We start from the raw sequence: 55,097 nt of genomic DNA, 5'->3' as shown, positions 1-55,097 counted from the left end.
GCCCTGGTTGAGGGAGATCCCGGTGAACACCGACAACAGGGTCGCGATCGCCGCCCACTTGGCGCCGACGTCGACGATCTTCAGCAGCATGCCGGACCACGCGAGGGCCTGCTGCGTCTTCAAGTCGTAGCGGTTCTTGAGGTATTCGAGCGGGGAGGCTACGTGCAGCCGTGAGCGCAGCCGGTTGATGCGCGGCGCGAACAGCTTGGAGCCGATGGCGATGCCCAGCGCGATCGGGAAGGACCAGGTGATGAACGACGTGACGCCGTAGGTGTAGGCGATGCCCGCGTAGCCCGTGAACATCACCGCGCTGTAGCCCGACATGTGGTGCGAGATGCCGGACAGCCACCAGGGCATCTTGCCGCCGGCGGTGAAGAAGTCGCTGACGTTGTCCACTCGCTTGTGCGACCAGACGCCGATGGCGATCATCACGCCGAAATAGGCGATGAGCACAGCCCAGTCGAGACTGTTCATGGGTCCCCTTCCATGTTCCCGCTGCCGGGGTCGGGCATGTGAACTCTGGGCGGGGTGGCGTGCCCACGGCAAGCAAGTGGAAGGTCAAGAGACTGTAAAAATGTTCCGACTGCTGTCCTGGGTTTATGTATCTGAACAGTCGATCGACTGGGAAAGAGGCGTCATCGCATCAACTCGCCCGCGTTGACCAGCAAAGACTGTCCCGTGATCGCCCGCGAGCGGTCCGAGGCGAGAAATACGGCAGCGTCCGCCACGTCCCCGTCCGTGGCGAGGTCCGGCAGCGCCATCCGATCCGTCAGCCGCTTCAGTACGTCCGCCTCCGGCACCCCTTCCGTGTGCGAGGTGAATTGCACGAACGCCTGCACCGGCGGCCCCCACATCCAGCCCGGCAGCACGGTGTTGACCCGGATCCGGTCGGGCCCCAGCTCCCGCGCGAGCGAGTACATCGCGCTCGTCAGCGCCCCCTTGGAGGCCGCGTACGCCGCCTGCCGCACCTGTGAGGGGGCCGCGACCGCCGACTGCGTCCCGATCAGGACCACCGACCCGCCCCCGGCCGCCCTCAGGCCCGGCAGACAGGCCCGCGCCATCCGCAGCGACCCCAGCAGGTTCACGTCGATCACCGACTGCCAGGTCGCGAAGTCGGCGTCCTCCACTCCGCCGAAGTAGCTGTCCCAGGCGGCCACTTGGACCATCGCGTCGATCCGCCCGAACCGCTCCCGCGCGAGCGCGGCGAGAGCCTGGCACTGCGCCTCGTCGGTGATGTCGGTCGCCCGGTACGCCGTGTGCGCCCCGTCCGGATCGATGTCGGAGGCGCTCTTGGCGAGATTCGCCTCGGTGCGCGCCCCGAGCACCGCGTTCCCGCCGTCGCGCACGACCGCCGCCGCGACCTGATGACCGAGCCCGGCGCCGACTCCCGACACGACGACCGTCTTGCCCGCGAGCAGTGACATGAGAGACCTCCGACCCAGCGCTTCCCTGACCCTGGCGCTTTTTCTGACGGGGCGTCAGAGTATGGGCGACCGGCGGACGAAGGAAGGGGAGCGCCCATGTCCGAGGGCCCCGAAAAGACAGACACCCGCAGTCAGACGTACGCCGAACTGGCCGCGGTCGGCCCGTACGGAGTCCGCCCGGGCCACGCGCTGATCACCATGGTCGAGCCGCACCCGGGCCACGAGTACGCGTACAACAGGTGGTACGAGGACGATCACTACTACGCCGGTGCGATGGCGATGCCCTGGATGTACGCGGGGCGCCGCTGGGTCGCCACCCGGGATCTCCAACTCCTGCGCTACCCCGAGAAGTCGGCGATCGCCCAGCCGGTCGCGGCCGGCTGCTACCTCTCCACGTACTGGATCACCGACGGCCGCTACGACGACCACATGAAGTGGACCGTGGCGATCAACAAGCGGCTCAACCGGGACGCCCGGGTCTACCAGGACCGCACCCACGTCTTCACCGCCTTCCAGGACCACGAGGCGAGCGTGTACCGGGACGGGGCGGCGGGGCCGCGGGACTTCCACGCGCTCGACCACCCTTACGCCGGGCTGGTGTTGGAGGTGATCGACGCCGAATCGGCCGAGCAGCGGGCCGAGTTGGCGGAGTGGTTGCGTTCGCGCCATCTGCCCAAGCGGGTCGCCGGGTCACCGGCCGCGCTGGTGACCGTCTTCCGGCCGACGCCCCTGCCCGGTGATCGGATGACCTATGTCAAGCAGGTCGAGGGGGTCGACACCCGGCTGACCCTGCTGTGGTTCCTGGAGGCGGACCCGCGCGAGTGCTGGGAGGGCTATTTCACCGGACTCGACGAGCAGATCGTCGAATCGGGCCTGGGGCGGGTCGAGTTGGTGGCGCCGTTCATCCCGACCGTGCCGGGGACGGACACCTACGTGGACCGGCTCCGCTGACCGGATCCGTCAGGAATGTGCGGGCACAAGCCGAGCCCCCTCGGCAAGGACGGCGGGCTGGTCGAGAGGGCTCTGTTGGTGCAGCTTGTGAAGTTGTCGCATGTGTGACAGACGTGCCGTTACGCCTTGACCGAGGCCACGAAGGCGTTCCACGCGTCGGAGGGGAAAGCCAGTTCCGGTCCTTCGGTGACCTTGGAGTCACGGACGGACAGGCCCTCGATGACCGGGGACTTGACCTCGACACAGGCCCCGTTCCCGGTGGAGTAGGAGGACTTGGTCCAGGTGGCCGTGGCGCCCTGACGAATTGCCATTTTTGCTCCGTATTGCCAGATGACGAGTTGCTGGTTTGCGCCAACCTTGGTGTCTGATTGGCGTGATCGACGGTACTCGCCAACCCCCGCGTACGAAGCGACTATTCACTCGTCTGAATGGCATATTCCAGGTGGGTCTTCCAATTCGGCCTACGGAAGGTGTACTCTGCGGCCGCTTCCGTCGAAGACCGCCTCGGAAGGCCCTGGTTCACCGCGCGTACTCCTTGGCGATGTCCGCGATGAACTGCCGCGACTGGTCCGCGTTCAGCGCCTGCGCCCTCAAGTGCTCGTACATCACGCTGTACTTCTGGACGTCGTTCGCCTTCTCCAGATACAGGTCGCTGGTCACGCCCTCGATGTAGACCACGCTGGAGTCGGCCGCGTCGGGGAACTCCAGGATCGCGTACTGGCCGTTCACGCCCGGGTGCGCGCCCATCTCGAAGGGGATCACCTGCACGGTGACGTGCGGCAGTTGGGACTGCTCGACGAGATGCTCCAGCTGATCGCGCATCAGCGAGCGGTTGCCGACGATCCGGCGTACGGCCGCCTCGTCCATCACCGTCCACAGGCGCAGCGGGTTCTCCGGGGCGGTGATTCGTTCCTGCCGGCGCAGCCGCACCTGGACGCGCTTCTCCACGTCCGCGGCGGCGGTCTCCGGCAACGCGCCCGCGATCAGCGCCTCGGCGTACTGCCGGGTCTGCAACAGGCCGGGGACGACCTGGGGATCGTAGACGCGCAGACTCGCCGCGTCCGTCTCCAGTCCGATGTAGACGCTGTAGGGGATGTCGCCGAAGGAGTGCCACCAGCCCTGCTGGCGCGAGTCCTTGGCCATCTGCATCAGCGAGTCGACGATCCGGACGTCCTCGACCTCGTAGACCCCGCACAGATCGCGGACGTCACGCTGGCTGATGCTGCGCCGGCCGTTCTCGAGACGGCTGATCTTCGACTGCGACACCAGCAGTCGCTCGGCGACCTCTTCGGCCGTCATGCCTTTCAGCTCACGGAGCCGGCGCAACTCTTGACCCAGCCGGCGCCGCCGGACGGTGGGATTGACACTGGACGCCACGGGACGTGCACCTCCGGCTGTGAACCTCTGTTTGCCACTTTGCGTATCTGCTGTTGAGCAGATTGCCACCAAGGTGGTTACTACCGCTGGGAAACGTTGGATATGCGGCAGGTCCAGGCCGTATTCGGGTTTTTCCAAGGCCCCGAAGACGCGGCCGAGCGGGGTGAAGAGACGTTACGTCTGCTTCACCCCGCTCGGTCCAGCGGCTCCCGTACCGGGTCATGGGGACTTGCGGTGCGGCGCTTGGCGGTGCGGTTCTGCGGTTGTGGTGCCGTGGTGCTGTACGGCGATGTCGTGGAACTGCGGCTCAGTGGGCCACGACACGCGCCATGGAACTGCGGTGCGGCTGCATCGGAACACCGCGAGCGGGTTCTGATGCCTGCCTGACCGGTGGTCCGACCGCCTGCCGGCCGGCCGGGGCCGGACTGCGACGCGGCTGGGCCGCCACACCGTTCTGGACGTCCATCACGGCGTGTGCCACGAGGCCGCCCATCGGGTCGTGCCGGATCAGATCCCGCAGCCGGGAGCGGGACGAGCGTCCCTCATTGCCCGGATACAGGTGCTTGCCGAGGCCGACCGCGTGAGCGAGCGCGGCCAACGCCGCGGTCCGTGGGTCCGGCGGAACGCCGGTACGGATCGCGGAATCCAGCCGGGCACGGATCTCCCGGCTGATGGCGTTGTCCGTCGCCTGATAACGAGTCGTCGGCAACACCCCGCACATCTGTCCCGCCACGGCATGCACCATGCCGCACCGCTCCAGATGCGAGAGGTAGGTCTGGCGCAACCCCAGTCGGGGCCCGCCGATCCAGTGGACCGCACGCACCGGAGCGCCACGCCTTCGCAGCAACTCCAACGCGCAGTCCAGTGTCGGATCTCCAGTCGGCCGTGGTGCCACCACGGCGATACGATCCCCGTCTGGGGCTATCCGTCCGGCCAGCGCCAGCTCCACTAGCTGTGCTCCGGCCAGACCGAGGTCGAGCGACTGCGGCTGTGCAGTGGTACCCGTGGCCGGGTCCAATGCCAGCAGCAGAAGCTCTTCCGGAAGTGTTCTGCGGCTCCTGCCCATCCATGCCTCCCCGCGTGGATGAAAGACAGGGTGACCCCTCTCACATTGGTCTGTCGAGGGTGCGTGACCTCTTTGTAGTGGAACCGGTAGGTATGTCGTTCTCGTCTACCGCAGAGGTTAAGCCCGCACACAGGACACTGGTACATGGTTCGGACAGCGTCGGGGAGGCGTGGTCCGAGCGGGCGGTCAGACGGTTCGGTAGCCGCGCGGACGGCGTGCGGCAAGGAGGAGGCACCGGTGGCGGGCGAGTCCCCCGACAGGTCGAAGCAGCGCGAGTCGTCGACAGGATCGACGTCGGGGAGCGCGGGTCCGGTTCCCGAGGCGAGGACGCAGCCCCGCGATCCGCGCCTGGCGGTGAGCCGAGAACCGGAACGGACGGCCTCCGCGACGGAGGGCGGCGCAGGCGCCGGTGCCGGTGCCCGGGGCGGGGTGGATACGGCGACGCGGGTGTTCTCGGTACGGGATCTCGCGACGGACGTGGAGCCCGGGCCCGGGGCCGACGCGGAGGCTGAGGCCGGGCCCGACGCGGAGGCTGACGCGAAGCCCGAGGCCGAGGCGCGGCCCGCGGGGTCGGTCGAGGTCGATGAGTCCGCCGAGGACGCCACGGGTGCCGGAGGCGCCGGGAGCGCCGGGAGTGCCGGAGGCGGCGAAGGGTCGGTCGAGGACGAGGGCGCGTCCGACGACGGGACCTCTCAGGCCTCCGATGATTCCGAGGACGCCGAGGGTCCTGAGGGCGCGGACGGGACCGGGGTCGGGTACGCGGACGGGACCGGAGACGAGTCCGAGGTCCCCGAGGACGCCATCGGCAGCGCCGACGCCGAGGAGACGGCTGCGGAGGTCGCCGAGGACGACGAGCCCGAGGATGCGCCGGTCGACACCGCTCCGGCGGACGTGGACGAGCCTGAGGACGCTCCTGTGAACGCCGCCTCGGTGGATGCGGGCGAGCCCGAGGACGCCCCCGTGGACGCCGACGTGCGTGACAAGGCTCCGGAGCCCGCCGACGCGGTCGTCACGGACGACGAGCCCGAGGACGCCCCCGTCGACGGCACCCCGGCGGACACGGCCGAGCCCGAAGACGCCCCGGTGGACGCGGACAAGGCCGCCGACGCCGAGGACGAGCCCGAGGACTCGCCCAAGGACGGCGGTGGCGACGACGGCGTTGCCGATGAAACCCCCGCTGACGAACCCCCCGCCGATCAGCACACCACCATGCTCAAGCGGCCCCAGCTCGACCAGCCGACCACCATGCTCAAGCTGGGCGACTTCAGGGCTCCGAAGACATCCGATGCCCCCAAGCCTGCTGACGCCGCCAAGCCGGCCGGCGATTCCAAGCCCGCCGGTGACCCCAAGGCCGCCGACGCCTCCAAGGTGGAGCAGCCGCCGAAGGCCCCCGCCCCCACCCCCGCCCCCAAGTCCCCCGAGCAAGAAGCCGAGCGCACCAGCAAGTTCGTCGCGCTCAAGCCGTTGGACGAGCCGCCCGTGCGTCGGCCCGCGGAGGCGACGGCCGCGTTGCCGCTGGTCGGGCCCGAGCGGACCACTCAGCAGCCGTTGCCGCCGAAGCCGCCGCTCGACCTGCTGGCCGAGCTGACCAACACCCCGCCGCCGCCCCAGACACCGGTCCGCACGATCGTGCGGCGGGTCAAGATCTGGACCCCGCTGGTCCTGCTGCTGGCGGTCGTGTTTGCGATCGTGCAGGCCATGCGCCCCCTGCCGACCCCCTCGCTCCAGCTCACCGCCGACGACTCGTACACCTTCGACGGCGACAAGGCCGACCTCCCGTGGCCGTCCGAGGGCCAGGGCAGCCTCGACATCGACGGCATCGGCACGATGGGCGCCTTCGGCAAGCAGACGCCCGTCGCGATCGGCTCGGTCGCCAAGGCCATGACGGCGTACATCGTCCTCAAGGACCACCCGATGAAGGCGGGTTCGGAGGGCGAGAAGATCACCGTGGACGCGCTCGCGGAGAAGGAGGGCGGCTACGACAAGGACGGGGAGTCCACCCTCAACACCGTCAAGCAGGGCGACGTACTCACCGAGCAGCAGGCCCTCTCGGCGATCATGATCCCGTCCGCGAACAACATCGCGCGTCTGCTGGCCCGTTGGGACGCCGGTTCCGAGGCCGCGTTCATCAAGAAGATGAACGACACCGCCAAGGAACTCGGCATGACGAACACGACGTACACCGACGCCTCCGGCCTCAAGGAGACCACCGTCTCCAGCGCCGCGGACCAGGTGAAGCTCGGCAACGAGCTGGTGAAGATCCCGGCGCTGATGGACATCACCAAGCTGCCCAGCTGGAAGGACCCGTCGGGCAAGACCTGGAACAACTACAACCGTCTCGTCCCCTACAACGGCGCCCTCGGCATCAAGACGGGAACGACCACCAAGGCCGGCGGCAATCTCCTCTTCGCCGCCACCAAGGAGGTCGGCGGCGAGACGGTCACCGTGGTCGGCGCGATCCTCGGCCAGCACACGGCGCCGATCATCGACACGGTCAACGCCGTCAGCAAGACCGCGATGCTGGCCGCGCAGGACGCGCTGACCTCGACGAAGATCCTCAAGAAGGGCACCGTCGTCGGCTACGTGGACGACGGCCTCGGCGGGCACACCCCGGTCGTGCTCACCAAGGACGTCACCGCGGTCGGCTGGGCCGGCCTAAAGGTGAAGCTGTCCTTCGCCGCGGACGACGTACCGCACACCGCGAAGGCCGGCACCAAGGTGGGCACCCTCACCGTCGGCGACAGCTCCGACGGCGCGGTCAAGGTCCCCGTCGCCCTGCAGTCCGACCTCACGGAGCCCGGCTTCACCGCCAAGCTGACGCGTATCGGCTGATCCGGGTCGCCGGACGACAACTGACGTCCGCGCATCCCGTCGGTGGGCCCCACCCGGGCGCTCCCCGGCGGGGTGCGTGCTAGCGTCACGAAACGGGGCAGGCCGGAGCGCTCGGGACGCGTACAGACGGCAGACCTGAACGAGAAGAAGACCTGAACAGAAGACGGGACACCACGGGGAGTGCCTTCAGGTGGCCACAGCGGAGCCGACACGCGCCGACGACGCCGATCCGGGCCCGGTATCCGGCCCGCGAATACGCGTGCCCGAGGCACGGCCCGAGGCACGGTCCGAGGGGTGGGAGACCCGGCTGCCCGGTAGGGCCGCCGCTGTGGTGTCCGCCCTGCGGGAGCGGTTCCTGCGCCACCCGGTGCTCTCCTTCACGGCCCTGTCCGGCGTCCTGCACATCGCCTGGTTCTTCACGTTCGCGAACAGTGGCGGCGACCTCGCGGCCCAGGACGCCTGGGCCGAGTTCGTCGGCCGCCACCCCGACTCCGCGTACAACCTCGCCTGGTACGGCGGTATGCACCCGGTGTCGTACAGCATGGTGTCGCCGTATCTGATGTCCGTCCTGGGCGTCCGTACGACGATGATGATCGCCGGCACGATCTCGGCGGGGCTGCTGACGCTGATCCTGCTGCGCAGCCGGTCGGTGCGGAATCCGCTGTGGGCCTCGCTCGCCGGTGTCTTCGCCTTCCTGTGCAACGCGGCCTCGGGCCGGGTGACCTACGGCCTCGGCACGGTCTTCGCGCTCGGCGCGGTCGCCGTCGTCTTCTGCTGGCCGCACCGCTGGCGCTACAAACGCTGGGCGAAGGCTCTGTGCGCGGCTCCGCTGGCCGCGCTCGCGACCATGGCGTCACCGGTGGCGGGGCTGTTCGTGGGGCTGGTGGCGGTGGCCCTGTTCCTGCAGAAGCGCCGGCCCGGCGCCTGGGCGCTGGGGATCGCGCCGGTCGTGGTCGTGGCGGTCTCGGCCTGGCTGTTCCCGTTCTCGGGCACCCAGCCGATGAAGTTCGCGTCGGTGATCCTGCCGTTCACCTCGGCCGTCCTCGTCTTCGCGCTGGTCCCCAAGGAGTGGAAGACGGTCCGGCTGACCTCCGCGGTGTACGGCCTGTCCATCCTCGGTGTGTGGCTGGTCAGTTCGCAGATCGGCTCCAACATCACCCGCCTCGCGATGCTCTTCGCGGGCGTGGCGCTGGTCGCGGCGCTGCCGTTCATGGTGCCGCGCTCGCGCACCTGGTACGTGACCGTGCTGGCCATCGTCGGCTTCACCTTCTGGATCGGCTTCAAGTCGGTCGACGACGTCGTCGTCACGACCCCGACCGCGTCCTGGGCGCGCGAGCTGGCGCCGCTGGTGAACGAGCTCCAGGAGGTCGGCGCGGAGAAGGGCCGGGTCGAAGTCGTGCCCGCGGCCTCCCACCGCGAGGCCTCCGCGCTGGCCCCCTACGTCAACCTCGCCCGCGGCTGGAACCGCCAGGCCGACATGGAGCGCAACCCGCTCTTCTACGACGACACCCTGAACTCGGCGAACTACCACGAGTGGCTCCAGCGCTGGGCCGTCCACTTCGTCGTGCTGCCCAAGGACCAGCCCGACGGCGATGGCGGCGAGCGCGAGCGGGAGCTGGTGCAGCGGGGGATGCCGTATCTGAAGCAGATCTGGGGCGATGCCAACTGGCAGCTGTTCCAGGTCACCGACCCGACCCCGCTCGCGGACTCGCCGGCCACGGTCGACCGCGCGGAGCAGGGCGAGCTGACCATCGAGGTCAAGAAGCCCGGGCGGGTCCTGATCCGGGTCCCCTACTCGCCGTGGCTCGGCCTGGTCGACGCCAAGGGCAAGGGCGTGAAGCCGCCGCAGGAGACGCAGGCGTCCAAGCACCGGGCCGACGGCACGCCGAAGTCGTTCGACAACGTCAACGGCTGTCTGATGCAGACGGAAGAGGACGACAAGGGCGACAAGTGGACGATCCTGGTCGCGCCGAAGGCGGGGACGTACAGGTTGGGTGCCCCGTACCAACTGCCCCGGGGCACCCCATGTCCGGACGAGTTGAAGTGACCGCCCGCTGAAACCGAGTGGGTCAGCTCAGGCGAGCTGCGCCTCCACCGCCGCCACGACCTCCGCCGAGTCCGGCTCCGTCTTCGGGGAGAAGCGGGCGACCACCTCGCCGTCGCGGCCGATGAGGAACTTCTCGAAGTTCCAGCGGATGTCGCCGGTGTGGCCCTCGGCGTCGGCGAAGCCGGTGAGGCGCTGGTAGAGCGGGTGCCGGCCCTCGCCGTTCACCTCGACCTTCTCGGTCAGCGGGAAGGTCACGCCGTACGTCGCCGAGCAGAACTCGGCGATCTCCTCGGCGCTGCCGGGCTCCTGGCCCATGAACTGGTTGCAGGGCACGCCGAGGACGGTGAAGCCCTGGTCGGCGTACTGCTCCTGGAGCTTCTCCAGGCCCGTGTACTGCGGGGTCAGGCCGCACTTGGAGGCCACGTTGACGATGAGGACCGCCTTGCCGGCGTACTGGGAGAGGTCCGCGGAGCCACCCTTGAGGGCACCGATCTCGACGTCGAGGGGGGAAGAACCATCTGTAGTCGTCATAAGCGGATGCTAACTCCGCTCGGTGTCGGCCCGGTTCTGGGCCTCCACGAGCACCTCCCCGGCCGCCGCCCGCGAGTACAGCACCGACCGCCCGGCCCGCCGCCGCTCCACCAGACCCGCGTCCAGCAGCACCTTCAGATGCCGGCCGACGGAACCGAGCCCCTGGCCGGTCACCGCGACCAGCTGGCTCGTGCTCATGGGGGAGTCGAGGAGGACGAGGACACCCGCGCGGGCCGGGCCGAGCAGGGCGGCCAGGCTGCTGGGCACGGTCCGGTTGCCGGGGTCGGCGAGGGCGCCCGCGCAGGCGTAGACGAGCGCGTAGATCTCGGACTCCTCCCAGGACACCCAGCCGGTCTTCGGGGTGACCGGCATGAACACGAGCTCGGCGCCGGAGATCTCGCGGGGCGGGTACTCGTGCAGGTTCACCTGGAGCCGGTTCTCCCCGAGCCAGCGCATCCGCCCGGGCCGCAGGGAGTCCAGTACGGCCGCCCAGCCGCCCTGGCTGACCAGCGCGGTCCGGGCGACCACGTCCGCCTCCAGCACCCGCCGACGCCGGTCCCAGTCCGGTCGTACGGTCTCGGTCCACACGTACTCCAGGAGCGCGGCGGCGCGGTCGGGGAGGTCGTCGCGGTCCAGTACGGCGGGCAGCGGGCCGGCGAGGGAGACCGTGAGGTGGGCGCGGGCCGCGGCCGGATGGGCGGACCGCACCCGGGCGACGCACGCCTCGAAGGTCTCCCCGTCCTTCTGGGTGGGGCAGAGGAAGTCGGCGATCCAGGACCGGCCCAGGCCCGCGCGGACGAGCTGCGCGGTCGTGGGGTCGGCGGCGAGGCGGGCGCGGTAGCCGGGCAACCGGTCCCGCAGCCAGGCCTGTTCACCGGGGTGCGTGGCGCTGCCCGCGTGCAGCAGTTTCAGGGCCGCGAAGGTCTCGGCGAACGGGGAGATGACGAAGCGGCTGCGGGCGAGCGTGTCCGCGTTGAGCTGCCACCACCCCATGCGCACCCCCCGGTGTTTCGCGTCCGGGCGAAAGAATACGACTCCCGCGCGCACCCCCGCAGACTCCGCCCATGCGCAGCTACCGCGAGCTCTTCCGCACGCCCGAATACACCCCGTTCTTCTTCTCCTTCGCCGCCCAGAACGCGGCCCTGACGATCGGCGGGCTCTCGCTCGCCACGCTGGTCTACCGGGCGACCGACTCGCCGCTGCTGTCGGCGGTGAGCATGTTCGGGCCGCAGCTCGCGCAGATGCTGGGGGCGACCTTCTTCCTCTCGGGCGCCGACCGACTGCCCCCACGCGTGACCCTGACCGGCATCAACCTCGCCTTCGCCGCCTGTACGGCCCTGCTCGCGCTGCCCGGCCTACCCATCGGGGCGATCTTCGGCGTCGTCTTCCTGCAGGGCCTGATCGCCTCGCTGGGCGGCGGGGTGAGCGGCGGTCTGCTCAACGAGATCCTGCCCAAGTCCGGCTATCTGCTGGGGCGTTCGGTGTTCAACATGGTCTCGGGCCTGATGCAGGTCGTCGGCTTCGCGACCGGCGGCGCCCTGCTGGCACTGCTGTCCCCCCGCGCCTGTCTGCTCCTGGCGGCGGCGCTGTACGCCACCTCGGCCCTCGCCATCCGCCTGGGCCTGACCGCCCGCCCGCAGCGCGCCGCGGGCCGCCCGTCCGTCCGGGCGACCTGGCAGACCAACGCGCTCCTGTGGTCCTCCCGCCCCCGCCGCCTCACCTACCTGGGCATGTGGCTGCCCAACGGCCTGGTCGTCGGCTGCGAATCCCTCTTCGTCTCCTACGACTCCGGATCCGCGGGCGCGCTGTTCGCGTGCGCGGCGCTGGGCATGTTCGTCGGCGACCTGAGCGTCGGCCGCTTCCTGCCGTCGGCGCTGCGCCCCCGCCTGGCCACCCCGCTGCTCCTGCTCCTGGCCACGCCGTACCTGTTCTTCGCCCTGCGGCCGGGCATGCCCTGGGCCGCCCTCGCCGCGTGCATTGCCTCCGTCGGCTTCGGCGCGAGCCTCGTCCAGCAGGAACGCCTGATGACCCTGACCCCCGACGAACTCGCGGGCCACGCCCTCGGATTGCGGGGCGCCGGAATGCTGACGATGCAGGGCGTGGCGGCGGCACTGGCGGGCTCGGTGGCCCAACTCACCTCACCCGCAACGGCGATGACGGTGATGGCCGCTGCTTCGATCGCGGTGACCTTGGCCCTATGGGCGGCGGGCAAGCGCGAGGAACGCGGTCCGTCGCTCACTCGGACGGAAGAGGAATCCGCTCGACGTGCTGTTCGTCGAAGTCCTTGAGGTAGTCGCCGAGTGCCGGGGGGTCGTACGCGTCCTTGTCGTCCCGGTGGCGGCGCAGGGCGGTGTCGGCCAGGTACTCGCGGCCGTCGAGGAGTTTGGTCTTCTTGTCGGTCGCCCGGCCGATGGGGCGGTGGAGGGGCTTCAGGAGGCGGTACAGGCCGGTGCGGGAGTTGTGCAGCGGGCCCAACGGGCTGGGGTCCACGGTGAATTCGACGCCGTCGTCCTCGTCCGTCGGGTCCGGGTCCTGGTCCATCGTCATCGGCTCCGGCTCGCCCGGCTTCGCGCGGTCGGGGCCGCCGGAGGTGAAGGCGTCGGCCTCGAACTCCAGGCCGTACGCGCGGGCGTTGGCGACCATCCAGTGCAGGGTGATGTCGGACAGGCCCGACTCCGGGTAGCCGCCGCCGACATCCGTGTGCACCCCGGCGAACCAGACCTGCTTCAGCTCCTGGCCCTTGGCGAACGCGCCTGGCTGCTGGTGCCACAGGGTCGGTGCGAACGCCGAGCGCTGCTCGTCGATCGCGAGGGCGTGGAAGGCGCCGTTCACCCAGCTGCTCAGCTCGGTGTCGTGGAAGGACCAGCGGCGGTTGAACCGCTCGACAAGGCGACGGAAGAGACGGGGGCCGGGCAGCGCCGGGATGCCGAGGGCGCCGACCGTGTCCCACACGCCTATGAAGCGGATCTCGGTCTCGTACGAGTACGCCCGGCGGAAGAGGGTCGCGGCCACGCTGGTCGGTCTCGTCGCGCGGCTGCGGTACAGGGCCCCTGCCTCGCCTATCCGGTCGGCGTGCTCCGGGCGCAGGATGCCGCAGTTGCGGATCAGCCCCGCCAGGCTGCGGGCCGTGAACGCGCCCCGGCTGAACCCGAACAGGTAGAGCTGGTCGCCGGGTTCGTAGGTGTGGACGAGGAAGCGGTACGCGTCGAGGACGTTGCGCGAGAGACCCGCGCCGAAGGCGCCGCCCCGCAGCCGCTCACCGCGCAGGGTGCCGACGCCCTTGCCGTAGTACACCCGTTGCTCGGTGCCCACGGCCGAATGCGGCCGTACGGCCAGGGCCACCTTGGTGACGTTGGTCTTGCACTGCTGGTCGGCGATGTTCCAGGTCCCGTCGCAGCAGACGACCAGATGCTTGGCCATGGAGATGCCTCCTCCGGGTTGCGCTCACTCCACAGAGCCGTCGGGGCGGTCCCGGGGAGGTCCTTTTCGGACAAGACCCCGGAACCGCCCGGAAGATACAGCCGGAAGATACCGCCGGAAGATGTAGGCGGTACGGAGAGGTGGTGAGCGACGCGTGGGCCGTGCGGGGCGGCTGATACCGGGGGCCTGGGCCGCCGGTATCAGGCGACCACGGTGAACAGTCCGGTCGCGTCGCCGAGTTTGCCGAGCGAGATCTTGCCCGGGATGCCGTTCGCGTCGGCGCCCGTGTAGTGCAGGTGGTGCTGCCACTTGGCGTACGCGGCGATCGTGGTGGAGCCGAAGGAGCCGTCGCCGGCGTAGGTCTTGGACAGGTAGCCCAGTTTGACCAGCGCCGCCTCGACGAGGTTGGTGCCCGCCATGTAGCTGACGTGACCCTGCTTGGCGCCCGGGTCGGTCTTCGCGGCCTTGATCAGCCGGGAGAGGTCGACGCGGGGCTTGGTGGCCTTGCCGGGGAGCGGCTTGCCGGGCGTGGACTTGCCGACGGTGAGGGCGAGTTGCTTCTTCACGTCGGCCCGGAAGTCGTCCATGTCGAAGCTGGGGTCGATCTTGCCCGGCTGGACCTCCTTGTGCCCGGCGACGGACTTCTCCGACCAGCCGTGCGCCCGGCACAGCGCGGCGGCCCACAGCACGGCCTGCCGGTACTGCGCGTCCGGGTAGGGGTCCTTGCCGTTGCCCAGGTTCTCGATCTCCAGGCCGTACAGGACGTCGTTGCCGTCGGCGTTGGCCTCGTCGTCGTGCGGGAGCGACCTCTCCTCGCGCAGCGCGTTCAGTACGTCGAGGTCGACGGAGCCGGCGTGGTTGGTGCGGCCGTGGCCGATCATCCACAGCCCGTCCGTCTTGCCGAGCCAGGCGTGGCACAGCGGGCCGGGGAGATCTGATCTGCCCTTGTAGCAGAGCTCCTTGTCGCCGTGTCCGGCGGTGTGGTGGATCAGCACGCCGATGACCGGGCCGAAGGACTTGCCGGTCGCCGCGTCGCGGTTGTGCGTCTTCCAGCCGGCGTGTTCGTGGACGGTGAGCCCTTCGGTCTTTAAGGCGGACAGGGTCTTCGCGGCGGAGAGCGGTGTGGCCATGGGCGGTGTCCTTTCGGGACGGTGGGTCGGTGGACGTTGGTCGTGCGCGTCAAGATCATGCGTACCTGAGCTGTGGGGGTACCCGGGCCGTGCGGGTCCGGGCCGTGGACAACCAGGTTCCGCGCCCCGGGAGCGTGTGCAAAAGAGGACGCGCGATGAGGGTCGTTCGTTTCGAGATCGTGCCTTCAGAAGCTGTGAGTTGTGATCAGGATCCCGGAAGTCACGCTCCGTCGGGGGCGATTCGGATAATTCGCCCGCCTTCGTTGCCCTCGGTGCCTCCACCGCGTCGGTTGCCCTGGCCCGGGTGACGCATTGTCAGCCACCAGCTCCGGCCCACCGCCCACAGCACCAGCGCGGCAACGACCGGACCCCCGAACAGGATCGTCAGACCGGCACCGATGTTCGCCCCGATCACCCCCGCGGTCAGGACCCGCAGCCCCGCCCCGACGATCACCCCGGCGACCACCAGCGGCGCCAGCACTCCCCGCCAACGCCGGTCCAGCTCGCCGCGGTTGACGGCCCGCACCAGCAGCGCCCCGGCCGCCACCACCAGCGCCAGCGCGAGCACGCCGATCAGCGCGGCCGCACCGTCCGAGACGGCCGGCGGCCGGTAGGCGTGGTCGAGCTCGGACGCCGTGAACCCGTCGACGTCCTGTTGGCCCATCAGTCCCCAAGTGGCCACCGGAACACCGGCGATCAGGACGGCGGCGGCGGTCGGAAGTGCTCCCCGTGTGCTCATACGGCCATGGTGACCGCGCCGTCGGTACGGGTCCTGAGCACGCGTACTCATCCGGAGGCGGCGCGGGCACTCACATCGGGCGGGGCGGCGACCCCACCGGTTATGAACCCCTCCGGCAGCCGATGCGCCATCACGCAGAAGCAGATCCCGAGCCAGCCGACGGCGAACAGCCAGCCCCCGATGACGTCCGTGAACCAGTGCACCCCGAGGTAGACGCGGCTCGCCCCGACCAGCAGGGCCCAGCAGCCGGCCGTCACCGCGAGGGCCCGGCCGCCGCGCGGGGCGCGCAGGGACAGGGCGACCATCAGGAGCCCGGCGGTGATCGCGGACGTGGTGGTGTGCCCCGAGGGGAACGCCCAGCCGGAGGCGTGCGTCGTCGCCCAGTCGGCCTGCGGCGGGCGGGCGCGGTGGATGAGCGCCAGCACGCCGTACCGCAGGGCCTGGCCCGAGGCGAGGCAGGTGAGGGCGAGGGCGGCGGCGGTCAGCCGAGTGCGCGCGGTCCGGCCCGCGATCACGCCGGCCAGCACGACGAGCAGGTACGGGACGACGCCGGTGCCCGTCGCGGTGACCCCTCGGGCCAGCGCCACCAGGACGTCCGGGCGGTGCCCGACGGACCAGCTCAGCGCACCGTCGTCGAGCCACAGCGGAGCCCCGTCACCGCCGATCACGACCATCGCCAGCACACCGAACCCGGTCCACGCGCCCACGCCCACGCTGCCCGCGAGTTCGGCGGCGTCCCGGCGGTTCATGAGGAGGCGGGGCGGGCCGGGAGGAGGCGCGTGCTCGGCGCGTTCACCGCGAGCTGCGACGATGGAGATGCGGCTGTGGTCATCGCGTGCACCCTTCCTGCGGACGGACACTCCCGCACCGACTACAATTCTGTAGACGGTCTACGATACTGTAGACGATCTGAGGGTGAGGATCGTTCCCCATGACCGACGAGAAGCCCGACGAGACGTTGTCCCACGAGAAGCTGTCCTACGAGAAGTCGCCCTACGAGAGGGACGAGCGCCGGCCCGCGGGCGAACTGGAGGCGGCGGTGCTCGCCGCGCTCTGGGCCGCAGGCGCGCCGCTCACCCCCGCGCAGGTGCAGACCGAACTCGCGTCCGGCCTCGCGCGTACGACGGTGACGACGATCCTGTCCCGGCTGCACGAGAAGGGGACGCTGGCGCGGGAGCGGCACGGGCGTGGGTACGCCTACCGGCCGGTCCAGGACCCGCAGGGCCTCACCGCCCTCCGTATGCACAGCGAACTGGCCCGGGACAGCGACCGCGAGACCGTGCTCGCCCGCTTCGTCGCGCAGCTCAACCCGGACGACGAGCAGGTGCTGCGCCGGCTGCTGGAGGACGGCGAGTGACGCCCGCGCCGCTGGTGATCCCGCCGCTCCAAGTGCCGCTGCTCCAGCTCCTGTTGCTGCTGGTCCCGCTGCTCCTGCCGTTCGCCGCACCCCCGCTGGCCCGCCGGATCCTGGACCGTTGCCCGCCGGTCACGGCCCTGTGGACCCTGACCGCCTGCGCGCTGTTGCTGGCCGGCGGCACGGTCGCGGCGCTCGGCACGCTCGCGCTCACCGGCCTGCTGAAGATCCCGGCGTTCGCGGCGCTCGGCGAGCTGACCCACCCGCTGCGCGCCCCGTCCGCCCACCTGATCCTGCCGCCCGCGGCCCTGGCCGCCGGCCTGCTCAGCGTCGGGGCGCTCACCCTCGGCCGTTCGGTGCTGCGGCAGGTCACCGGCTTCCGCGCGGCCCGTTCCGAGGCGGACCGCAGGCCCGCGGCGGGCGACCTGTGCGTCGTCGACTCACCACACCCGGACGCGTACGCCCTGCCCGGCCGGCCGCAGCGCATCGTCGTCACGACCGGCATGCTCCGCAGCCTGGACGCGGCGGAGCGCGAGGCGCTGTTCGCGCACGAGCGGGCCCACAACGCGGGCCGGCACCACTACTTCCTGGCCGCCGCCGAGCTGACCGCCCACTGCCACCCCGCCCTGCGCCCGGTCCGCGCGGCCATCCGGCTCGCCGCGGAGCGGGCCGCCGACGAGGCCGCCGCCGGCGCGGTGGGGGACCGCCGCCTCACGGCCAGGGCCATCGCCCGAGCCGCCCTGGCCTCGTCCGCGCCGCGCTCGTCCGTCCTGCCCGGGATGGCGACGGGCCCGGTCCCGCACCGCGTCACGGCGCTCCTCAGCCCCGTACCCCTCCGCGCCCGGACCTGGATCGCCGCGCTCCTGACCACCTGCGCGCTGCTCTCCACCACCACGGCGGCGACGGTCGCCGTGCAGGTGCACGAGAACATCGAGATCGCGCAGGGCGAGATGAGGGGCTGACCTCGGCCACCGAGTTCGCGCAGGGCGAGGCGACCGACTGACCTCGACCGCAGTCTCACCCTCACGCCCACCCTCAGCTCACGCGTCCTGTACGCGCCCCCGCCCCCGACGCCCCTCCGTCAACTGCCCCGCGTCCAGCCGCAGATGCCAGGTGTTGCGGCGGCACACGGTCGCGAGGTCGGCCTCCAAGGGGGAGGGCGGGACGGTGAGGACCGGGCAGGCGGCGTGGGTGAGGCAGTAGTGGCTCACCGAGGGGGAGAGGAGCCGGCGCAGGCGGCCGCGGTGGCCGGCGCCGAGGACCAGGACGTCCGTGTCGCGGTCGGCGATCTGGACCAGGGCCTGGCCGGGGCGGCCCCGGGCGATCAGCGCGTGCAGGGGGACACCCGGGCCGGCCGCGCCGAACATCGTGTCGAGGATGTCCAGGAGTTCCTCCCGGGCGAGCTGTTCGCAGCGCTCCCGCAGCGGCGGCGGGACCGATGAGCGCGCCGCGTGAAACTCACCGCCGGGCAGCTCCCACGCGATCACCGGCCACAGCTCGGCGCCCCGGCGCGAGGCCTCCTGGGCCGCCCGGCGCAGGGCCGTCAGACTGCCCGGCGAGCCGCTCACCCCGGCCACCACACGAACCGCTCCCGGCAGACCGTCCCGGGCCCCGGAATCAGACATGGCTCACCGCTCCTCGTACACGCGCACCTGGCAGGTACTGCCCCGGCTACTGCCTCCATCACACTCCCGCGCGCGCCGCACGACCACCCCGTACGCCGCACTTTGGCGCCCTTCTGACGCCCCGCGCCGCACCTCCCGCCCACCCGCGTAAGCAGCACGTCAGCGTCCACGCGATCTCCGTCAGCATCGCGTCATGAGCCGTCGCCGGGCGGGACAGGGCGGGGGTGGGCGGGCATAGCGTCCTTCGCAGGTCCCGTTCGCCTCCCCGCGTCGGGGCCGCCGACAAGGCACCCGCATTCGATGGAGGCATTCCATGACGGAGACCGTCTACGGCGAGGACCCCGAACCCTCCGATCGGTTCCCGGCCGGACCCCTGTACGTCCCGGTCCGGCCGGGCCCGGCGGGATGCGTGACCCGCGTCTTCCGCACCCCGCTCGGCGACCGCACCGCGGTCGGTTTCACCTCCGCGCGGCGACTGACCGCGACCCTCGGTGCGGGCCAGGCGTGGATCCGGCTCGCCGAACCCGCCCTGCGCGCGCTCACCGCGCCCCTCGGCGTCACCACCGTCACGGTGGATCCCCAGTTCACGGCCCCGGTCTCGGCTCCCGCCCCGGCTCCCGCTCCCGCTCCCGCGTCCACGACCCGGCCCGCGCGGCCGGCGAACCCCGGAGTTCCCGCTGTCCCCGCTGTCCCCGTCGTCCCTGCCGTACTCGCACTGCGCGTCGGCTGAGAGAGGGCTGTCCAGATGACCACCGTTCACGACCCCTCGGTCGCCGCCCTCGCCGACGACCTGTCGGTCTGGCCCGCCTCCACCACCGAGCCCCACCCCGGCGAACTGGCCGTGGGCGGCGTACCGCTCGCGGAGCTCGCCGACCGGTTCGGCACGCCCGTGTACGTCCTCGACGAGGCCGAGGTGCGCGACCGCTGCCGTACCTATCTGCACGCCTTCCCGGACGCCGAAGTCCTGTACGCGGCAAAGGCGTTCCTGTGCCGGGCGATGGTCCACTGGATCGAGGAGGAGGGCCTCGGCCTCGACGTCTGCTCGGCGGGCGAACTGGAGCTGGCGGTCACCACCGGCTTCCCGCCCGAGCGGATGGTGCTGCACGGCAACGCCAAGTCCCCGCGCGACCTGGAGACGGCCCTGCGCCTGGGCGTCGGCCGCATCGTCATCGACAGCCCCTCGGAGATCGCCCGGCTGGCGGCGGCCGTCGGGCCCGGCGGTCACCAGAAGGTCATGGTGCGGGTGGTGCCGGGGGTCAGCGCGGGCGCCCACGAGAAGATCCGGACCGGTACGGACGACCAGAAGTTCGGGCTGTCCATCGCCGACGGTCACGCGCAGCACGCCATCGCCCGCATCCTCGACCAGCCGCAGCTCGAACTGACCGGCCTGCACTGCCACTTGGGCTCGCAGATCACCACGGTCAAGCCGTACCTGGCCGCCGTGCGCCGCGTCGTCGGCCTGATGGCCCGCCTGCACCAGCAGCACGGCCTGGTCCTGCCCGAACTCGACCTCGGCGGCGGCCACGGCATCGCCTACCGCCCCGGCGAACCGGCCCTCGACCTCACCGAACTCTCCCGCCGGGTCCGCGCCGAACTGCACGACGCCTGCGCCGCCGCGGGCCTGCCCGTACCCCGCCTCACCATCGAACCGGGCCGGGCCATCGCCGGACCCGCGGGCATCGCGCTCTACCACGTGCTCGCCGTCAAACGCACCGGCACGCACACCTTCGTGGCCGTGGACGGCGGCATGAGCGACAACCCGCGCCCGGCCCTCTACGGTGTCCGCTACGCCCCCCGCCTGATCGGCCGCCGCACCACCACCGAGCGCACCCCGGTCACCGTCGTGGGCCGCCACTGCGAGGCCGGCGACACCCTCGCCACCGACGTCGAACTCCCCGCGGACGTACGCCCCGGAGACCTCCTCGCGGTCCCCGTCGCCGGCGCCTACCACCTCTCCATGGCCTCCACCTACAACCTCGTCGGCCGCCCCCCGATCGCCGCCGTCCGCGACGGCCACGCCCGCCTCCTGGTCCGCCGGGAGTCCCTGGACGACATCCGCAGCAGGGACGTGGGCTTGTAGTCGAGCGCGGCTCGGCGCTGGAGCGACGGACCTGTGCGTACGTGACCTAGCCGAGTCGTACGCGCCCCACCACCGGAAGGTGATCGCTCCCGGTCGGGTCCAGCGCCGACACCTCCGTCACCTCGACCCCCCTCCCCAGCACCTGGTCGATCCGCGCCACGGGCAGGGAAGCCGGCCAGCTGAACGCGAATCCCGAGTCGGGAGCGGTCAGTCGGGAGGTGACCGGGTCCAGGCCGCGGTCCTGCACAGTGCCGTTGAAGTCGCCGACGACCAGGAGCCGGTCCGCCGGTTCGTCCGCGAGCCGGGCCCCGAGCAGCGCCGCGCTCTCGTCCCGCGCCGCCGACGCCAGGCCGCCCGCGCCGAGCCGGATCGACGGCAGATGGACGACGTACACCGCGATCTCGCCGTCGGGCGCGGCGACCGTGGCCCGCAGACCGCGCTGCCAGCCGTCCGGGAAACCCGCGGGCCGGATGTCGACGGCCCGCACGTCCGAGAGGGGGTACGCGGACCAGAGCCCGACCGTGCCGCGGACAGCGCGGTAGGGGTGAGAGGCGCCCAGGACATCCTCGTACGAAGGTCGCGCCGCGGGTGTCAGCTCCTCCACGGCGATCAGCTGCGCGCGGGTGGCGAGCAGCGCGCGTGCGGTGCCGGCGGGGTCGGAGTTGTCGTCGGCCACGTTGTGCTGGACGACGCTCAGGTCGTACGCGCCCGGCGGGACCCACAGCCCGGCGAACAGCCACAGCCAGGCGAGCGTCGGGGGCAGACAGGCGAGGAGCCCCCACACCGACCGGCCGATCAGCGCGAGACAGGCGAGCAGCGGTACGGCCACGCCGAGCCAGGGCAGAAACGTCTCCAGGGCGCTGCCGAGACGTCCTGGGCGGTTGGGGACCAGGGAGTGCAGGGTGAGGAGGACGGTGACGGCGGTGGCGCAGCCGATCAGCCAGTACTCCCGGTGCCGTAGCCTCCGGCGTATCGCTGTGACGACCACACGCTCCCCTGTCCCGACGCGCGTCCGGGCCGGGGGCTCGCCGCGACACCCGGGCGACAGACGGCCATGATAGACAACGCCGGTGACGGTCAGGGCTGTTCGATGCCCGGTCCGCGGGCGACCGCACGACAACGGGACAACGGGAAGGGGCAACCGGTGCTTCTGAAGACCTTCCGCTGGTCGTTCGTGGCCACCGCGCTCGGACTGGCCGTAGGAGTGCTGTACGGCGGGTGGACGGCGTTCGGCGTCATCGCGATCCTGACCGTCCTGGAGATCTCGCTGTCGTTCGACAACGCGGTGGTCAACGCCGGGATCCTGAAGAAGATGTCGCCCTTCTGGCAGACGATCTTCCTCACGGTCGGCGTCCTGATCGCCGTCTTCGGCATGCGGCTGCTCTTCCCGGTGGCCATCGTCGCGATCACCGCGAAGAAGAATCCGTACGACGCGGTCAACCTCGCGCTGACCGACAAGGACCAGTACCAGCAGCTCGTCACCGACGCGCACCCTGCGATCGCCGCGTTCGGTGGCATGTTCCTGCTGATGATCTTCCTCGACTTCATCTTCGAGGACCGGGACATCAAGTGGCTGGGCTGGCTGGAGCGCCCGCTCGCCAAGCTCGGCAAGGTCGACATGCTCGCGGTGTGCATCGCCCTGATCGTCCTGCTGATCACCGCGTTCACCTTCGCGACCCACGCCCACCAGCACGGCGGCGGCCACGCGGACAAGGCGCAGACGGTCCTCATCTCCGGCATTGCCGGCCTGATCACGTACATGGTCGTCGGCGGGCTCTCCGGCTTCTTCGAGGACCGCCTGGAGGCGGAGGAGGAGCGCGAGCAGGAGGAGCAGGAGGCGGCCGAGCGCAGCGGGCGGAAGCGGGCGCCGGTGGTGCTGGCGGGCCAGGCGGCCTTCTTCATGTTCCTGTACCTCGAAGTGCTGGACGCGTCCTTCTCCTTCGACGGCGTGATCGGCGCGTTCGCCATCACGAACGACATCGTGCTGATGGCGCTGGGTCTCGGTATCGGCGCGATGTACGTCCGTTCGCTCACGGTCTACCTGGTCCGCCAGGGCACGCTCGACGACTACGTCTACCTGGAGCACGGCGCGCACTACGCGATCGGCGCGCTGGCCGTGATCCTCATGGTGACCATCCAGTACCAGATCAACGAGGTCATCACCGGTCTCGTCGGTGTGGTCCTGATCGGCTGGTCCTTCTGGTCCTCGGTGCGGCGCAATTCCGCGCTGGCGGCGGCGGAGGGGGAGCCGGTGGAGGCGGATTCGGCGAAGGTCGGGTAGCGGCGGGGGTCTGGTGACCGGTGACCGGGGGTGGCGGCCGGTGGCCGGTGGAACCGTGCCCGCAGCCGGCTCCCGGCCGTGCGGCTCGGTCAACACGCGTATCTCTGCGGTGAGTTCCCACGCAAACGGATGAAGTGCGATTGGCCAAGATTCGTCACGCTCTGATTGCATGTGAATGCTGAGCGTAACGATACTTCACCGGCAACTTCACCGGCAGGGAGCCACCATGCGTGACCAGATCGACATGACCCCACCCGTCCTCGACTACGTCCGCGACATCTCCCTGCGCGAGGAGCCCGCACTGCGCCAACTCCGGGAGGACACCGCCGCGTTGCCCAACCGGATCATGCAGATCCTGCCGGAGGAGGCCCAGTTCCTCGCGCTGCTGATCCGGCTCACCGGGGCCCGTGAGGTCCTGGAGATCGGCACCTTCACCGGTTACAGCTCCCTGTGCATGGCCCGCGCCCTGCCCGCCGACGGAACGCTGCTCACCTGCGACGTCAGCGAGGAATGGACGGCGATGGCACGCCACGCGTGGCAGCAGGCAGGGGTGGACGACCGTATCGAACTGCGCCTCGGCGACGCCGTGGAGACCTTGGACGCGCTGCTCCTGGAACGCGGTCCGGCCTCCTTCGACCTGGTCTTCATCGACGCCAACAAGGCGAACTACCCGCAGTACTACGAGCAGTCCCTCGCCCTCACCCGCCCCGGCGGCCTGATCGTCCTCGACAACACCCTCTGGTCGGGCCGGGTCGCCGACCCCACGCAGCAGGACCCCAACACGGTGGGCGTTCGCGCGGTCAACGAGACCCTGCACGGCGACGAGCGGGTCGACCTCGCGATGCTGCCGATGGCGGACGGGATCACGCTGGCGCGGAAGCGCTGATGCCCGCCCGGGGCTGAACCGGCGGAACGATTGGGTGCCCGTCGAGCGTCGTTGCTCTCCAGGACAAGGACACGGACACGGGCACGGTGGCCGTGTCCCGGAGAGGGGGCCCGGCGTGCGGACCGACGGATTCGCCAAGTGGACACAGCGGTTCGAGGACGAACGGGAGGCGCGGCGGGCGCAGGGCGACCCGGACTGGGCACAGGGGGCGAGCCTGCACCCGGCGATATGGTCCAGCGTCCAACGCTTCCAGGTCGGCGAGGACGGCGACGGCGCCAACCTCGTCGCCAAGGCGGACCAGGCGGGCGACGCCGACTACGCCCGCGCGGTCCGCCTCTTCGTGGCCGAGGAACAGAACCACGCCCGCCTCCTGGCCCGACTCCTCCATTCCGGCGGCAGACAGACCCTGACCGGCCACTGGACCGACACGGTCTTCGTCCGCCTACGCCGCCTCATGGGCCTGCGCCTGGAACTCCTGGTCCTGATGATCGCGGAGGTGGTGGCCCTCCGTTACTACCGCGCCCTGCGCGACGGCACCGACGACCCGCTCACCTCATCGGTGGCATCCCGCATCCTGGCCGACGAGGAACGCCACGTTCCGTTCCACTGCGACCGCCTGCACGGCTCCCTGACGGAACTCCCGCGCGTCACCCGCCGCCCGACCCTGCTCCTGTGGCGCGCCCTCCTGCTGACGGTCACCCTGGTAGTGGCCGTCGACCACGGCCGCGCCCTGCACCAACTCCACGTAGGCCGCCTCCGCTTCGTGACCGACGTCATGACGACGGGAGGCGGGGTGGCCGCCGCGGTCCTGACACCGCACCCGGACGAGTGGTCAACCGACCGCTGAAGCCTCCCGGCTGCGGCGCGGTGGCCGTATGGTGCGGGCATGGGCGACCGGCCGACACGTATCGAAGTCCCTGACGTGGTAGGGATGACGGGGCGAGAAGCGCACACTCTCTGCCGTGGTCTGGGACTGTTCCTGGGCTACTACAACATGGACCAGCAACTGCCGCTGAACTGGGTGATAGTCCATCAAGAGCCCCCACCCGGAACCTTGGCGGAACCATTGGCGGCGGTCAGGATCTGGACGAAGTGGGATCCGCTGCCCTGATCTCCGTAAACGTTCTCTGAAGCGGCACCGGCTGCTGAACGAGGCTCGCCTAGGGTCCCGCCCATGGACTGGCAGAAATGGCACGACGCCTACGACACCCCCGAATCGCCCCTGGCCCAGCGGCTGTTGACGGTCCAGGACCGCATCCGCCAAGCCCTGGACGCCTGTCCGCCGGGCCCTCTCCGGGTGATCAGTCTCTGCGCCGGCCAGGCCCGTGACCTACTCGGCGTCCTGCCCACCCACCCCCGTCGCGACGACGTACACGCCCGCCTGGTCGAACTGGACCCGCAGAACACCGAGTCGGCCGCGTCGACCGCCCGCGCGGCCGGCCTGCACCGGATCGAGACGGTCACCGCCGACGCCGCACTCCTCGACCACTACGCCGGCATGACCCCGGCCGACCTCGTCCTGATCTGCGGGCTGTTCGGCAACATCACGGACCCGGACATCGAGCGCACGATCAACGCCTGCACCCAGCTCACCAAGACCGGCGGCCGAGTCATCTGGACCCGCCACCGCAAGACCCCCGACCGGGTCCCGCTGATCTGCGAGTGGTTCGAGGAGTGCGGCTTCGTCGGCGAGTGGCTCACCGATGAAGAGCAACTCCAGTCGGTGGGCGTGCATCGCTTCGACGGGCGGCCTGAGCCGCTTCAACTGGGGGTTCGGGTCTTTGAGTTCGTGGGTTACGCCTGGCTCCGCAAACAGGGGCATTCGCTCTGAACCCCTTCCCTCCTGGGTCTGATGTGACAAGGTTCCACGAAAGCGGCCTGGGGATTCTGTGGGGGTGGACGGTGTGCCGGAGCTTCGCAAGGGAGAGAACACGCCAGTGGGTGCGGGGCGCATCGTCGCCGAACTGCACACGGTGGGTGATCCGGTCGACCTCAGCGCCCTGCTGATCGCCGCGGACGGCAAGGTCAGATCCGACGACGACCTGGTCTTCTACAACCAGCCCTCGGCCGAGGACGGTGCCGTCCGGCACCTCCCCGCGAACACCGAGGGCCCCGAGCGCATCGAGATGGACCCGGCCACTCTCCCCGCAGACGTGGATCGGGTCGTCCTGGTCGCCAGCTGCGACCCCGACGACGTGACTCGCACGTTCCGCGACGTCAAGGACGTACTGGTACGTGCCGCTCAACAGGGCGCCGAGCCGGTGCACTTCCGCCCGCCCGCCCTCGCCGACGGTGAACGCGCCGTACTCCTGATCGAGCTCTACCGCCGAGGCCCGGCATGGAAGCTCCGCGCCATCGGCCAGGGGTACGCCAACGGTCTGGCCGGCCTCGCCACGGACTTCGGGATCCAAGTGGAGGAGCCGCAGGAGCCCACCCCGGTGGACCCGTCCGGCAGCGAGGAGAGTGTCTCCACGCCCGACAGCCTGTCCACGAGCCCGATGAACCTGGTCAAGCCGCCACTGGGCAAGATCAGCCTCGACAAGGGCAGCCAGGTCTCCATGGGCTTGGACAAGAAGGACCGCGCGTTGGTGGTCACGGCGTCCTTGGAGTGGGACGGCGGCAGCGACCGGCGACGCAGGCAGGGCGCGGACCTCGATCTCTACGCGTTGTTCGTGCCGGCCTCAAAGGCCCTGCGCGGGAAGAATGCACCCGGCACTCTCGTCAAATCGCGCTATGTCGCACAAGGCGAGCCGCTTCGACCTGGAGCGGTTGCACCCGCGACTGCCCCAGGGACGGCGAAGAAGGGCAAAGGCGCCGACGTCGTCTACTACAAGCGTCTTGGCTCGGTGAAGGGCCGGCCCTACATCCGTCTCGACGGCGATTCACGTGTGCCAGGCCGTGAGGCAGTCAGCATCGTGCGTCCCGACGAGCAGGGCTACGTCCTCCTCTGCGCCTACTCGGCGCTCGGCAACGGCATCGGCTCCTTCCGCAGCTTCGGTGCGAAGGTCGTTGTCACGGACGGGCGTGGCTCCACCGTCGACGTCCCGCTCTTCGAGAACACCAAGACCCGCTACTGGGTGGCCATCGCCCTGGTCGACTTCACCGCGGCCGACGGAGCCGCGATCCACCACATCGAGGCCTACAGCGCCCGCATGACAGAACGCCGCCCGGTCCTGCACCCGGACGGCACCATCGAAATGAACGCGGGACCGGTCGAGTTCAAGAGGCGCTGACCGATCCCACCCCCACAGGGGCAGACACGGATCGTCCCCACTGCCCGTACTCGGGTTCATGAACAAGCACGGGCACCTCGCCGAGTTCCTCCAGGCCTGCCGGGGTCGGCTGCGGCTGGAGGACGTCGGGCTGCGGACGTACGGTGAGCGGGACCCCAACCTGCTGCGCGCCCGCCTGGGCAACAGTCACCGGTAAAACTCGGGGGTCGGGAAGGTGAGTTGACCCAGGCCGGACCGGACCCGGGCTTCTCAGAAGCAGCCGTCCAGCGGGTCGAGTGTGCCGTCCAGTTGCCGTGGTACGCGGTCGAGGTCGCCGCGTCGGTCGCGCCACGCGCGCTGTTCCTCCGACTCGGCGGCGGCCTCGATGAAGGCGTGGGCCTGCCGTGCGCCCGATTCGCTCGGCGCCGACCGCCGGTCGACCGCTTCGGACTGGAATCCGCCGAAGCGGGCGACCGGGCTCCAGGCGGGGCTGATCTCCGGGAGCGGGGCGGCGATGTTCTCGTAGTCGCCGGCCGCGTGGACGATCCTGCCGCCGGCCACCGTCACCAGGGACTCGATGCGGTCGATGTCCTCGTCGGGGACGGAGAAGTAGTCCGCGGAGAGGATGGCCAGGTCGGCGTAACTGCCTTCGGAGATCGTGCCCTTGACGTCGGACTCGCCGGTCAGCGCGGCGCCCGCGGTGGTGTACATCTCCAGGGCGGTCGCGCGGTCGACGCGGTTGGCGGCCGGGTAGAGGAGCGTGTCGCCGATGGTGCGGCCGGTGACCAGCCAGGACAGCGACAGCCAGGGGTTGTAGCTGGAGACGCGGGTGGCGTCGGTGCCGGCGGCCACGAGGAGGCCGGTGTCGCGCATCGCGCGGATCGGCGGGGCGGTGGCGGCGCGCTCGGGGCCGTAGCGGTCGATGAAGGCCTCCCCCTGGAACATCATCCGGTTCTGGACCGAGACGGCTCCGCCCAGCGCCTTGATCCGCTCCAGACTGCTCCGGCTCACGGTCTCCGCGTGGTCGAACAACCACCGTGTCCCGTCCGGGAATCCGCCGTCCGCGGCGATCTTCTCGAAGACGTCCAGGTCCTGGCGGATCGTCTCGTCGTAGGTGGCGTGCAGGCGGAACCCCCAGCCGTTGTCGAGCAGGAGCCGGGCAGCCGCTTCGAGGTCGTCCCTTGCGCGGGCGGTGAGTTGGGGGCGCGGCTCGGCGAAGTTCTCGAAGTCGGCGGGGGACCAGGCGAGGTTCTCGCCGGCGCCGTTGCAGCGCAGCCACGCGTCGCCGTCGCCGGGGCTGACCATGCCGATCCAGCGGCGCAGGTCGTCGAGTTCCTGGCCCGCGGTCTGCGGGAAGAGGTGGTAGGCGATCCGGACGGTCAGCTCGCCGCGCTCGGCCAGCTCGGTGACGGCCGCGTAGTTGTCGGGGAAGTTCTGGAAACCGCCCGCCGCGTCGATGGCGCTGGTGACGCCGAAGCGGTTCAGCTCACGCAAGTAGTGGCGGGTGGAACCGAGTTGGTCCTCGGGGGCGAGCACTGGGCCCTTGGCGAGGGTGGAGTAGAGCAGGCCGGCGGCGGGCGCGGCCAGCAGCACGCCGGTGGGATTGCCCGCGAAGTCGCGGACGATCTCGCCGCCGGGCGGGTTCGGGGTGTCGCGGGTGAAGCCGACGGCCTCCAACGCGGCGCGGTTGAGGATCGCCGACTGGTACAAGTGCAGGACGAAGACCGGGGTGTCGGGGGCGGCCGCGTTCAACTCCGACACGGTCGGCAGCCGCTTCTCCGCGAACTGCTCCCCGGTCCAGCCCCCAACCACCCGTACCCACTGCCCTTTTGGCGTCCGCTCGGCCTGCTCCCGCAACATCCGCAGCGCGGTCCGCAACGACCGTACGCCGTCCCAGCGCAGCTCCAGCAGATAGTTCAACCCGCCCCGGATGACGTGGAGATGGGAGTCGTTGAGACCGGGGATCACACGCCGGCCGAGCGCGTCGACGACGCGGGTGGCGGGGCCGATGTGCGGGGCGACGGTCGAGTCGTCTCCCACGGCCGCGAAGACACCGTCCGTGACGGCCACGGCGGACGCCGCCGGGCGGGTGGGGTCGCCGGTGTGGATACGGGCGTTGCGGACGACGAGCTGGGCGGGGTGCTGGACGCCGTCGTGGGGGCGTATGCCACCCACGGGCATGGTGCTGCTGGACACGTCGACTCCTCGGTCGGGTCGGGTCAGGCCGGCGACGGTTGGGCGACCGGCTGGTCGACCGGTTGGTCGGCTGCGTGCTTCGACGCTAGGTTTGCGACAATGGATCGGTCCAACACATGGTTCTGCTCGGATCGATCTGCGGCAGAGATGGATGGGGAGACGAGCGCACGATGGACCTGAGGCACCTGAAGTACTTCCTCGCCGTCGCCGAGACCCGCAACTTCACCCAGGCCGCGGCCAGTTGCTACGTCGCCCAGTCCGCGCTCAGCCAGCAGATCGCCCGCCTGGAGAAGGACGTGGGCGCGCAGCTGTTCAGCCGCACCAGCCGTTCCGTACGGCTGACGGCCGCCGGAGAGCTCCTCGAACCGCTGGCCCGCCGCATCCTCGTCGACGTCGACAACGCCCAGGCCGCCCTCGACGCCCTGTCCGGACTGCGGCGCGGGCGGCTGCGCCTGGGGCTGCTGCAGACGCGGGCCTCCTCGGTCGACCTGGTCGAGGTGATGGCCGACTACCACGCCCGCTACCCGGGCATCGACTTCCACGTGACCAACGCGCCCAGCGCGGAGATGGCCGCCGCGGTCCTGGCCGGGGACCTCGACATCGCCGTAGTGGGCCTCGGCCCGCGCCAAGTCCCGGAAGGGCTCGACCACTTCGTCCTGGACAGCGACCCGCTCGTCCTCGTCGTGCCCGCCGACCACGCCCTGGCCGACGGCGGTGACGTCGTCGACCTCGCCGACCTGCCGGAGAGCCACCAGCTCATCCAGTTCACCCGGGGCAGCGGACTGCGCCGCCAGGTCGAGGCCGCGTTCGCCCGCGCGGGAGTGGAACCGGGCCAGCACTTCCAGGTCGGCCAGATCCAGGACATGGTCCGGCTGGCGGCACGGGGGATCGGTGTGACGGTCGTACCGCGGTCGTCGGTTCTCGGCGGTGACGGCCTGCGGGGCGCGGATTCCCCGGACGGATCGCTGCCGTACGGCGCCCGGGCGCTCGGCATCGCGGACGCGGCGGCGGTGCACACCATCTGCGTGGTCCACGACAGCAAGCGGCTGGCGCCGGCGGGTGCCGCGTTCCTGGAGGTGGTGGAGCGGCACGCGGTCAGGGGGTGAGGGCAGCATCCGGGTGATCGTGATCTATCGCTCTGGCAGATCGCTGCATCCGCATCCATATGTTGGACGGAACGTTCCCTATGGAGACAGGCTCGTAGAGGAGCCGGGACACCGGGATCCGGGAGAGCTCCAGTGCACCGGGAGCCCGGGAGACCTCCAGCGAATGGGAGCAATGTCATGTCTGCCGTACTGCGCGACGCGTGGACCACCGTCGTCCCCGACATGGACGACCGACACGGCCCACTCCCGCCCCTGATGCTCACGCTGACCGTGGTCACCGGCCTTGTGGACGCCTTCAGCTACCTCGTCCTCGGCCACGTCTTCGTCGCCAACATGACCGGCAACGTCGTCTTCTCCGGCTTCGCGATCGCCGGCGCGGCCGGCTTCTCCCTGGCCGCCTCGCTCGCGGCCCTCGCCGCGTTCGCCGCGGGCGCGCTGGCCAGCGGCCGCCTCGCGCACCGGGTCGGGGCCCACCGAGGCCGCGTACTGCACCTCGCACTGCTCCTGGAGACCACCCTGGTCGTGGCGGCGTACATCACCGCGCAGACCACCACCGCCCCGCACACGGGCGCCGTCCAGTACACCCTGATCGCCCTCCTCGGCCTCGCCCTGGGCATCCAGAACGCCACCGCCCGCACCCTCGCCGTCCCCGACCTGACCACCACCGTCCTGACCCTCACCATCACCGGAGTCGCCGCCGACAGCCGCCTCGCGGGCGGCAAGGGCAGCAAGGTCGGCCGCCGGATGCTCTCGGCCGGGGCGATGTTCGCCGGGGGCCTCGCGGGCGCCGTCGCCGTCGAACACGGCGAAACCGCCCTGCCCCTGCTCTTCGCCGCGGTGCTCCTGGTCGGGGTCACGATCGCGGCGTTCACGCTGACGCGATCGGACGCCTCGTGGACGAAGCCGCTGTGACGAAGAACGATGTGCGCGGTACGACGGTGAGGAAGGACCCTGCGCGCGGTACGACGGCGAGGCCGACGGAGACAGGACTCACCCCCCACCCCACATGGCGCGGCACCCTCCACCTCACATGGCGCCGCACCCTCCACCCCGCCCTTCTCGAACTCGCCCTCACCGCACTGATGATGTTCGCCGTGGCCACCACGGCCCGCTGGCTGATGGGCACCCTCGACCCGGCCGCCGGCGGCTGGTGGAACACCCCCGAAGGCAGACTGATCGCCGTGGCGCCCCTGGCCGGCTACACCGTCACCGCCGTCATGCTCTCGCCCTGGGGCAGGGTGACCGGCGGACACGTCAACCCGGCGATCACCATCGCGATGTGGCGCTACGGCCGCACGCCCGCCCGCGCGGTCGCCCCCTTCATCGCCGGCCAACTCCTCGGCTCACTCCTCGGCATCGCGGCCGGACGGCTGGTGTGGGGACGGGAGTTCGCGGCCCCGGCCGTGGACTACGCCGTCATCCGCCCCGCCGCCGACTGGTCCTGGACCGCGGTCGCCGCGATCGAGGCCGGCACGATGTTCGTCATCGTCGCCGTCGCGGGAATCGGCATCTCCAGCCGCCGACTTGGGCCGTTCATCCCCTGGGCGGTCGGCACGATGATCGCCGCGCAGATCATCGCCTTCGGCACGCTGACCGGCGGAGTCGCCAACCCGGCACGGGAGTTCGGCCCCGCGGTGTTCGCCGGCGACCTCTCGCTCCTGCCCGCGTATCTGCTCGCGCCGCCGGTGGGGGCGTACGCGGCGTCTGTCGTGATCGGCAGATGGATCGAAGCACGTCACTCCTCCTCCCGTACGTGATCACCGTATGGCGCGGACAACTGCGGCCGCCAGCAGGGTGGTTACGGCCAGGACACTCCACAGCACCCCCGGCCCCACAGCGAGCAGCGCGGTGAGCGCGGCCGGCGCGGCGGCCCGGCCGATGCCGGTGGACAGCTGCCAGCGGGCGAGCGCGCGACCGCGCAACCGCGCCGGCGTCGTCGCGAGGACGAGCGCAGTTGCGCTGCCGGTGTAGAGGATCTCGCCGGCCGTGTAGAGCACCGACACCGCGGCGACGGCCAGTGCACCCGCCCCGCCGCCGAGTGTGCCCGCCGCCCAGAACCCGAGGTAGGACAGGGCGAGCACGGCCCCCGAGGACGCCAGCACCGACCGCCGCGAACGCCGTGCCAGCCACACCACCACCGGCACCTGAGTGACGATGACCAGCACGGTGTTGGCCACGAAGATGCCGGCCGACCAGGAAGGGGAGGCGTGCAGATAGGTCACCAGCAGGGCGGGCAGGGCGACTTCGAGGACGTCGTAGCAGAAGGCGTAAGGGAGGTTGGCGAGACTGAGGACGGTGACGTGCCGCAGATGACTGCTGTCCGGATCACCCTCGGTGTCGATGCCGGTGCCGGCGGGAGACGAGTCTCGCCGCTCACTTGCGCCCCCACCCTCCCCCTCCCCGCCGGCGCCAACCCGCATCGACCCCACCAACCCCGCCGCCACGAGATACCCGACAACCGTCACCAAGGCCAGGACCCGCAGCGCACCCGTGCCACCGGCCACCGCGAGCGTGGCGATCAACGCCCCCGCACCCAACCCGGCGTTGCGCAGTGACCGTGCCGCCGCCAGCGCCGCATCACGCTGCCGGTCGTCCGTGAGGGCGGCGACCACGGCCGCGTGCGCGGCGGGCCAGGACTGGACCCCGATGCCGAGCAACACCGCCGCCGCCGTGTACCCGACCGGACCGGTGGCCACCAGCAGCACGAGCGTCCCCGCAACCCGCACCAGCAGCGTCGCGGCCACCAGCGCCGCGAGGGCCCCACGGTCGATCCACTGCCCGGTCAGCGGTACGGCGCCCAGCCCCGCCAACATCCCGACGGACAGCGCGAGTCCGGCGTCGCCCGCGCCCAGATGCAGCACGCCGATCCCGTACAGCAGCAGAAACGGCCGCATCAACCCGGCGGCAAGAGCGTCCACGACGACGGCCGAGGTATACCGCCCACCACCGGACACGCGCAGCAAGCCGGCCGGCGCGAGAAGACTCCCGCCCTTGCCGACGGAACCCGCACCTCTCCCCGTACCCGTACCCGTATCCGTATCCGTATCCGTACCCGTATCCGCACCGGTGTCCGTCCTCATGGCCGTCACGATCCCCACCGCCACGACCACCCGGCACGCGGATTGACGATCAGCGCCAATGCACTTCCAGCGCGAGGGCATGCTGGTCTCCGACTGCGACCATGACCCCATGAGCGTGACGATCGACATCACGGGCCTACCGCCCGAGCAGATCCGCTTCGTGCCCTCCCCGCTGGCCGAGCTGACCGCGATGCTGCACGTTCTGTCCGAGCCCAACCACCATCCGGAGCTACGGGGTTGGGCCGCGGCCACCGCCTCCGCGCTCCCGTCCGGCCTGGCCGACCGACTGCTGGACGCGGAGGCGCTCTGGAGATCGGCCCGCGCGGACTTCCTCGTCCCCGGCCGCCCCGGAGCGACCCTGACCGACGAACTGGACGCGGTCGACCGCATCCCGGACGAGGCGTACGCCACCGCGGCCCTCACCTCGCAACGCGCGACGGCATCGGCTCTCGCGGAACTGTCGTCACCGCTCACCGACGAGACAGCCCGCGAACGCGCGCTGGAGGTGGCGAGGGCGGGCGGCCCACGCCAAGCGGCCTTCGCGGAGCGACTGCTGGCGGACCCGCCGGCCGTACGGGCGTGGGTACGCAGACTCCTCCAGGACTGCGAGGAGGCGTTCTTTGCCGAGACCTGGCAACGCACTCGCCCTCACCTGACGGCGGACGCCCGCCAGAAGACCGACCTGCTGAACAGACAGGGCCCGGCACAAACCCTGGCGGCGGTGTCCAGCGCGATCACCCTGGACACGACCCACCACCGCCGGCGCATCGTCATCGACAAACTCCAGGACGTCAGCACCAGCACGACCACCGAAACCGGCCTGACCTTCATCCCCAGCGACTTCGGCCGCCCCCACCTGACCATCGTCTTCTCACCCGGCTGGCACCCGGTGGTCCAGTACCCCGCCACCATCCCGGGCCTGACCCACCCCGCACCCCCCGAACTGGTCCAACGCCGCTTGGACGCCCTGGCCCACCCGGTACGCCTCCGCCTCTGCCGCACCCTGGCCCGAGGCCCCCACACCACAGGCGAACTGGCTGCCTACTGGCAACTGACCGCCCCCGAGGTCTCCCGCCAACTCACGGTCCTCAAAAAGGCAGGCCTCCTCATCACCCACCGCCGGGGCAGGTACGTGCGTTACGAGTTCGACCTCACGACGGGGGCTCGGCTGGGAACGGACTTGCTGGAGGCCCTGCTGCGGTGACGACACTCAGGGAGCCCAACGCAAAGGCCCTCCCGTCCACCGGACGAAAGGGCCCCTGACCAGGTACTTCACTGTGCCCCCGGCAGGATTCGAACCTGCGACACCCGCTTTAGGAGAGCGGTGCTCTATCCCCTGAGCTACGAAGGCGAGGGTGGTGCGGTGGTGGCATGCCGGTCCACGGTCATGCCGCCGTCCACAGTGTAGCGGCTGACCATGTGGCGATCGGCAAGCCTTTTCGGCCCCTGCCTCAGTGCACCCCGGCCCCTGCTCCGGCCCCGCCCGTCACGCCGGCCCCTGCTCCGGCCCCGCCCGTCACACCGGCCCGCGCTCCGCCCCCGCCCGTCACCCCTGGCCCCCCTCCACCCCCACCCCCGGCACCAACGCCACCAAGATCTCCCGCACCCGCTCCGCGATGTCCGCACGGTCGTTCAGGACCCAGGAGATGTGCTGGGCGCCGAAGAACGCGGAGACGAGGACGCGGGAGGTGGTCTCGGGGGTGGTGCCCGGGGGGAGTTGGGAGTGGTCCTGGGCCTGGCGGAGCCAGCGGGTGAGGGACTCCGTGTAGCCGAGGTACGGCATGGGCATCTCGACGCCGATCAGGGAGCGTTCGATCTGGAGGCGGGCGCCGGCCTGGACCATGGTGTCGTCGCGGAAGGCGAGTGCCGTGCGTTCGAGGAGTTCCGCCACCGACGCCAGCGGGGACAGGCCCGCTTCCTCGACCTCGCTGCCGATGACTCCCAGGAGGTGGTAGAACTCCTCGGCCACGGCCTGCGCGAGCGCCTCCTTGTTGGCGAAGTGGAAGTAGACCGCGCCCTTGGTCACGCCCGCGAGTTCGGCCACGTCCAGGACGGTCACCGCGGGAAAGCCCTTCGTGGCGAACGCCTCCGCCGCCGCGTCGAGGACCTGGCCCCGGGTGCGTACCGCGCGCTCCTGCTTGAGGCCCGTGTCCCGGTTCCGAGGAGAGGCGTTCCGGGCGGTGTGGGGCTCCTGGCCGCTCACGCCCGTACTGGCCTCGGCACTGTCTTTCTTGGCCATCGCGTCCGTCCTCATGTCCTCGTGCACGTCCTCAAGGCGTCCTTGAAATATACCTTCGGGAATGTATTGTAAGCGGGCGGCTCGATGAGCAGAAGCGTCGGGCCGGTGTTGCTGTCTGTGTGAATACATTCACTGGGGGTTCAGACCATGCATCAGCCTGCCGCCGTACCGGAAACCAAACCGGTCGTCATACCTGTGCCCGCGCGCACGTCCACATCCGCATCCGCGCTCCTACGTCCACCCGCCCTCAGTTACCTCCAGCCCGTCCCCCGCCACATGGTGCACCGCGCCGCGATCGCCGAGGTCTTCCTCACCGACGCCGTCCGTACCGGCGAGCACAGCTTTCTCGTTGCCGCGCAGTGGCCGCGTGATCACGCGCTCTACTCGCCGGGGAGCGACGGGACGAGCGACCCGCTGCTGTTCATGGAGACCATCCGGCAGGCCCTGGTCTACCTCGCGCACGCCTACTACGACGTGCCGCTCAGCCACCGTTTCATCGGCTTCGGCTCGGAGTTCCGGATCACCGACCCGGCCGCGCTCCGCATCGGCGGGGAACCCGTGCCCGTGGTCCTTGAGGCGCAGTGGGTGTGGGTGGGGAATCGGCCGCCGAATCGATTCGGCATGCGGTTGGAGGTCGTGCTCACCGTGGGCGGACGGGCCTGTGGGCGCGGGGCGTTGCACGTCGTCGCCGTGGACGACAAGCGGTACGCCATGCTGCGCGGGCGGGGTGCCGTGCCGCGCGGCGCGGAGGCGAGCGGGGCCACGCGTGCGCCGCGTCCGGCGAACGGCCGGCCCGTCGAGCGCGTCCACCCCGCCGCCGTAGGCCGTCTGCGCGCCAAGGACAGCGTGCTCGTGCGTGAACGTACCGACGGGCCCTGGCAGTTGCTCGTCGACGTCGAGCATCCCATCTACTTCGACCATCCAAGTGACCATGTGCCGCTGATGGTTACGTTGGAGGGGTTCCGGCAGCTGGGACATCTGCTGCTGCACGCGGAGGTCGGCGTCCCGCGCACCCCCGAAGCGGCCGGTGCTCCGCACACCCTCCTCGGTATGGAGGTCGACTGCCTGGCCTTCGGGGAGTTGGACCAGCCGATCGACCTGGTGGTGGGGGAGCGGGAGAGCGGCCCCGCGGGGGTGCGGTTGACGCTCGACGCCGTTCAGGGCGGGACCGCGCTCGCGTCCTGCCGGGCCACCTGGGGTCCCGGCGCCGCTCACCTGGACGTACCGCTCAGCGCCTGACCGTCCGGCGGGAACGCGTCCCACAGATCGCGCACCCGTTCCGCCAGCCCGCGTCGGTCCGGGTCGGGCGCCGTGCAGTAGGCGCCCACCAGGATCACGACGGCGAGGTCCGCGAGATCGGCGAGCGGCGCGGTCGGTGGGTGCTCGCCCAGGGCACGCAAGTCGGCCAGGAGCTTGGGGGGTTCGGGTGTCGAGTGGATCTCGTCCATCACCAGACGCAGGGCCGCGTTGACCCGTACGTCCGCCTCGATCCGTTCGGCCAGGGCGCAGGTCAGTGTGCGCAGCCGGTCCCTGGCCGGCAGGTCCTCCGCCGTGGTCTCGGCGACCAACTTGTCGACCACCTCGTCGAGATGGGCCGTCAGCGCCTGGGCCAACTGCTCCTTGGAAGCGAAGTGGCCGTACAGCGCGCCCTTGGTGAGCCCGGTGCGGTCCGCCACGTGCTGGAGGTTGGCGCGCGGATAGCCGTGCCGCAGGAACTCGGCCGCGGCGGCGTCCAGGACGAGTTCGTGGGTGCGGCGCGCGCGTGCCTGTTTCGCCATGGCTGGTCCGTCCCTTCGTCCCTGGTCCCAAAAGAATACCTTCTTGAACGCACTTTTTCTGTAGACGGGAGCTGCTCCATGTCCTCCAGCGACGCCCCTCACACCCCTCACGCCCTTCACCTCTCCGGCGACGTCCTTCTCCTCGCCGCCGAGCACGCCCGACTCGCCGACCAGGACCGGCAGTTGACCGGCGATGTCGTCACCGCGCTCACCTCCGCCGGGCTCGCCCGCCACTTCGTGCCCCGGCGGTGGGGCGGGACGGAGGGGAGTTTCCTCGCACTCCTCGAAGACGTCTCAGCCGTCGGCGAGGCCTGCGTCTCCGCCGCCTGGGTCGCCATGTTGTGGGCCGCGCACGGGCGGTTCGCCGCGCTGTTGCCCGAGGAGGGGCAACGGGAGGTGTGGGGCGACTCGCCCGACGTACGGATCGCCGCCGCGCTCGTGCCGCCGGCCGGCCGGGCCGAACCGGTCGACGGCGGCTGGCGGGTGACCGGGAGCTGGGCGTGCGTGAGCGGGATTGAGCACGCCGCGTGGGTACTGGTCGCCGCGCCGGAGGCGTACGGGGACGGAGTGCGGGTGTGCGCGGTGCCGGGTGATGCCGTGGACGTCGAGGACACCTGGGACGCCACGGGGTTGCGAGGCACCGGGAGTCATACGGCCGTGGTGCGGGACGTCTTTGTCCCGCGTCAACGGACCTTCCCGCACGCCGAGTTGATGCGCGGGAGCGATGCCCCGGAGGCCGCCCGCTGCCACCGCGCCCCCGCCCATCTCGCCGGCGGCCTCATGTTCTGCGCCCCGGCACTGGGCGCCGCCCGGCGAGCCGTGACCGTATGGTCCGAGTGGGCGGCGGCGAAGGGACCCGGTGGCCGCCCCCACCACGACAGCCTGGCGGTGCGCGAGACGCTCGCCGTGGCCTCGGCCCAAGTCGACGCGGCCGGACTGCTGTTGGAGCGCGCGGCCCGCCGAGCCGACGCCGACCCCGTCACCGGACCCGGAAACGAAGCCGCCCTCCGCACCGAACCCGCCCCCGTCACCGAGACCCTGGTCACCGGCAATCGGCGCGACGCCGCCGTCGCCGCGCGGATGCTCGCCGACGCCGTCGACCGGCTGTTCCGTACCGGCGGTGCGCACATCCGTGACGGCTCGGGCGAACTGACCCGGCTGTGGCGGGATGTGCACACCGTCGCCTCGCACGGCGTGCTGCGACTGGAGCCGGTGGCGGACGCCTACGCCTCCGCCGTGCTCGGGTCGGACGCGACGGACACGGCGGCGGCCCGGACGAGTGCCGCCTCCCGCTCCAGGTAGAAGCCGATCTTCCAGTCCAGGTAGCGCAGCGTGGAGTCGTGCTGGCGGGCCTGGCCGCGCAGCAACTCCCGGTGGGCTTCGAGGAGTTCGCGGCGGGCTGCGATGGTGGAGTCGCCCGCCCGGTACAGCTCGACGTAGTGGTTCATGTCGGCCGGTGACATCCCGGTGCTGCGCAGGTGGTTGAGGAACTCCAGCCAGCGCAGATGCAGCGGGCTGTAGGCGCGCCCGCCGTACGGGTCCTCCGCGGCACCCTCGATCAGGCCCTGATCCTCGTACCAGCGCAGGGTGTCGGCGTCGAGGCCGCTGATCCGGACGACGTCTTCCAGGGAGAAGGTCTCCGCGAGCGAAGTGACGTACGCGGTGGGGCGGTTGTCGTGGGTCGCCCGCGTGCTCGGGCCCGTATGTGTGACAGGGGTCGTCTGCATGGTCATCGTGCTCCTCCGGGTCAGTGGCGCCAGGACGTGGCGGCGCGGTGCGGGGTCAGGGTGGGGCGGTGCCAGGTCGGTATGGGCCGGACGGGCGCGGGCTCCTCCGCGGCAGGCGACCGTCGGGCCAGTTCGAGCAGGACGGCGGTGGCGGCGGCGAGTTCCTCCGGGGTCGGGGTGCCACGCACGACACGCAGGACGAACTCCTCGCCACAACCGGCGACTTCGGTCTCGCCCGCCCTCTCCCTCTCGTCTCTCATGTCGGCTGGTTCCCGTGTTTGCGGGAGGGCAGGTCGCGGTGCTTGGTGCGGAGCATGGCGAGCGAGCGGATGAGTACCGCACGGGTGTCGCGCGGGTCGATGACGTCGTCGACCAGGCCCCGCTCGGCCGCGTAATAGGGGTGCATCAGCTCGGACTTGTACTCCGCGATACGCCGGGCCCGCACCGCCTCCGGGTCGGCAGCGGCGGCGATCTCCCGCCGGAAGACGACGTTGGCGGCACCCTCCGCGCCCATCACCGCGATCTCGTTGGTGGGCCAGGCAAGAGCCAGATCGGCGCCGATCGAGCGGGAGTCCATGACGATGTACGCGCCGCCGTACGCCTTGCGCAGCACCAGCGAGATACGTGGGACCGTCGCATTGCAGGACGCGTAAAGGAGTTTGGCGCCGTGCCGGATGATGCCGGCGTGCTCCTGACCCACCCCCGGCAGGAAGCCCGGCACGTCCACCAGCGTCACCAACGGGATGTTGAAGGAGTCGCAGAACTGCACGAACCGCGCGCCCTTCTCCGACGCGGCGATGTCCAACACCCCTGCGGTGGCGGCCGGTTGGTTGGCGACGATGGCGACGACGTGTCCGTCGAGCCGGGCGAGCCCGCACACCAGGTTGGCCGCCCAGGAGGGCTGCACCTCGAAGAAGTCGCCGTCGTCGACGACCTCCTCGATCACGCGGTGGATGTCGTATGCCTGGTTCGGCTCGGCCGGCACCAGGTCGAGCAGCGCCTCGCAGCGCCGCTCCGGATCGTCCGACGGCGGTTCGTGGGGCGGGAGTTCACGGTTGTTCGCGGGCAGCAGGGAGAGGAGATGGCGTACGTCCTCAAGGCAAGTCGCCTCGTCGTCGTACGCCCCCGCGGCCACCCCGGAGACGCCCGCGTGGACGTCGGCGCCGCCCAGTCCGTTGTGCGTGACCTGTTCGCCGGTCACGGCCTGGACGACGTCCGGGCCGGTGATGAACATCTGCGAGATGCCGCGGACCATGAAGACGAAGTCGGTGAGCGCGGGGGAGTAGGCCGCGCCGCCCGCGCACGGGCCGAGCATCACGCTGAGCTGCGGGATCACGCCGGACGCGGCCACGTTGCGGGTGAAGATGCCGCCGTAGCCGGCGAGTGCGCTGACGCCCTCCTGGATGCGGGCGCCGGCCCCGTCGTTGAGGCTGACCAGCGGGGCGCCTGCGGCCAGCGCGAGGTCCATCACCTTGTGGATCTTGGCGGCGTGCGCCTCGCCGAGGGCGCCGCCGAAGATACGGAAGTCATGGGCGTAGACGAAGACGGTACGGCCGTGGACCGTGCCCCAGCCGGTGACCACGCCGTCGGTGTAGGGCCGTCGGGCCTCCAGGCCGAAGCCGGTGGCGCGGTGCCGGCGCAGCGGCTCGATCTCGGTGAACGAGCCCTGGTCCAGGAGGAGTTCGACGCGTTCGCGGGCGGTCAGCTTGCCGCGCGCGTGCTGCTGGTCGCTCGCACCCGGGGCCGGACCCTCGTGCGCGAGCCGCCGTATCGACTCCAGTTCGGTGAGGCGGGAGTGGGTTGTCGATGGCGGGGGTGCGGGTGGACATGCGGGTGGAGCGAGTGGGCGTTCTTCGGTGACGGTCATGGGTCCAGCATGGCGTATTTAAATTCCTTCGTGAAGGTTTTTTAACTCGACTTTGCCGGAGCAGCCACGGAGGCGTGTGGACATACAGAAGCCCCGCACCCCTTCAGGGGCGCGGGGCTTCTGCCGAGCGGCTACGCCTTACCGCCGGTGGTCGCCTTCGTGAGCCGCGGCAGCAGAACCGCTGTCACGGCGGCCGTCGTCACCAGCATCACCACGCTGATGACAAAGCTCGTGTCGAAGCCGTGCTGGAAGTGCGCCGGGTTCGCGATCAGCGCGCCGAAGGCCGCCACCGCGATGCAACTGCCCACCTGCCGGAAGGTGTTGAGCACCGCGGCCGCCGTGCCCGCCCGCTCGCCGTCGATGTTCTCCAGGATCGCCGCCGTCAGCGACGGCACCGCGAGCCCGCCGCCCAGGCCGATCGGGACCAGCAGCAGCACCGGGATCAGGTACGAGGTGGAGGAGGTGACCGTGAGCATCAGCAGCGCACCGGCCGCCATCACCAGCTGCCCGATCGCCATGGGCACCCACGCACCCTTGCGGGCCGCGAGCTTGACGCCCGCCATGTTCACCACGGAGATCAGCGCGCACATCGGGATGAACATCGCGCCGGTGCTGATCGGGGAGGCGCCGCGCACCTGCTGGAAGTACATGCCGAGCAGGAAGATGGCGCCGTAGAAGACCGCGTTGATGGTGAAGCCGGCCGCCAGGCAGACCACGACCGTGCGGGACTTGAAGATGCTCAGCGGCACCATCGGGTGCTCACGGCGGGACTGCGTCAGGACGAACGCCACCGTCGCGACCGCCGACAGCGCCAGCGTGCCCAGCACGTCCGGGCTGGTCCAGCCCGCGCGGCCGCCCTCGATCACGGCGTACGTCAGACCGGCGAGCGAGGCCACCACCGACAGCTGGCCGAACAGGTCGACCGGCGCGGCACGGCGGGCGGAGGGGGCGATACGGGTGAGGAGTGCGAGTCCGATCGCGCCCACCGGGAGGTTCAGGTAGAACACCGCGCGCCAGCTCAGCCCGCTGGTGAGCATGCCGCCGATGACCGGCCCGAAGGCGACCGCGACCGAACCCGCGGCCGTCCAGATCGCGATGGCCCGCGCCCGCTTGCCCGGGTCGGAGTAGGTCTGCCGGATCAGCGCGAGCGAGGCCGGCACCATCAGCGCGGCGGCCCCGCCCTGCACCATGCGGGCGCCGATCAGGGTGCCCAGGTTGGGTGCGACACCGCAGGCCAGGGATGCCACGGTGAAGGCGGCCAGGCCCCAGGCGTAGGCCCGGCTGGCGCCGATCCGGTCCGAGAAGGTGCCCGCGGAGAGCATGAACGCGGCGAACATCAGGGTGTAGCCGTCGACGATCCACTGCAGGTCGGCCATCGAGCCGCGCAGGTCGTGGGAGATGGCGGGCAGCGCCACGTTGACGACCGAGCCGTCGAGGGAGATGACGAAGAAGGCGAGCAGGGCGGCCGCGAGGACGGTGGTGGGGGAGGAGGCGCGCGGCGGAGCCGGTTCGCCGGGTACGACCGGGGTCCGGTCGCTCCGGTCGGTCCGCGCGGACCGGGTCAGGATGGCCATGGGAACTCTCCTTGAATGAGGCCGAGTTGGGGGAGGTGGGGGGCGGGAGTGCGTGGTCAGACCTGGGCCGGCGCGGCTCGGCGGCGGCTGAGTTCGGCGAACTCCGGGTTCGTGCCGAGCACTCCGCCCTCGCCCCAGCGGTTCTGCGGGATCTCCTGGATGAAGACGGTGATCTTGTCGAGGGGCGCGCCGATCACGCGGTGCACCGTGGCGGTGAGCTCCTCGATCAACTCCTGGCACTTCTCGTCGGTCTGGTTCGGCCAGGTGGTCATGGTGAGGATGGGCATGGCGAAGCTCCTTGTGGCGTAAGGGATTTCAGGCGTACGAGAGTCGAGTGCCGTACGAGAGTTGAGGGTGCTGCGCGTCGAGGGGGCGCGGCGGGCTACAGCCCGGTCGAGGCTCCGCCGTCGAGGGTGATCGCGGCGCCGGCCACGTGCCGGGCGGCGGGGGAGAGCAGGAAGGCGGCGAGGCGGGCCACGTCGGCCGGTTCGGCGAGCCTGCCGAGCGGTGTCCCGGCGGCGACCTGCGCGCTGACCTCCTCGGCGGTGGCGCCGGTGCGGTCGCCGACGGCCTTGGCGATCTCGTCCCACAGCGGGGTGCGTACGGCGCCGGGGTCGAGCACGTTGACGCGGATCCCGGCGCGGCCGAGGTCCTTGGAGACGGATTTGGCGAAGGCGGCGACGGCCGCGTTGACCGCGCTGTTCACCGGGAAGAGCGGGTCGGGGTCCTTGCGGAAGACCCCGCTGACCAGCACGACCGAGCCGCCGCCGGCCGCGGTCAGGGGGCCGGCAAGGGCACGGACGAGCCGGACCGCGCCGAGCAGCTTGCCGTTGAACGTGGCCTGCCACATCGCGTCGGTCGTCTCGGCGAGCGGGGCCAGCGGGCCGTCGCCCGCGGTGTGCACCAGCCCGTCCACCCGGCCGAGTTCGCCGACCAGGGCGTCGACGGTGGCGTCGACCCGAGCGGTGTCGTTGATGTCGGTCTCGTACGTCACGAGCCGGCCGGCACCGCCGGTGCGGGCGTCGATCTCGCACCGGACGCGATCCAGACGGGCCGCGTCCCGGCCGAGCAGGGCGACGGTGGCGTCGGAACGGGCGAGCTCCTCGACCACGGCGGCACCCATGCCGCCGGTGGCGCCGCTGACGACGATGACGGGGGCGGGGACGGGGGAAGGGGCGGTGACGGTGTCCACGGGGTCCTCGAATCTCCGGGGCTGCGCCCACAGTTGACGATGCGTCAGATCAACCCGGACGGTCCGAACGCGGCGGTTCCGGCCTGGTGATGAAGAAGGTAGCCGGGTTCGAGGTTCGCCGCAACCATCTAGTTGGTTTTCTGCTTGACCCGACCCCAGGAAAGCCTCCCGGCGCGCCTCCCGCACACCCTCCGACCAGCAAAAAGGGAGCCCGGAACAACCCGAACTCCCTTGCCGGCGACCCGCCTTACGGCAAACCGCCTTACCGCGGGGCGCCCCGTCAGACCGCCCCCTCCAGCACGTTGTCGATGATCGAGTGGCCGTGCGCCACGACGCTGGTCCGCAGCAGGGCCCAGCCCGACTCCGTGTCGCCGTCCGGGCCGAGCATCAGCCGGCGCTGCTGCGGCACGATGAACGGCCAGGAGGCGATGCCGACCAGGATGATGAGCACCCGGGCCGCCGCCGAGGGGTCGTCGATGCCGAGGGCGAGGCTGAGCGCGGCCGTCTTGTGGACGTAGTACGCCTCGCGTTCCTTCTCGTCCGGGATCGGTCCCGCGCCGTAGTGCAGTCCCTCCCAGGCGAGCAGCCGCACCAGGTCGGACCGGCGGTGGTAGTCGAAGACCTCGCCGACGTAGGAACGCAGGCCCTCCTCCGTGGTCGGGATCGGCACGACCTCGGACATGTGGGCGTACACCTTGCTCATCACGGCCGCGAACAGGGCTTCCTTGTTGCCGAAGTAGGCATAGATCCGCTGCTTGTTGACGCCGGAGCGCTCGGCGATGCGGTCCACGCGCGCACCCGCCAGACCGTGCTCGGAGAACTCCGCCTGGGCGGCCTCCAGGAGCTTGGCGCGGGTCTGCAGTCCCTTGGGTGTCTCAGCCATGGGGCGAGCGTAGTCCACCTGAAACCAACTGGATAGTTCTGAAAAACCAACTAGATGGTTGCGTTCTCGTCCGGACTCCTCTACGTTCTTCACATCGGCCCCGCCACACCGGCAGAAACCGGCAGGAAACCGTCATGAGTCGACAGGTGTCGGCATGGACGGCGGCGGTCGGCCTCCGCACGTGACAAGCGACTAGCGACAGCTGCATCCCCACCAAGGAGAAACGCATGTCAGCCACAGCGACCACCCGCACCCTGCTGATCGTCGGCGACCGTTTCGTCGGGTTCGCCGCGCAGGACGACGTCCTCACCGTCACGCAGTTCGTCGAGGAGATGCGCCTCGGCGTGTACTCCTGGGACACCCGGCCGATCCTGGTCCGCGCCGGACAGGGCGTCACCGCCGAGGAATGGGAGCTCGTCCGCGGCCAGGCCCAACTCCTGGGCCTCGGCGACCGGTTGGACCTCGACTACCGGGCCCCCGCGCTCGCCGGGCGCGGCGAGGCCCACAAACACCGAAGCTGCAACACCCTCATAGCCGACCTGCGGCGGGACGGCGAGGACCTGTTCTCCGCGACCCTGCGGGTGCACAACGACAACGAACTGCTCATCGACCACCAGACCGGCGAACACGTCCAGGGCATGGTCGCCGTCGAGGCCGCCCGCCAGATGTTCCTCGCGGTCAGCGAGCGCTACCACGCCTCCCGCCACCTGGACCGCTCGTACTACTACGTCATCGAGTCGCTGAACACCGACTTCGAGAACTTCCTCTTCCCGGTCGACGCCACCGTCGTCTACCACACGCTCCGCGCCGAGACCGACGACCCGGACCGGCTCTCCTTCGCCGCGGAGATCTCCCTCCACCAGGCCGGCCGCCGCGCCTCCATCACCACGGTGACCTACACGGCCTTCGACAGCCCGGTCATCGAGGCCAAGGAACACCGCCGCGCGCGCCACGCGGTCGAACACACGGTGCGTACGGCGACGCAGGCGGCCGTGGCGGCGGGGGCCACGGCGGCGAGCGCGGGCACCAAGACCGGGCAGCCGGTGCTGGTCGGCGCCTGAGCGGGCCGGCGCCCGAGCAGGTCGAACCGACTGCGCAAATCCCCTCGTGGGCACGCCACTTCACCATGCACGCCCCCCATCACCTTCAGCTTCACCATTCACCCAAGGAGATCAGTCATGTCCGCTTCCGCCGCCCTCATCACCGCCACCGAGCTCTTCGCCAAGCCCGAGCAGATCGACGCCGTCGCCGCGGCCTGGCAGGCGCACAACGACGCCGCCGGGTTCGGTGGCCGCATCCTCTACCGCGGTCTGGAGAGCAACTCCGTCCTCGAACTCGCCCCGCTGAAGGGCTTCGAGGAGATGGAGGAGCTGCGCGCCGACTGGTGGAAGCTGTGGGAGGCCGTCGGCCCGCTGGGCGAGGGCGACTTCCGCCGCCAGTTCCTGCAGTTCGTCGAGGCGCCCAAGCCGGCCGCGGGGGCGCTGCCCGACACCCGGTACGTGCAGATGCGGCACGTCGAGGTCGTGCCGCGGGTCTACCGGCAGTACCGCGCCTGGCGCGAGGAGACCATCTTCGACGTCGTCCGCACCTCCGAAGAGGTCGTCAGCTTCCAGGCGTTCCACTCGCTGGCCAGCACCGAGCCCGGCGTGATGTTCGTGTCCGGCTTCGACGCGGACCCGGCGAAGTACATGGAGGCCTTCACCTCCCCGCGCTACCAGCAGATCGTCCGCGAGGCCGGCGACACGTACATCACCGGCGGCGACAACGGTCTCTACACCCGCATCTACGAGCGCTTCACCGCCTGACCCCCAACTCCCCTCCTCCCGACGGCCGGCCGCGGAACCCCCTGTGCACCGAGCAAGGCGTCCCGCGGCCGGCCTTTCGTATCGGCTTCGCACCGGCGAAGGAGCACTCGACATGACCATCGCACCCGACATGACGACCGCACCCGAACTGACCACCGCGCCCGGGGGAGTTGCCCCCGCGGCCCCCATGACCCGCACCTACGACCTGAGCGTCACCACCCAGGGCCCCCTCTACCCGCCGAGCGAAATCGTGGACGCGAACGGTGACTTCGTCGTCGTCGGGCGCGTCAACCGGCCCGGCCCGGACGGCGCGACCGTCTCCGAGTGGGGGAGTGCGGTGGTCTCCCCGGACAGCCCGCTGCCCCCGCTCGGCACCAATCTTCCGTACGACGTCGTCCGGGAGCTGGACTTCGCGGACCCGACCGGACCGGATGCCCAAGTCCAGCTGTACACACTGCCGTTGCCGCTGCCGTGCAACAACTACCCGATGCTGTTCGCCCCGGAGCAGCGGCCGGACGCGCACGACGTGCGGCGGCCGAGCTATCCGCTGCACGGTGCCCCCATCCCGGATCTGCGGGAGGAGGACGGGCCCAAGGTGCGCGAGCCGATCACGCTGGGCCAATGGGTCAAGGCCCGGGGGCAGTTGGAGGTGCACGTGCCGGCGCACCGGCGCGGTGCCGACTTCTCGTTCGCGTTCACCGGTCTGATCCCCGACAGCCTCTACACGGTGATGTCGCTGCGCGAGCACGACCTCGACCCGGCGGGCCCGACCCGCCCCGGTCCGCTCGGCGTGCCCAACGCGTTCATCAGCGACAGCAACGGCATGGCCCACTACCGCGCCACCCTGCCCAACCCCTTCCCCGCGCCCGGCACTCCGGGAGCCAACCGCGTGATCAACGTGGTCGTGCTCTGGATGAGCTACCAGCAGAACTACGGCGGCGCGATCGGCCACTTCGGCCTCGGCGGCGACATCCACGCCCAACTGAAGATGCGGGGCCCGAGCTTCGGCGAGTTCACGACGGTTCCGACCACCTGAGGAGATACCCATGAGCATCACCACGCGCACCTCGATCGGCATCATCGCCACCGGCTCCTACCTGCCCGCCACGGTCGTCGACAACGCGGAGGTCGGCGCGGCGGCGGGCGTGAGCGCCGAGTGGATCGAGCACAAGACCGGCATACGACGACGACACCGCGCCGCCCCGCACGAGGCCACCTCGGACCTCGCCGCCAGGGCCGCCCAACGCGCCCTTGAGCAGGCCGGACTGACGCCCGATCAGGTGTCGTACGTCGTCGTCGCCACCTCGACCCCCGACCACCCCCAGCCCGCCACCGCGGCCATTGTCACCGACCTCATCGGCGCCCGCCGGGCCGCCGCCTTCGACGTCAACTCGGTGTGCAGCGGCTTCATGTTCGCGCTCACCGCGGCGGACCGCATGCTGCGGGCGGACGCGGCCGACGCGGCCGGTGCCAAGCGGCTGGACCCGAACCGCCCTCCCGCGCAAGGCCCGTACGCCCTGGTCATCGGTGCGGACGTCTACTCCCGCATCCTGGACGAGGGGGACCGCAAGACGGCGATCCTGTTCGGGGACGGAGCGGGCGCGGTGGTACTCGGTCCGGTGCCCGCCGGGACCGGCTCGCTCGTCACCAGCCTGACCACGCGCGGCGACCAGCACCGGCTGATCAGCGTGCCGGCGGGTGGCAGCAGGCGGCCGGCGTCGGCGGACACGCTGGCCGAGGGCGCGCACTGGTTCACGATGGACGGGCGCGGTGTCCGGGGCTTCGTGCACGACAACCTGCCCGGCGCGATCCACGAGTTGCTGGCCAAGGCGGGCGTACCCGGCCGCGCGGTCCGGCACTTCGTCCCGCACCAGGCCAACGGCGTGATGCTCGCCGAGGTCTGGCCCGCCCTAGGCCTGGACGCGGCCCGCATGCACCTGGCCCTCGCCCTGCACGGCAACACGGGTGCCGCGTCCGTCCCGATCACCCTCGATCTCGCCCACCGGCGCGGCCTGTTCACCGAGGGCGACCTCACCGTCCTGTCGGCCTTCGGCGGCGGCATGTCGGTCGGCTCGGCCCTCCTCCGCTGGGCCCCGACCCGCCACGCCCGCCCGGCCCGGCAGCACACGGCGGCCCCCGCGGGGGAGCCGGTGCTGGTGGGAGCTCGGTAGCGGCAGCCGCCCCTTTCCCGACACAGACGACCACTTGAGAGGTGAGCGAGATGCGACAGCGCACGGTGGGAAAGGACAAGGCCGTCCAGGCCACGCCCAGAAGGACACCCGCCGCCCCACGAGCGAAGGCACCCGTCCTCCGCCTCGCGGGCGACAGCGAGGACGCCTGGTTGGAACCGCACATCTGCCGGAGCATCGACTGAGCCGGCACACGCGTGAGGGGACGGAGGATCGGACCTCCGTCCCCTCACGCATGCCGGGCCGATTCCCGTCAGCCCAGCGGCAACGCGCAGTCCCCCGAGCACCCCTCGGAGTGCTCGTCCCGTCCCATCGACCAACAGGCCAGCGCGCAGCCGGAGTTCGCGACCCGCACAGCCCGCCGCGCAAGATGCTCCCGTACCGCCGGATCGTCCCCGACCGCCCTCGGATGCCCCACACAGTCCAGCATCGGGAAGTCCGAGGGATGGTCGCCGTAGGCGAAGCAGTCGCGCGGGTCCACGCCGGGGTGTTCGGCGAGCAGCCGGAGCACCGCCGCCCGCTTGCCCTCGCCGATCACGGGTTCGGGGACCTCGCCGGTGTAGTGGCCGTCCTGGACGACCGGCGAGGTGCACAACACGTGCCGGGCGCCGACGTGTTCGGCGATCGGGGCGAGGCAGGGCGCGAAGGACCCGGAGACGAGGACGACTTCGGCGCCCGCGGCCCGGTGCCCGTTCAGCTCCGTCACGGTGGACGCGATGAAGAACCCGGGGTCCTGCGAGGCGAGGTCGAACCACTCGCGGCCGAGGGCGGTCATCGTGGCCGCGCTCTCACCGGCGTAGGCGCGGTAGTAGGACCGGTTGACGTCCTCCCGCGCGGCCCCGGCGGCGGACTGCCGGCGCAGTTCCCCGGCGAGTTCCTCGTACCACCGCGCCCCGGCGTCCCCGTACCGGCGCACGCGCTGGAAGCGGGCGAACTCGAACATGCTCTTGCAGCTGATCAGCGTCTCGTCGACGTCACAGAAGACGAGGTACGCGGGCCGGTGCCGCGGGCCCGTCTCCGTACCTGTCGTATCCACCAGTACCGTCATCGCTCGGACTCCCCCTCCGTCGAATAACATTCCTTCGCGAAGGTATCAGGTGAGCGGTACCGCCCGGAAGCGCCCCGCGATCCGCACGTCCGCCTCGATGCGGTCGGCCGTGGCGCGCAGGGCGGGCAGGATGTCCTGGACGCACTCCTCGGCGGTGCGGCGGCTGCTGTGCAGAGCGACGTTCACGGCGGCCACGATCTGCCCGCCGCGCTCGCGCACCGGGACCGCGATCGACCGCAGGCCCTCCTCCAACTCCCCGTCGACCAGGGCGTATCCGTTCGCGCGGACGCGGTCCAGCTCGGCCCGCAGGGCGTCGGGGTCGGTGAGGGTGTGCCGGGTGAGGGGGCGCAACTCCGGGAAGTGCGGGGTGGGTTGGCCGGCCAGGATCACCCGGCCCATCGAGGTGGCGTACGCGGGCAGGCGGGTGCCGATGGTGATGTTGACGCTCATGATGCGGCTGGTGGCGACGCGGGCGGTGTACTGGATCTCGTCGCCGGTGAGGATCGCGAGAGAGGACGACTCGTGGACCTGCGCGGAGAGTTCGGCCAGGTGCGGGGTGGCGATCCCGGGGAGGGCGATCCGGGACAGCGGGGGGTAGCCGAGGTTCAGGACGCGCGGGGTGAGGCGGAAGACGCGGTCCTCGGCGGCGATGTAGCCCAGGTGCTCGTAGGTGATGAGGGCGCGGCGGGCGGTGGCGCGGGCGAGCCCTGTGGACTGGGCGACCTCGGTGAGGGTGAGGGCGGCGCGGCCCTCGCCGAACGCCGTCAGGACGGTGAGCCCACGGGCGAGCGATTCGATGAACTCCCGGCCCAGTTCCTGCTTGGACGCGCCGGTCCAGCCGGCCAGTCCGGAGGGGGCCGTGCCGGGGGCCGGGGGAGGTGCGGTGCGCAGCTCCTCCTGCATGTCCGCGACCGCCGTCCGCAGCCTCGGCAGCAGGGTGTCGCGCAGGTCGGCGGCGGTGTGCCGGCTGGTGTGGCTGACCACGCTGACCGCGCAGGCGATCTTGCCGGTGCGGGGGTCCCGTACCGGCATCGAGACCGCGACCAGGCCCGGTTCGATCAGTTCGTCGTCCAACGCCCAGCCGTCCTGGGCGGCTTGGGACGCGCGGCGCTCGAAGTCGGTCTCCCGGTCGGTGTGTTCGTGCGGCGGCAGGGCCGGGAAGCCGCGGTCCTGCGGGTCCGCCGACCGGCGCGTGCGCCAGGTGCGCCACTCGCGTGCCGTCCACTCCGTCGCGAACAGCGGGCCCGGCGCGGTGCGTTCGGCCGGCAGCAGGTCGCCGATGCGGAAGCTGAGGGACATCGCGCGGCGGCGGGTGGCCTGGTGGATGAAGCGGATGCCGTCGCGGTCGGCGACCGCCAGGGACACCGACTCGTCCAGTTCGTCGGCGAGGGCGTCGGCGCGCGCGTCCAGCAGCGCGGGCAGGCGCAGGGCGGAGAGATAGGCGTTGCCCAGCTCCATCAGGCGGGGGGTGAGGATCGCGTCGCGGCCGTCGAGGCGGACGTATCCCATGCGTGCGAGGGTCGCGGTGATGCGGTCGACCGTGGAGCGGGCGAGTCCGGTGGCCCGCTCCAGGCCGCTCGGACTGACCGTGCCGCCGGCCTCGGTCAGCTCCCGCAGTACGGCGATCCCTCTGATCAGAGGCGTGACCGCCTCCGCCGGCACCGCTGAAGCATCGGCAAGGGCGTCCAACGTGCGGTTCGCGGCCATCACATCTCCGGTACGGCAATCAGGGCAGGCCTACCGTAATGCGCCGTCCTGTCCGCGCACCGCCCCGCGGCCCGTCACCGGCGGGTGACCCGCACCCGGTAGTCCCCGGCCAGATCGGCTCCGGCCACCGAGATCTGGATCCCGCGGCGCGGGTCCTTGAAGGTCTCGCCGGGGGTGAAGGGGGCGTCGGAGAGCTCGGCGTTGACGTTCGGGCTGCGGGTGCAGCCGCCGCTGTCGCGCTTGGAGTCGTAGACCGTGACCGGGCCCATGCCGGTGTCCACGTCGGCGTCGACCTTGTAGACCAGGACACCCGGCCGGCACACGGTCTCGTCGTTGCCCTCGCGGGTGCGCAGCTCCAGGGCGTAGCCGGTGCGGGTGGTGACCGGGACGAAGATCAGCTTGGCGCCGCCCGGGCGGGCCAGCGGGGTCAGCGTGTACTCGGTCGTGCCCCGGCTCGCCGCGCAGCCGACCTGGGAGGCGTCCAGCCAGCCAAGCTTCCACTTGTGCCAGCCCAGCAGGTCGTTGTTGGCGCCCCAGTCCTCGCTCATGATGTCCCAGTGCCCGACCGAGCCGCCGCCCTCCTGGGTGTAGAGGTCGGGCAGGCCGAAGACATGGCCGTTCTCGTGCGGGAGCACGCGGTAGCCGGTCTGCGCGTAGGAGCCGGAGCCGTCGTCCTGGCGGGAGTAGACGAAGGAGGCGTTCGCCACGGGGACGCCGTCGGCGACCGGGGCGTCCATGTTCCCCGCGAACGTCACCGACAGGACCGTGTCCAGCGCGGAGGGGCCCGCGTTCGGGGTGACCAGCACGTTCAGGAAGTCGTACGAGCGGAAGTCGACGTCCGGGTCGGCGGCGGAGACGATGTCCTGGACCAGCTCGCGGTAGCCGGGGTCGAAGGGCGCGCCGCGCTCTATGCCGTACGCCTTGAAGGACTTGGGCATGCGCAGCCAGCGCGGGACCGGGGTCTCGGGGCGGTAGTCGAGGCGGCCGTAGGAGGCGGCGGTGAACCACTCCTGGGTCTGCGGGAAGAACTCGTGGAAGCGGTCGAGCGCGGTGCCCTTTCCGGGCGCGTCCGAGAAGTCGACCATCAGGGTCAGGGCGCGGACCGTGCCGGTGGAGCGGGAGTAGCCGCCGGGGGTGGGCACGCCCTCCGACATCTGGACGGTGTGGCCGCCGCTGATCATGCAGGGGCCGAAGGCGGCGGAGCGGGCCAGGGCGACCGAGCCGGCGCCGGCCGTCGTGGAGCCGGCCGTGAGGTGCCCGGTGCCGGCCGAGGTGCTGACCGCGAGGGTCAGCGCGGTCACCGACGCGAGGGCGGCCACGCGGCGCGGGCGTATCCGACGGCGGAGCGGCTGGGATCGCTCAGGCGGCATGCACGGGCCCTTCGTCCATGGCAGCCGCCGGTCTCTGGCTGCGCCCTTTCGATCACCCTGGGTCGCGGGGTGCGGGGGCGCGCGCTGGAGGAGCCCGAACGGAGGTTTCCGCCCGGAGGGCATGTGACTCAGGTCACAGGAAGTCTTCGTCAGGTCGGGAAATAACCGGGGATCGTTTCCCCGTTTAATCAGGCGTCCGAGCGAAACGGGGACTGCTTCCCCGGATCCCGGGATCCGGCCTCACAACCTGATCGCAAAGCCAACGACTTGAAGGAGTACGCCGTGACCGCCATGACGACCGCGAGTCCCGTGCAGCGCAAGGTGCCCCGGCCACGAGCCGACGCCCTGCGCAACCGGGAGCGGATCGTCACCGCCGCCCGCGAGATGTTCACGGAGTTCGGCCCTGACGTGCCGCTCGACGAGATCGCCCGCAGGGCAGGCGTGGGCAACGCCACGGTGTACCGCAACTTCCCCGACCGCGACGCGCTGGTCCGTGAGGTCGTCTGTTCCGTCATGGACCGGACGACCGAGGCGGCCGAGGTGGCGCTCGCGGAGAACGGGGACGCGTTCGGGGCGCTGGAGCGCTTCGTGCACGCGGCCGCCGACGAGCGGGTCACCGCGCTGTGCCCGATGATCTCCAGCACCTTCGACCAGCACCACCCGGATCTGGTGGACGCCCGCGAGCGGTGCGAGGAGCTCATCGGGGAGATCATGGGCCGCGCCAAGGCGGCCGGTCAGCTCCGCACCGACGTGGACGTCGGCGACATCATGATGGCCGTCGCCCAGCTGAGCCGGCCCCTGGCCGGTACGGCGTGCTTCAGCGTGGACCGCTTCGTCCACCGCCATCTGCAGCTGTTCCTGGACGGACTGCGGGCCCCGGCCCCCTCCGTGCTGCCGGGTACGGCGATGACCATGGAGGACCTGCGCAGGGTCTGACGACGACCGACCGATTAGTCAGGAGTCACGGGGGAGTCTCAACACCGCACAACGTTCTCGACATCTTCAGAACCGACTCAGTGCCGCGCCGCACCTTCCACAGCGCGTCCGGCACACCACCGGCCGTCAACGACGACAGGCCGTTCAGGACACAGTCTTCTTTTCCATCTTTTTCCGTCCCGAAGTACCGAAGTGGGTACCCCCATGTCTGAAACAGCCACCAAGGCTAACGGCGTGCCGGCGACGTCCGGCGACGCCAACCGCTGGAAGGCGCTCGTCTTCATCGCGCTCGCCCAGCTGATGGTCGTGCTCGACGCGACCATCGTGAACATCGCCCTGCCCTCCGCCCAGACCGACCTGGGCATATCCGACGGCAACCGGCAGTGGGTCGTCACGGCCTACGCCCTCGCCTTCGGCGGGCTCCTCCTCTTCGGCGGCCGCATCGCCGACCTCTGGGGCCGCAAGCGCGCCTTCGTCGTCGGTCTGGTCGGTTTCGCCCTGGCCTCCGCGCTCGGCGGTGCCGCCACCAGCGGCGCCATGATGTTCGGCGCCCGCGCCCTCCAGGGTGTCTTCGGCGCCCTGCTCGCCCCGGCCGCGCTCTCCCTGCTCGCCGTGATGTTCACGGACGCCAAGGAGCGCGCCAAGGCCTTCGGCATCTACGGTGCGATCGCCGGTGGCGGTGGCGCCGTCGGCTTCATCCTCGGCGGTGTGCTGACCGAGTACCTGGACTGGCGCTGGACGTTCTTCGTGAACATCCCCTTCGCCATCGTCGCCGCGCTCGGCGCCTACTTCGTCATCCGTGAGCCCGAGGGCGGCCGCAACCGCAACCCGCTCGACATCCCGGGCGTGCTGCTGTCCACCCTCGGTCTGGTCTCGCTGGTCTACGGCTTCACCCGCGCCGAGTCCGACGGCTGGGGCGACACCTCCACCGTCGCGCTGTTCATCGCGTCCGCGGTCCTGCTGATCTCGTTCGTCGTCGTCGAGGCCAAGGTCAAGGCCCCGCTGCTGCCGCTGCGCGTGATCACCGACCGCAACCGCGGCGGTATCTACCTCTCGCTCGGCATCGCCATCATCGCGATGTTCGGCACCTTCCTCTTCCTGACCTACTACCTCCAGGTCGTGAAGGGCTTCTCGCCGATCGAGACCGGCTTCGCCTTCCTGCCGATGATCGTCGGCATGATGGTCGGCTCCACCCAGATCGGCACCCGCCTGATGACCCGCCTGCCGGCCCGCCTGCTCATGGGCCCCGGCTTCCTGGTCGCCGCGGTCGGCATGCTGCTGATGACGCAGCTGGAGATCGGCTCGTCGTACGCCTCGATCATCCTGCCCGCGATGCTGCTGCTCGGTCTCGGCATGGGTACGGCGTTCATGCCCGCCATGTCCCTGGCCACCCTGGGTGTCGAGCCCCGGGACGCGGGTGTCGCCTCCGCGATGGTCAACACCTC

Annotated in this window: 55 protein-coding genes and 1 tRNA gene (1 of these 56 running past the window's edge); 28 read left to right on the top strand and 28 right to left on the bottom strand. The window is 70.9% G+C overall.

The genetic code is table 11. From position 1 onward, the window contains the following. Positions 1-474, bottom strand: partial view of a sodium:solute symporter family protein gene (locus tag ACWDR3_RS02690; protein WP_450350194.1) — the start only. Its footprint begins 1,101 nt before the window's first position; the window shows 474 of its 1,575 coding nt (coding positions 1-474); the start codon lies at positions 472-474; its stop codon lies off the left edge, out of view. Positions 475-635: 161 nt separating this feature from the next. Beyond that, positions 636-1,424 (bottom strand): SDR family oxidoreductase, encoded by a 789-nt coding sequence (locus ACWDR3_RS02685; protein ID WP_450350193.1) that lies wholly within the window; start codon positions 1,422-1,424, stop codon positions 636-638. 96 nt (positions 1,425-1,520) lie between these two features. On the opposite strand from ACWDR3_RS02685, the gene ACWDR3_RS02680 reads away from it, so the two are divergent. Next, positions 1,521-2,375, top strand: coding sequence for a hypothetical protein (locus ACWDR3_RS02680; RefSeq protein WP_450350192.1), 855 nt, complete (start codon positions 1,521-1,523; stop codon positions 2,373-2,375). Between the two features lie 119 nt (positions 2,376-2,494). Here ACWDR3_RS02680 and ACWDR3_RS02675 read toward each other — a convergent pair whose 3' ends face one another. The 3 genes from ACWDR3_RS02675 to ACWDR3_RS02665 form a co-directional block, all read right to left on the bottom strand. Continuing rightward, complete coding sequence (locus tag ACWDR3_RS02675; protein ID WP_401716272.1) at positions 2,495-2,686, bottom strand: DUF397 domain-containing protein; 192 nt, start codon at positions 2,684-2,686, stop codon at positions 2,495-2,497. A 208-nt stretch (positions 2,687-2,894) separates the two neighbouring features. Further along, positions 2,895-3,752, bottom strand: a complete 858-nt coding sequence (locus ACWDR3_RS02670) for a helix-turn-helix domain-containing protein (protein WP_402358753.1) — start codon at positions 3,750-3,752, stop codon at positions 2,895-2,897. A 307-nt stretch (positions 3,753-4,059) separates the two neighbouring features. Next, positions 4,060-4,818 carry a GOLPH3/VPS74 family protein gene (locus ACWDR3_RS02665; protein ID WP_124003939.1) on the bottom strand — a complete coding sequence of 253 codons (759 nt, stop codon included), beginning with the start codon at positions 4,816-4,818 and terminating at the stop codon, positions 4,060-4,062. 237 nt (positions 4,819-5,055) lie between these two features. On the opposite strand from ACWDR3_RS02665, the gene ACWDR3_RS02660 reads away from it, so the two are divergent. Further along, on the top strand, positions 5,056-7,650 hold the full coding sequence (locus ACWDR3_RS02660; RefSeq protein WP_450350190.1) for a D-alanyl-D-alanine carboxypeptidase: 2,595 nt from the start codon (positions 5,056-5,058) through the stop codon (positions 7,648-7,650). 190 nt (positions 7,651-7,840) lie between these two features. Continuing rightward, entirely contained in the window at positions 7,841-9,697 is a 1,857-nt protein-coding gene (locus ACWDR3_RS02655) for an MFS transporter (protein WP_450350189.1), read from the top strand. 27 nt (positions 9,698-9,724) lie between these two features. Here the strand turns inward: ACWDR3_RS02655 and ACWDR3_RS02650 are convergent, their stop codons facing one another. Together ACWDR3_RS02650 and ACWDR3_RS02645 are read right to left on the bottom strand one after the other, a co-directional pair. Continuing rightward, positions 9,725-10,228 (bottom strand): glutathione peroxidase, encoded by a 504-nt coding sequence (locus ACWDR3_RS02650; RefSeq protein ID WP_450350187.1) that lies wholly within the window; start codon positions 10,226-10,228, stop codon positions 9,725-9,727. Between the two features lie 9 nt (positions 10,229-10,237). Continuing rightward, positions 10,238-11,221, bottom strand: coding sequence for an ArsR/SmtB family transcription factor (locus ACWDR3_RS02645; protein ID WP_450350186.1), 984 nt, complete (start codon positions 11,219-11,221; stop codon positions 10,238-10,240). Positions 11,222-11,292: 71 nt separating this feature from the next. On the opposite strand from ACWDR3_RS02645, the gene ACWDR3_RS02640 reads away from it, so the two are divergent. Continuing rightward, the gene (locus ACWDR3_RS02640; protein WP_450350184.1) at positions 11,293-12,516 is read left to right on the top strand and encodes an MFS transporter; all 1,224 of its coding nucleotides are present in this window, start codon (positions 11,293-11,295) and stop codon (positions 12,514-12,516) included. Here ACWDR3_RS02640 and ACWDR3_RS02635 read toward each other — a convergent pair. From ACWDR3_RS02635 to ACWDR3_RS02620, 4 genes are all read right to left on the bottom strand, one after another. Continuing rightward, positions 12,464-13,648, bottom strand: coding sequence for a DUF2235 domain-containing protein (locus ACWDR3_RS02635; RefSeq protein ID WP_450350182.1), 1,185 nt, complete (start codon positions 13,646-13,648; stop codon positions 12,464-12,466). The two genes, ACWDR3_RS02640 and ACWDR3_RS02635, sit on opposite strands and share 53 nt — an antisense overlap. A gap of 200 nt (positions 13,649-13,848) precedes the next feature. Further along, the gene (locus tag ACWDR3_RS02630) at positions 13,849-14,778 is read right to left on the bottom strand and encodes an N-acetylmuramoyl-L-alanine amidase (protein WP_450350181.1); all 930 of its coding nucleotides are present in this window, start codon (positions 14,776-14,778) and stop codon (positions 13,849-13,851) included. 220 nt (positions 14,779-14,998) lie between these two features. After that, entirely contained in the window at positions 14,999-15,517 is a 519-nt protein-coding gene (locus tag ACWDR3_RS02625) for a hypothetical protein (RefSeq protein ID WP_450350180.1), read from the bottom strand. A 47-nt stretch (positions 15,518-15,564) separates the two neighbouring features. Next, positions 15,565-16,266 (bottom strand): phosphatase PAP2 family protein, encoded by a 702-nt coding sequence (locus ACWDR3_RS02620; RefSeq protein ID WP_450350178.1) that lies wholly within the window; start codon positions 16,264-16,266, stop codon positions 15,565-15,567. A 182-nt stretch (positions 16,267-16,448) separates the two neighbouring features. On the opposite strand from ACWDR3_RS02620, the gene ACWDR3_RS02615 reads away from it, so the two are divergent. Together ACWDR3_RS02615 and ACWDR3_RS02610 are read left to right on the top strand one after the other, a co-directional pair. Then, complete coding sequence (locus tag ACWDR3_RS02615) at positions 16,449-16,874, top strand: BlaI/MecI/CopY family transcriptional regulator (protein WP_450350176.1); 426 nt, start codon at positions 16,449-16,451, stop codon at positions 16,872-16,874. Next, entirely contained in the window at positions 16,871-17,833 is a 963-nt protein-coding gene (locus ACWDR3_RS02610; protein WP_450350175.1) for a M48 family metalloprotease, read from the top strand. The genes ACWDR3_RS02615 and ACWDR3_RS02610 overlap by 4 nt, the downstream gene beginning before the upstream one ends. A 78-nt stretch (positions 17,834-17,911) precedes the next feature. Here the strand turns inward: ACWDR3_RS02610 and ACWDR3_RS02605 are convergent, their stop codons facing one another. Next, the gene (locus tag ACWDR3_RS02605; RefSeq protein ID WP_450350173.1) at positions 17,912-18,496 is read right to left on the bottom strand and encodes a universal stress protein; all 585 of its coding nucleotides are present in this window, start codon (positions 18,494-18,496) and stop codon (positions 17,912-17,914) included. Positions 18,497-18,809: 313 nt separating this feature from the next. On the opposite strand from ACWDR3_RS02605, the gene ACWDR3_RS02600 reads away from it, so the two are divergent. Together ACWDR3_RS02600 and lysA are read left to right on the top strand one after the other, a co-directional pair. Further along, on the top strand, positions 18,810-19,226 hold the full coding sequence (locus ACWDR3_RS02600; RefSeq protein WP_450350172.1) for an SAV_915 family protein: 417 nt from the start codon (positions 18,810-18,812) through the stop codon (positions 19,224-19,226). Between the two features lie 15 nt (positions 19,227-19,241). Beyond that, positions 19,242-20,576, top strand: a complete 1,335-nt coding sequence (lysA, locus tag ACWDR3_RS02595) for a diaminopimelate decarboxylase (protein WP_450350171.1) — start codon at positions 19,242-19,244, stop codon at positions 20,574-20,576. A gap of 46 nt (positions 20,577-20,622) precedes the next feature. Here lysA and ACWDR3_RS02590 read toward each other — a convergent pair whose 3' ends face one another. Beyond that, on the bottom strand, positions 20,623-21,564 hold the full coding sequence (locus ACWDR3_RS02590; RefSeq protein ID WP_450350170.1) for an endonuclease/exonuclease/phosphatase family protein: 942 nt from the start codon (positions 21,562-21,564) through the stop codon (positions 20,623-20,625). A 156-nt stretch (positions 21,565-21,720) separates the two neighbouring features. On the opposite strand from ACWDR3_RS02590, the gene ACWDR3_RS02585 reads away from it, so the two are divergent. The 7 genes from ACWDR3_RS02585 (at position 21,721) to ACWDR3_RS02555 (ending at position 27,172) form a co-directional block, all read left to right on the top strand. Next, on the top strand, positions 21,721-22,857 hold the full coding sequence (locus ACWDR3_RS02585; protein ID WP_450350168.1) for a DUF475 domain-containing protein: 1,137 nt from the start codon (positions 21,721-21,723) through the stop codon (positions 22,855-22,857). Positions 22,858-23,083: 226 nt separating this feature from the next. After that, a complete protein-coding gene (locus ACWDR3_RS02580; RefSeq protein ID WP_450350166.1) occupies positions 23,084-23,743 on the top strand; it encodes an O-methyltransferase in 660 nt (219 codons plus the stop codon). A 115-nt stretch (positions 23,744-23,858) separates the two neighbouring features. Continuing rightward, positions 23,859-24,590 (top strand): ferritin-like domain-containing protein, encoded by a 732-nt coding sequence (locus ACWDR3_RS02575; protein ID WP_450350164.1) that lies wholly within the window; start codon positions 23,859-23,861, stop codon positions 24,588-24,590. 39 nt (positions 24,591-24,629) lie between these two features. Further along, a complete protein-coding gene (locus ACWDR3_RS02570; protein ID WP_450350163.1) occupies positions 24,630-24,854 on the top strand; it encodes a PASTA domain-containing protein in 225 nt (74 codons plus the stop codon). A gap of 63 nt (positions 24,855-24,917) precedes the next feature. Next, a complete protein-coding gene (locus ACWDR3_RS02565; protein ID WP_450350162.1) occupies positions 24,918-25,574 on the top strand; it encodes an SAM-dependent methyltransferase in 657 nt (218 codons plus the stop codon). A 106-nt stretch (positions 25,575-25,680) separates the two neighbouring features. Then, positions 25,681-26,976 carry a TerD family protein gene (locus tag ACWDR3_RS02560; RefSeq protein WP_450350161.1) on the top strand — a complete coding sequence of 432 codons (1,296 nt, stop codon included), beginning with the start codon at positions 25,681-25,683 and terminating at the stop codon, positions 26,974-26,976. A 58-nt stretch (positions 26,977-27,034) separates the two neighbouring features. Next, positions 27,035-27,172 carry a hypothetical protein gene (locus ACWDR3_RS02555; protein ID WP_450350159.1) on the top strand — a complete coding sequence of 46 codons (138 nt, stop codon included), beginning with the start codon at positions 27,035-27,037 and terminating at the stop codon, positions 27,170-27,172. 53 nt (positions 27,173-27,225) lie between these two features. On the opposite strand, the gene ACWDR3_RS02550 is transcribed toward ACWDR3_RS02555, so the two are convergent. After that, positions 27,226-29,136 (bottom strand): amidohydrolase, encoded by a 1,911-nt coding sequence (locus ACWDR3_RS02550; RefSeq protein WP_450350357.1) that lies wholly within the window; start codon positions 29,134-29,136, stop codon positions 27,226-27,228. A 185-nt stretch (positions 29,137-29,321) separates the two neighbouring features. On the opposite strand from ACWDR3_RS02550, the gene ACWDR3_RS02545 reads away from it, so the two are divergent. From ACWDR3_RS02545 to ACWDR3_RS02535, 3 genes are all read left to right on the top strand, one after another. Beyond that, on the top strand, positions 29,322-30,257 hold the full coding sequence (locus ACWDR3_RS02545) for a LysR family transcriptional regulator (RefSeq protein ID WP_450350157.1): 936 nt from the start codon (positions 29,322-29,324) through the stop codon (positions 30,255-30,257). 177 nt (positions 30,258-30,434) lie between these two features. Continuing rightward, positions 30,435-31,169, top strand: coding sequence for a YoaK family protein (locus tag ACWDR3_RS02540; protein ID WP_450350155.1), 735 nt, complete (start codon positions 30,435-30,437; stop codon positions 31,167-31,169). After that, the gene (locus tag ACWDR3_RS02535) at positions 31,166-32,014 is read left to right on the top strand and encodes an MIP/aquaporin family protein (protein ID WP_450350154.1); all 849 of its coding nucleotides are present in this window, start codon (positions 31,166-31,168) and stop codon (positions 32,012-32,014) included. Before ACWDR3_RS02540 ends, ACWDR3_RS02535 begins: the two co-directional genes overlap by 4 nt. Here the strand turns inward: ACWDR3_RS02535 and ACWDR3_RS02530 are convergent, their stop codons facing one another. Then, positions 32,015-33,175: an MFS transporter gene (locus tag ACWDR3_RS02530; RefSeq protein WP_450350152.1), complete on the bottom strand. Its 1,161-nt coding sequence runs from the start codon at positions 33,173-33,175 to the stop codon at positions 32,015-32,017. 271 nt (positions 33,176-33,446) lie between these two features. Between ACWDR3_RS02530 and ACWDR3_RS02525 the strand changes: the two genes are divergently transcribed. Continuing rightward, positions 33,447-34,541: a DUF5937 family protein gene (locus tag ACWDR3_RS02525; protein WP_450350356.1), complete on the top strand. Its 1,095-nt coding sequence runs from the start codon at positions 33,447-33,449 to the stop codon at positions 34,539-34,541. 74 nt (positions 34,542-34,615) lie between these two features. On the opposite strand, the gene ACWDR3_RS02520 is transcribed toward ACWDR3_RS02525, so the two are convergent. Further along, positions 34,616-34,688: transfer RNA gene (locus tag ACWDR3_RS02520), tRNA-Arg, on the bottom strand. A 195-nt stretch (positions 34,689-34,883) separates the two neighbouring features. Beyond that, positions 34,884-35,576 carry a ScbR family autoregulator-binding transcription factor gene (locus ACWDR3_RS02515; RefSeq protein ID WP_450350150.1) on the bottom strand — a complete coding sequence of 231 codons (693 nt, stop codon included), beginning with the start codon at positions 35,574-35,576 and terminating at the stop codon, positions 34,884-34,886. Between the two features lie 276 nt (positions 35,577-35,852). On the opposite strand from ACWDR3_RS02515, the gene ACWDR3_RS02510 reads away from it, so the two are divergent. Then, positions 35,853-36,815 (top strand): ScbA/BarX family gamma-butyrolactone biosynthesis protein, encoded by a 963-nt coding sequence (locus ACWDR3_RS02510; protein ID WP_450350148.1) that lies wholly within the window; start codon positions 35,853-35,855, stop codon positions 36,813-36,815. Here the strand turns inward: ACWDR3_RS02510 and ACWDR3_RS02505 are convergent. Then, positions 36,788-37,354, bottom strand: a complete 567-nt coding sequence (locus ACWDR3_RS02505) for a TetR family transcriptional regulator (RefSeq protein WP_450350146.1) — start codon at positions 37,352-37,354, stop codon at positions 36,788-36,790. The genes ACWDR3_RS02510 and ACWDR3_RS02505 overlap by 28 nt on opposite strands. A 78-nt stretch (positions 37,355-37,432) precedes the next feature. Here ACWDR3_RS02505 and ACWDR3_RS02500 point away from each other — a divergent pair, with 78 nt between their 5' ends. Beyond that, a complete protein-coding gene (locus tag ACWDR3_RS02500) occupies positions 37,433-38,656 on the top strand; it encodes an acyl-CoA dehydrogenase family protein (protein WP_450350145.1) in 1,224 nt (407 codons plus the stop codon). Here ACWDR3_RS02500 and ACWDR3_RS02495 read toward each other — a convergent pair. From ACWDR3_RS02495 to ACWDR3_RS02465, 7 genes are all read right to left on the bottom strand, one after another. After that, on the bottom strand, positions 38,578-39,081 hold the full coding sequence (locus ACWDR3_RS02495) for a MerR family transcriptional regulator (protein ID WP_450350143.1): 504 nt from the start codon (positions 39,079-39,081) through the stop codon (positions 38,578-38,580). The genes ACWDR3_RS02500 and ACWDR3_RS02495 overlap by 79 nt on opposite strands. Positions 39,082-39,101: 20 nt before the next feature. Beyond that, positions 39,102-39,341, bottom strand: a complete 240-nt coding sequence (locus ACWDR3_RS02490; RefSeq protein ID WP_450350141.1) for an acyl-CoA carboxylase subunit epsilon — start codon at positions 39,339-39,341, stop codon at positions 39,102-39,104. Further along, complete coding sequence (locus ACWDR3_RS02485; RefSeq protein WP_450350139.1) at positions 39,338-40,948, bottom strand: acyl-CoA carboxylase subunit beta; 1,611 nt, start codon at positions 40,946-40,948, stop codon at positions 39,338-39,340. Before ACWDR3_RS02485 ends, ACWDR3_RS02490 begins: the two co-directional genes overlap by 4 nt. 131 nt (positions 40,949-41,079) lie before the next feature. Then, positions 41,080-42,522 carry an MFS transporter gene (locus tag ACWDR3_RS02480; RefSeq protein ID WP_450350138.1) on the bottom strand — a complete coding sequence of 481 codons (1,443 nt, stop codon included), beginning with the start codon at positions 42,520-42,522 and terminating at the stop codon, positions 41,080-41,082. Positions 42,523-42,578: 56 nt separating this feature from the next. Continuing rightward, on the bottom strand, positions 42,579-42,809 hold the full coding sequence (locus tag ACWDR3_RS02475; RefSeq protein WP_450350137.1) for a tautomerase family protein: 231 nt from the start codon (positions 42,807-42,809) through the stop codon (positions 42,579-42,581). A gap of 95 nt (positions 42,810-42,904) precedes the next feature. Further along, positions 42,905-43,714: an SDR family NAD(P)-dependent oxidoreductase gene (locus tag ACWDR3_RS02470; protein ID WP_450350135.1), complete on the bottom strand. Its 810-nt coding sequence runs from the start codon at positions 43,712-43,714 to the stop codon at positions 42,905-42,907. 280 nt (positions 43,715-43,994) lie between these two features. Next, entirely contained in the window at positions 43,995-44,597 is a 603-nt protein-coding gene (locus ACWDR3_RS02465; RefSeq protein WP_450350133.1) for a TetR/AcrR family transcriptional regulator, read from the bottom strand. A gap of 227 nt (positions 44,598-44,824) precedes the next feature. Here ACWDR3_RS02465 and ACWDR3_RS02460 point away from each other — a divergent pair, with 227 nt between their 5' ends. The 5 genes from ACWDR3_RS02460 to ACWDR3_RS02440 all read left to right on the top strand — a co-directional run bounded on the left by ACWDR3_RS02460 (position 44,825) and on the right by ACWDR3_RS02440 (position 48,776). Next, the gene (locus ACWDR3_RS02460; protein ID WP_450350132.1) at positions 44,825-45,658 is read left to right on the top strand and encodes an AfsA-related hotdog domain-containing protein; all 834 of its coding nucleotides are present in this window, start codon (positions 44,825-44,827) and stop codon (positions 45,656-45,658) included. 117 nt (positions 45,659-45,775) lie between these two features. Next, positions 45,776-46,402, top strand: a complete 627-nt coding sequence (locus tag ACWDR3_RS02455) for a hypothetical protein (protein ID WP_450350130.1) — start codon at positions 45,776-45,778, stop codon at positions 46,400-46,402. Positions 46,403-46,514: 112 nt separating this feature from the next. Next, on the top strand, positions 46,515-47,438 hold the full coding sequence (locus tag ACWDR3_RS02450; RefSeq protein WP_450350128.1) for a hypothetical protein: 924 nt from the start codon (positions 46,515-46,517) through the stop codon (positions 47,436-47,438). 10 nt (positions 47,439-47,448) lie between these two features. Then, positions 47,449-48,573: a 3-oxoacyl-ACP synthase III family protein gene (locus tag ACWDR3_RS02445; RefSeq protein ID WP_450350127.1), complete on the top strand. Its 1,125-nt coding sequence runs from the start codon at positions 47,449-47,451 to the stop codon at positions 48,571-48,573. A gap of 50 nt (positions 48,574-48,623) precedes the next feature. Continuing rightward, positions 48,624-48,776 carry a hypothetical protein gene (locus ACWDR3_RS02440; protein ID WP_450350125.1) on the top strand — a complete coding sequence of 51 codons (153 nt, stop codon included), beginning with the start codon at positions 48,624-48,626 and terminating at the stop codon, positions 48,774-48,776. Positions 48,777-48,844: 68 nt separating this feature from the next. On the opposite strand, the gene ACWDR3_RS02435 is transcribed toward ACWDR3_RS02440, so the two are convergent. The 3 genes from ACWDR3_RS02435 to ACWDR3_RS02425 form a co-directional block, all read right to left on the bottom strand. Further along, on the bottom strand, positions 48,845-49,639 hold the full coding sequence (locus ACWDR3_RS02435) for an HAD family hydrolase (RefSeq protein ID WP_450350123.1): 795 nt from the start codon (positions 49,637-49,639) through the stop codon (positions 48,845-48,847). Between the two features lie 45 nt (positions 49,640-49,684). Beyond that, positions 49,685-51,346 (bottom strand): IclR family transcriptional regulator domain-containing protein, encoded by a 1,662-nt coding sequence (locus ACWDR3_RS02430; protein WP_450350121.1) that lies wholly within the window; start codon positions 51,344-51,346, stop codon positions 49,685-49,687. A gap of 74 nt (positions 51,347-51,420) precedes the next feature. Then, a complete protein-coding gene (locus ACWDR3_RS02425; RefSeq protein ID WP_450350120.1) occupies positions 51,421-52,716 on the bottom strand; it encodes a M6 family metalloprotease domain-containing protein in 1,296 nt (431 codons plus the stop codon). A gap of 291 nt (positions 52,717-53,007) precedes the next feature. Here ACWDR3_RS02425 and ACWDR3_RS02420 point away from each other — a divergent pair, with 291 nt between their 5' ends. Continuing rightward, on the top strand, positions 53,008-53,652 hold the full coding sequence (locus ACWDR3_RS02420; RefSeq protein ID WP_450350354.1) for a TetR/AcrR family transcriptional regulator: 645 nt from the start codon (positions 53,008-53,010) through the stop codon (positions 53,650-53,652). Positions 53,653-53,856: 204 nt separating this feature from the next. After that, positions 53,857-55,097 (top strand): MFS transporter (locus ACWDR3_RS02415; RefSeq protein ID WP_450350119.1); only part of this gene is annotated, 1,241 nt, incomplete at its 3' end.

The sequence above is a fragment of the Streptomyces sp. NPDC001002 genome, from assembly GCF_053599215.1.
Note: the sequence above shows the minus strand (reverse complement) of the source record. Positions and strands in the feature narration are given on the sequence as shown.

Bases quoted from the DNA above. Each gene is read 5' to 3' on its own strand.
- ACWDR3_RS02685 (WP_450350193.1), bottom strand. From the start codon at position 1,424: ATGTCACTGCTCGCGGGCAAGACGGTCGTCGTGTCGGGAGTCGGCGCC.
- ACWDR3_RS02680 (WP_450350192.1), top strand. From the start codon at position 1,521: ATGTCCGAGGGCCCCGAAAAGACAGACACCCGCAGTCAGACGTACGCC.
- ACWDR3_RS02675 (WP_401716272.1), bottom strand. From the start codon at position 2,686: ATGGCAATTCGTCAGGGCGCCACGGCCACCTGGACCAAGTCCTCCTAC.
- ACWDR3_RS02665 (WP_124003939.1), bottom strand. From the start codon at position 4,818: ATGGGCAGGAGCCGCAGAACACTTCCGGAAGAGCTTCTGCTGCTGGCA.
- ACWDR3_RS02650 (WP_450350187.1), bottom strand. From the start codon at position 10,228: ATGACGACTACAGATGGTTCTTCCCCCCTCGACGTCGAGATCGGTGCC.
- ACWDR3_RS02645 (WP_450350186.1), bottom strand. From the start codon at position 11,221: ATGGGGTGGTGGCAGCTCAACGCGGACACGCTCGCCCGCAGCCGCTTC.
- ACWDR3_RS02640 (WP_450350184.1), top strand. From the start codon at position 11,293: ATGCGCAGCTACCGCGAGCTCTTCCGCACGCCCGAATACACCCCGTTC.
- ACWDR3_RS02635 (WP_450350182.1), bottom strand. From the start codon at position 13,648: ATGGCCAAGCATCTGGTCGTCTGCTGCGACGGGACCTGGAACATCGCC.
- ACWDR3_RS02630 (WP_450350181.1), bottom strand. From the start codon at position 14,778: ATGGCCACACCGCTCTCCGCCGCGAAGACCCTGTCCGCCTTAAAGACC.
- ACWDR3_RS02625 (WP_450350180.1), bottom strand. From the start codon at position 15,517: ATGAGCACACGGGGAGCACTTCCGACCGCCGCCGCCGTCCTGATCGCC.
- ACWDR3_RS02620 (WP_450350178.1), bottom strand. From the start codon at position 16,266: ATGAACCGCCGGGACGCCGCCGAACTCGCGGGCAGCGTGGGCGTGGGC.
- ACWDR3_RS02615 (WP_450350176.1), top strand. From the start codon at position 16,449: ATGACCGACGAGAAGCCCGACGAGACGTTGTCCCACGAGAAGCTGTCC.
- ACWDR3_RS02605 (WP_450350173.1), bottom strand. From the start codon at position 18,496: ATGTCTGATTCCGGGGCCCGGGACGGTCTGCCGGGAGCGGTTCGTGTG.
- ACWDR3_RS02600 (WP_450350172.1), top strand. From the start codon at position 18,810: ATGACGGAGACCGTCTACGGCGAGGACCCCGAACCCTCCGATCGGTTC.
- lysA (WP_450350171.1), top strand. From the start codon at position 19,242: ATGACCACCGTTCACGACCCCTCGGTCGCCGCCCTCGCCGACGACCTG.
- ACWDR3_RS02580 (WP_450350166.1), top strand. From the start codon at position 23,084: ATGCGTGACCAGATCGACATGACCCCACCCGTCCTCGACTACGTCCGC.
- ACWDR3_RS02570 (WP_450350163.1), top strand. From the start codon at position 24,630: ATGGGCGACCGGCCGACACGTATCGAAGTCCCTGACGTGGTAGGGATG.
- ACWDR3_RS02565 (WP_450350162.1), top strand. From the start codon at position 24,918: ATGGACTGGCAGAAATGGCACGACGCCTACGACACCCCCGAATCGCCC.
- ACWDR3_RS02555 (WP_450350159.1), top strand. From the start codon at position 27,035: ATGAACAAGCACGGGCACCTCGCCGAGTTCCTCCAGGCCTGCCGGGGT.
- ACWDR3_RS02550 (WP_450350357.1), bottom strand. From the start codon at position 29,136: ATGCCCGTGGGTGGCATACGCCCCCACGACGGCGTCCAGCACCCCGCC.
- ACWDR3_RS02545 (WP_450350157.1), top strand. From the start codon at position 29,322: ATGGACCTGAGGCACCTGAAGTACTTCCTCGCCGTCGCCGAGACCCGC.
- ACWDR3_RS02540 (WP_450350155.1), top strand. From the start codon at position 30,435: ATGTCTGCCGTACTGCGCGACGCGTGGACCACCGTCGTCCCCGACATG.
- ACWDR3_RS02525 (WP_450350356.1), top strand. From the start codon at position 33,447: ATGAGCGTGACGATCGACATCACGGGCCTACCGCCCGAGCAGATCCGC.
- ACWDR3_RS02515 (WP_450350150.1), bottom strand. From the start codon at position 35,576: ATGGCCAAGAAAGACAGTGCCGAGGCCAGTACGGGCGTGAGCGGCCAG.
- ACWDR3_RS02510 (WP_450350148.1), top strand. From the start codon at position 35,853: ATGGTGCACCGCGCCGCGATCGCCGAGGTCTTCCTCACCGACGCCGTC.
- ACWDR3_RS02505 (WP_450350146.1), bottom strand. From the start codon at position 37,354: ATGGCGAAACAGGCACGCGCGCGCCGCACCCACGAACTCGTCCTGGAC.
- ACWDR3_RS02500 (WP_450350145.1), top strand. From the start codon at position 37,433: ATGTCCTCCAGCGACGCCCCTCACACCCCTCACGCCCTTCACCTCTCC.
- ACWDR3_RS02495 (WP_450350143.1), bottom strand. From the start codon at position 39,081: ATGCAGACGACCCCTGTCACACATACGGGCCCGAGCACGCGGGCGACC.
- ACWDR3_RS02490 (WP_450350141.1), bottom strand. From the start codon at position 39,341: ATGAGAGACGAGAGGGAGAGGGCGGGCGAGACCGAAGTCGCCGGTTGT.
- ACWDR3_RS02485 (WP_450350139.1), bottom strand. From the start codon at position 40,948: ATGACCGTCACCGAAGAACGCCCACTCGCTCCACCCGCATGTCCACCC.
- ACWDR3_RS02480 (WP_450350138.1), bottom strand. From the start codon at position 42,522: ATGGCCATCCTGACCCGGTCCGCGCGGACCGACCGGAGCGACCGGACC.
- ACWDR3_RS02475 (WP_450350137.1), bottom strand. From the start codon at position 42,809: ATGCCCATCCTCACCATGACCACCTGGCCGAACCAGACCGACGAGAAG.
- ACWDR3_RS02465 (WP_450350133.1), bottom strand. From the start codon at position 44,597: ATGGCTGAGACACCCAAGGGACTGCAGACCCGCGCCAAGCTCCTGGAG.
- ACWDR3_RS02460 (WP_450350132.1), top strand. From the start codon at position 44,825: ATGTCAGCCACAGCGACCACCCGCACCCTGCTGATCGTCGGCGACCGT.
- ACWDR3_RS02455 (WP_450350130.1), top strand. From the start codon at position 45,776: ATGTCCGCTTCCGCCGCCCTCATCACCGCCACCGAGCTCTTCGCCAAG.
- ACWDR3_RS02450 (WP_450350128.1), top strand. From the start codon at position 46,515: ATGACCATCGCACCCGACATGACGACCGCACCCGAACTGACCACCGCG.
- ACWDR3_RS02445 (WP_450350127.1), top strand. From the start codon at position 47,449: ATGAGCATCACCACGCGCACCTCGATCGGCATCATCGCCACCGGCTCC.
- ACWDR3_RS02440 (WP_450350125.1), top strand. From the start codon at position 48,624: ATGCGACAGCGCACGGTGGGAAAGGACAAGGCCGTCCAGGCCACGCCC.
- ACWDR3_RS02435 (WP_450350123.1), bottom strand. From the start codon at position 49,639: ATGACGGTACTGGTGGATACGACAGGTACGGAGACGGGCCCGCGGCAC.
- ACWDR3_RS02430 (WP_450350121.1), bottom strand. From the start codon at position 51,346: ATGGCCGCGAACCGCACGTTGGACGCCCTTGCCGATGCTTCAGCGGTG.
- ACWDR3_RS02425 (WP_450350120.1), bottom strand. From the start codon at position 52,716: ATGCCGCCTGAGCGATCCCAGCCGCTCCGCCGTCGGATACGCCCGCGC.
- ACWDR3_RS02420 (WP_450350354.1), top strand. From the start codon at position 53,008: ATGACGACCGCGAGTCCCGTGCAGCGCAAGGTGCCCCGGCCACGAGCC.